Origin of the sequence: Kribbella monticola (assembly GCF_003261635.1) — a bacterium.
Taxonomy (GTDB): Bacteria; Actinomycetota; Actinomycetes; order Propionibacteriales; family Kribbellaceae; genus Kribbella; species Kribbella monticola.
Map to the genome: position 1 here is coordinate 342,185 of NZ_QFXK01000029.1, position 54,377 is coordinate 396,561.

61 protein-coding genes and 1 tRNA gene (2 of these 62 running past the window's edge) are annotated in these 54,377 nt (G+C 68.4%); 27 read left to right on the top strand and 35 right to left on the bottom strand.

Annotation, left to right across the window (positions count from 1 at the left end; all coding sequences use genetic code 11):
- The 3 genes from DIZ26_RS15380 to DIZ26_RS15390 form a co-directional block, all read right to left on the bottom strand.
- Positions 1–490, bottom strand: partial view of a SigE family RNA polymerase sigma factor gene (locus DIZ26_RS15380; protein ID WP_112241739.1) — the 5' portion only. Its footprint begins 44 nt before the window's first position; the window shows 490 of its 534 coding nt (coding positions 1–490); its start codon is at positions 488–490; its stop codon lies off the left edge, out of view.
- 82 nt (positions 491–572) lie between these two features.
- Positions 573–1,895, bottom strand: a complete 1,323-nt coding sequence (locus DIZ26_RS15385; RefSeq protein ID WP_112241741.1) for a GGDEF domain-containing protein — start codon at positions 1,893–1,895, stop codon at positions 573–575.
- 129 nt (positions 1,896–2,024) lie between these two features.
- Positions 2,025–2,453 carry a MarR family winged helix-turn-helix transcriptional regulator gene (locus tag DIZ26_RS15390; RefSeq protein WP_157979730.1) on the bottom strand — a complete coding sequence of 143 codons (429 nt, stop codon included), beginning with the start codon at positions 2,451–2,453 and terminating at the stop codon, positions 2,025–2,027.
- Positions 2,454–2,504: 51 nt separating this feature from the next.
- On the opposite strand from DIZ26_RS15390, the gene DIZ26_RS15395 reads away from it, so the two are divergent.
- Positions 2,505–3,515 carry a quinone oxidoreductase family protein gene (locus tag DIZ26_RS15395; protein WP_198676107.1) on the top strand — a complete coding sequence of 337 codons (1,011 nt, stop codon included), beginning with the start codon at positions 2,505–2,507 and terminating at the stop codon, positions 3,513–3,515.
- 4 nt (positions 3,516–3,519) lie between these two features.
- On the opposite strand, the gene DIZ26_RS15400 is transcribed toward DIZ26_RS15395, so the two are convergent.
- The 4 genes from DIZ26_RS15400 to DIZ26_RS15415 all read right to left on the bottom strand — a co-directional run bounded on the left by DIZ26_RS15400 (position 3,520) and on the right by DIZ26_RS15415 (position 7,633).
- The gene (locus DIZ26_RS15400; RefSeq protein ID WP_112241745.1) at positions 3,520–4,293 is read right to left on the bottom strand and encodes an alpha/beta fold hydrolase; all 774 of its coding nucleotides are present in this window, start codon (positions 4,291–4,293) and stop codon (positions 3,520–3,522) included.
- A gap of 84 nt (positions 4,294–4,377) precedes the next feature.
- Positions 4,378–5,187, bottom strand: a complete 810-nt coding sequence (locus tag DIZ26_RS15405; RefSeq protein ID WP_112241747.1) for a maleylpyruvate isomerase family mycothiol-dependent enzyme — start codon at positions 5,185–5,187, stop codon at positions 4,378–4,380.
- A gap of 98 nt (positions 5,188–5,285) precedes the next feature.
- On the bottom strand, positions 5,286–6,824 hold the full coding sequence (locus DIZ26_RS15410; protein ID WP_112241749.1) for a helicase HerA-like domain-containing protein: 1,539 nt from the start codon (positions 6,822–6,824) through the stop codon (positions 5,286–5,288).
- 104 nt (positions 6,825–6,928) lie between these two features.
- Complete coding sequence (locus DIZ26_RS15415; protein WP_112241751.1) at positions 6,929–7,633, bottom strand: L,D-transpeptidase family protein; 705 nt, start codon at positions 7,631–7,633, stop codon at positions 6,929–6,931.
- Between the two features lie 133 nt (positions 7,634–7,766).
- Between DIZ26_RS15415 and DIZ26_RS15420 the strand changes: the two genes are divergently transcribed.
- Positions 7,767–8,060: a type II toxin-antitoxin system VapB family antitoxin gene (locus DIZ26_RS15420; protein WP_020388608.1), complete on the top strand. Its 294-nt coding sequence runs from the start codon at positions 7,767–7,769 to the stop codon at positions 8,058–8,060.
- Positions 8,061–8,083: 23 nt separating this feature from the next.
- A complete protein-coding gene (locus DIZ26_RS15425; protein WP_112241752.1) occupies positions 8,084–8,647 on the top strand; it encodes a LytR C-terminal domain-containing protein in 564 nt (187 codons plus the stop codon).
- A gap of 17 nt (positions 8,648–8,664) precedes the next feature.
- Here DIZ26_RS15425 and DIZ26_RS15430 read toward each other — a convergent pair whose 3' ends face one another.
- From DIZ26_RS15430 to DIZ26_RS15460, 7 genes are all read right to left on the bottom strand, one after another.
- Complete coding sequence (locus tag DIZ26_RS15430; RefSeq protein ID WP_112241754.1) at positions 8,665–10,173, bottom strand: potassium/proton antiporter; 1,509 nt, start codon at positions 10,171–10,173, stop codon at positions 8,665–8,667.
- 94 nt (positions 10,174–10,267) lie between these two features.
- Positions 10,268–11,104 carry a phosphotransferase gene (locus DIZ26_RS15435; protein WP_112241756.1) on the bottom strand — a complete coding sequence of 279 codons (837 nt, stop codon included), beginning with the start codon at positions 11,102–11,104 and terminating at the stop codon, positions 10,268–10,270.
- Positions 11,105–11,199: 95 nt separating this feature from the next.
- A tRNA-Ser gene (locus DIZ26_RS15440) sits at positions 11,200–11,290 on the bottom strand.
- A 13-nt stretch (positions 11,291–11,303) separates the two neighbouring features.
- Complete coding sequence (locus DIZ26_RS15445) at positions 11,304–11,732, bottom strand: nucleoside deaminase (RefSeq protein ID WP_112242159.1); 429 nt, start codon at positions 11,730–11,732, stop codon at positions 11,304–11,306.
- A gap of 31 nt (positions 11,733–11,763) precedes the next feature.
- Complete coding sequence (locus tag DIZ26_RS15450) at positions 11,764–12,264, bottom strand: tRNA adenosine deaminase-associated protein (RefSeq protein WP_232828365.1); 501 nt, start codon at positions 12,262–12,264, stop codon at positions 11,764–11,766.
- 70 nt (positions 12,265–12,334) lie between these two features.
- Positions 12,335–13,330, bottom strand: a complete 996-nt coding sequence (locus DIZ26_RS15455; RefSeq protein ID WP_112241760.1) for a hypothetical protein — start codon at positions 13,328–13,330, stop codon at positions 12,335–12,337.
- 86 nt (positions 13,331–13,416) lie between these two features.
- Positions 13,417–13,587, bottom strand: coding sequence for a hypothetical protein (locus tag DIZ26_RS15460; RefSeq protein WP_198676108.1), 171 nt, complete (start codon positions 13,585–13,587; stop codon positions 13,417–13,419).
- Positions 13,588–13,722: 135 nt separating this feature from the next.
- Between DIZ26_RS15460 and upp the strand changes: the two genes are divergently transcribed.
- Positions 13,723–14,364, top strand: coding sequence for a uracil phosphoribosyltransferase (gene upp / locus DIZ26_RS15465; RefSeq protein WP_112241764.1), 642 nt, complete (start codon positions 13,723–13,725; stop codon positions 14,362–14,364).
- A gap of 24 nt (positions 14,365–14,388) precedes the next feature.
- Here upp and DIZ26_RS15470 read toward each other — a convergent pair whose 3' ends face one another.
- Complete coding sequence (locus DIZ26_RS15470; protein WP_198676109.1) at positions 14,389–15,303, bottom strand: 1,4-dihydroxy-2-naphthoyl-CoA synthase; 915 nt, start codon at positions 15,301–15,303, stop codon at positions 14,389–14,391.
- Positions 15,304–15,318: 15 nt separating this feature from the next.
- Positions 15,319–16,332: a LacI family DNA-binding transcriptional regulator gene (locus tag DIZ26_RS15475; RefSeq protein WP_112241766.1), complete on the bottom strand. Its 1,014-nt coding sequence runs from the start codon at positions 16,330–16,332 to the stop codon at positions 15,319–15,321.
- 148 nt (positions 16,333–16,480) lie between these two features.
- On the opposite strand from DIZ26_RS15475, the gene DIZ26_RS15480 reads away from it, so the two are divergent.
- Positions 16,481–18,424 carry a Xaa-Pro dipeptidyl-peptidase gene (locus DIZ26_RS15480; protein ID WP_112241768.1) on the top strand — a complete coding sequence of 648 codons (1,944 nt, stop codon included), beginning with the start codon at positions 16,481–16,483 and terminating at the stop codon, positions 18,422–18,424.
- Between the two features lie 27 nt (positions 18,425–18,451).
- Here the strand turns inward: DIZ26_RS15480 and DIZ26_RS15485 are convergent, their stop codons facing one another.
- Positions 18,452–19,372, bottom strand: coding sequence for a helix-turn-helix domain-containing protein (locus tag DIZ26_RS15485; RefSeq protein ID WP_112241770.1), 921 nt, complete (start codon positions 19,370–19,372; stop codon positions 18,452–18,454).
- A 199-nt stretch (positions 19,373–19,571) separates the two neighbouring features.
- Between DIZ26_RS15485 and DIZ26_RS15490 the strand changes: the two genes are divergently transcribed.
- Positions 19,572–19,898, top strand: coding sequence for a PadR family transcriptional regulator (locus tag DIZ26_RS15490; protein WP_112242163.1), 327 nt, complete (start codon positions 19,572–19,574; stop codon positions 19,896–19,898).
- Positions 19,895–21,130: an HAAS signaling domain-containing protein gene (locus DIZ26_RS15495; RefSeq protein WP_112241772.1), complete on the top strand. Its 1,236-nt coding sequence runs from the start codon at positions 19,895–19,897 to the stop codon at positions 21,128–21,130. Before DIZ26_RS15490 ends, DIZ26_RS15495 begins: the two co-directional genes overlap by 4 nt.
- A 12-nt stretch (positions 21,131–21,142) precedes the next feature.
- Here the strand turns inward: DIZ26_RS15495 and DIZ26_RS15500 are convergent, their stop codons facing one another.
- Entirely contained in the window at positions 21,143–21,859 is a 717-nt protein-coding gene (locus DIZ26_RS15500) for a GNAT family N-acetyltransferase (protein WP_232828366.1), read from the bottom strand.
- A gap of 9 nt (positions 21,860–21,868) precedes the next feature.
- Positions 21,869–22,891, bottom strand: coding sequence for a bifunctional NAD(P)H-dependent oxidoreductase/GNAT family N-acetyltransferase (locus tag DIZ26_RS15505; RefSeq protein WP_112241775.1), 1,023 nt, complete (start codon positions 22,889–22,891; stop codon positions 21,869–21,871).
- A gap of 53 nt (positions 22,892–22,944) precedes the next feature.
- Here DIZ26_RS15505 and DIZ26_RS15510 point away from each other — a divergent pair, with 53 nt between their 5' ends.
- A complete protein-coding gene (locus tag DIZ26_RS15510; RefSeq protein ID WP_112241777.1) occupies positions 22,945–23,388 on the top strand; it encodes a MarR family winged helix-turn-helix transcriptional regulator in 444 nt (147 codons plus the stop codon).
- Here DIZ26_RS15510 and DIZ26_RS15515 read toward each other — a convergent pair.
- Positions 23,377–23,775, bottom strand: coding sequence for a nuclear transport factor 2 family protein (locus DIZ26_RS15515; protein WP_198676110.1), 399 nt, complete (start codon positions 23,773–23,775; stop codon positions 23,377–23,379). The genes DIZ26_RS15510 and DIZ26_RS15515 overlap by 12 nt on opposite strands.
- Positions 23,776–23,863: 88 nt before the next feature.
- Between DIZ26_RS15515 and DIZ26_RS15520 the strand changes: the two genes are divergently transcribed.
- Positions 23,864–24,625 (top strand): helix-turn-helix domain-containing protein, encoded by a 762-nt coding sequence (locus tag DIZ26_RS15520; RefSeq protein ID WP_112242167.1) that lies wholly within the window; start codon positions 23,864–23,866, stop codon positions 24,623–24,625.
- On the opposite strand, the gene DIZ26_RS15525 is transcribed toward DIZ26_RS15520, so the two are convergent.
- From DIZ26_RS15525 to DIZ26_RS15535, 3 genes are all read right to left on the bottom strand, one after another.
- Positions 24,622–25,590, bottom strand: coding sequence for an adenylate/guanylate cyclase domain-containing protein (locus DIZ26_RS15525; protein WP_232828367.1), 969 nt, complete (start codon positions 25,588–25,590; stop codon positions 24,622–24,624). The genes DIZ26_RS15520 and DIZ26_RS15525 overlap by 4 nt on opposite strands.
- The gene (locus DIZ26_RS15530) at positions 25,571–25,978 is read right to left on the bottom strand and encodes a cyclic nucleotide-binding domain-containing protein (protein ID WP_112241780.1); all 408 of its coding nucleotides are present in this window, start codon (positions 25,976–25,978) and stop codon (positions 25,571–25,573) included. The genes DIZ26_RS15525 and DIZ26_RS15530 overlap by 20 nt, the downstream gene beginning before the upstream one ends.
- Before the next feature lie 144 nt (positions 25,979–26,122).
- Positions 26,123–26,935, bottom strand: a complete 813-nt coding sequence (locus DIZ26_RS15535; protein WP_112241782.1) for an LLM class flavin-dependent oxidoreductase — start codon at positions 26,933–26,935, stop codon at positions 26,123–26,125.
- A 150-nt stretch (positions 26,936–27,085) separates the two neighbouring features.
- Between DIZ26_RS15535 and DIZ26_RS15540 the strand changes: the two genes are divergently transcribed.
- Complete coding sequence (locus DIZ26_RS15540) at positions 27,086–28,348, top strand: glycosyltransferase (RefSeq protein ID WP_198676112.1); 1,263 nt, start codon at positions 27,086–27,088, stop codon at positions 28,346–28,348.
- Here the strand turns inward: DIZ26_RS15540 and DIZ26_RS15545 are convergent.
- From DIZ26_RS15545 to DIZ26_RS15560, 4 genes are all read right to left on the bottom strand, one after another.
- Entirely contained in the window at positions 28,270–29,706 is a 1,437-nt protein-coding gene (locus DIZ26_RS15545) for an FAD-dependent monooxygenase (RefSeq protein WP_112241786.1), read from the bottom strand. The genes DIZ26_RS15540 and DIZ26_RS15545 overlap by 79 nt on opposite strands.
- Positions 29,703–30,344 carry a VC0807 family protein gene (locus tag DIZ26_RS15550; protein WP_112241788.1) on the bottom strand — a complete coding sequence of 214 codons (642 nt, stop codon included), beginning with the start codon at positions 30,342–30,344 and terminating at the stop codon, positions 29,703–29,705. Before DIZ26_RS15550 ends, DIZ26_RS15545 begins: the two co-directional genes overlap by 4 nt.
- Positions 30,341–30,937, bottom strand: coding sequence for a TetR/AcrR family transcriptional regulator (locus DIZ26_RS15555; RefSeq protein ID WP_112241790.1), 597 nt, complete (start codon positions 30,935–30,937; stop codon positions 30,341–30,343). The genes DIZ26_RS15550 and DIZ26_RS15555 overlap by 4 nt, the downstream gene beginning before the upstream one ends.
- A 108-nt stretch (positions 30,938–31,045) precedes the next feature.
- Positions 31,046–32,470 carry a threonine/serine exporter family protein gene (locus DIZ26_RS15560; RefSeq protein ID WP_232828368.1) on the bottom strand — a complete coding sequence of 475 codons (1,425 nt, stop codon included), beginning with the start codon at positions 32,468–32,470 and terminating at the stop codon, positions 31,046–31,048.
- A gap of 324 nt (positions 32,471–32,794) precedes the next feature.
- Between DIZ26_RS15560 and DIZ26_RS15565 the strand changes: the two genes are divergently transcribed.
- From DIZ26_RS15565 to DIZ26_RS15600, 8 genes are all read left to right on the top strand, one after another.
- A complete protein-coding gene (locus tag DIZ26_RS15565) occupies positions 32,795–33,526 on the top strand; it encodes a cupin domain-containing protein (protein ID WP_112241792.1) in 732 nt (243 codons plus the stop codon).
- Between the two features lie 58 nt (positions 33,527–33,584).
- Positions 33,585–34,748 (top strand): Gfo/Idh/MocA family protein, encoded by a 1,164-nt coding sequence (locus tag DIZ26_RS15570; protein ID WP_112241794.1) that lies wholly within the window; start codon positions 33,585–33,587, stop codon positions 34,746–34,748.
- Positions 34,745–36,049: a dihydrodipicolinate synthase family protein gene (locus tag DIZ26_RS15575; RefSeq protein ID WP_112241796.1), complete on the top strand. Its 1,305-nt coding sequence runs from the start codon at positions 34,745–34,747 to the stop codon at positions 36,047–36,049. Before DIZ26_RS15570 ends, DIZ26_RS15575 begins: the two co-directional genes overlap by 4 nt.
- Positions 36,046–36,861 carry a sugar phosphate isomerase/epimerase family protein gene (locus DIZ26_RS15580; RefSeq protein ID WP_112241798.1) on the top strand — a complete coding sequence of 272 codons (816 nt, stop codon included), beginning with the start codon at positions 36,046–36,048 and terminating at the stop codon, positions 36,859–36,861. The genes DIZ26_RS15575 and DIZ26_RS15580 overlap by 4 nt, the downstream gene beginning before the upstream one ends.
- Before the next feature lie 69 nt (positions 36,862–36,930).
- Positions 36,931–37,689, top strand: coding sequence for a sugar phosphate isomerase/epimerase family protein (locus DIZ26_RS15585; RefSeq protein ID WP_112241800.1), 759 nt, complete (start codon positions 36,931–36,933; stop codon positions 37,687–37,689).
- Between the two features lie 217 nt (positions 37,690–37,906).
- Positions 37,907–39,325, top strand: a complete 1,419-nt coding sequence (locus DIZ26_RS15590) for a diguanylate cyclase domain-containing protein (RefSeq protein WP_112241802.1) — start codon at positions 37,907–37,909, stop codon at positions 39,323–39,325.
- 331 nt (positions 39,326–39,656) lie between these two features.
- On the top strand, positions 39,657–40,190 hold the full coding sequence (locus DIZ26_RS15595) for a DUF4365 domain-containing protein (protein ID WP_112241804.1): 534 nt from the start codon (positions 39,657–39,659) through the stop codon (positions 40,188–40,190).
- Complete coding sequence (locus DIZ26_RS15600; protein ID WP_198676113.1) at positions 40,190–41,347, top strand: hypothetical protein; 1,158 nt, start codon at positions 40,190–40,192, stop codon at positions 41,345–41,347. The genes DIZ26_RS15595 and DIZ26_RS15600 overlap by 1 nt, the downstream gene beginning before the upstream one ends.
- A gap of 96 nt (positions 41,348–41,443) precedes the next feature.
- Here the strand turns inward: DIZ26_RS15600 and DIZ26_RS15605 are convergent, their stop codons facing one another.
- A complete protein-coding gene (locus DIZ26_RS15605; RefSeq protein WP_112241807.1) occupies positions 41,444–41,932 on the bottom strand; it encodes a GNAT family N-acetyltransferase in 489 nt (162 codons plus the stop codon).
- A gap of 120 nt (positions 41,933–42,052) precedes the next feature.
- Here DIZ26_RS15605 and DIZ26_RS15610 point away from each other — a divergent pair, with 120 nt between their 5' ends.
- The gene (locus DIZ26_RS15610; RefSeq protein ID WP_112241809.1) at positions 42,053–43,633 is read left to right on the top strand and encodes an alkaline phosphatase D family protein; all 1,581 of its coding nucleotides are present in this window, start codon (positions 42,053–42,055) and stop codon (positions 43,631–43,633) included.
- Positions 43,634–43,724: 91 nt separating this feature from the next.
- On the top strand, positions 43,725–44,117 hold the full coding sequence (locus DIZ26_RS15615; RefSeq protein WP_112241811.1) for a VOC family protein: 393 nt from the start codon (positions 43,725–43,727) through the stop codon (positions 44,115–44,117).
- On the opposite strand, the gene DIZ26_RS15620 is transcribed toward DIZ26_RS15615, so the two are convergent.
- Complete coding sequence (locus tag DIZ26_RS15620; RefSeq protein WP_112241813.1) at positions 44,095–44,793, bottom strand: helix-turn-helix transcriptional regulator; 699 nt, start codon at positions 44,791–44,793, stop codon at positions 44,095–44,097. The two genes, DIZ26_RS15615 and DIZ26_RS15620, sit on opposite strands and share 23 nt — an antisense overlap.
- 112 nt (positions 44,794–44,905) lie before the next feature.
- Here DIZ26_RS15620 and DIZ26_RS15625 point away from each other — a divergent pair, with 112 nt between their 5' ends.
- The 4 genes from DIZ26_RS15625 (at position 44,906) to DIZ26_RS15640 (ending at position 48,049) form a co-directional block, all read left to right on the top strand.
- Positions 44,906–45,781 carry an aldo/keto reductase gene (locus DIZ26_RS15625; RefSeq protein ID WP_112241815.1) on the top strand — a complete coding sequence of 292 codons (876 nt, stop codon included), beginning with the start codon at positions 44,906–44,908 and terminating at the stop codon, positions 45,779–45,781.
- Positions 45,782–45,832: 51 nt separating this feature from the next.
- Positions 45,833–46,189 (top strand): tetratricopeptide repeat protein, encoded by a 357-nt coding sequence (locus DIZ26_RS15630; protein WP_112241817.1) that lies wholly within the window; start codon positions 45,833–45,835, stop codon positions 46,187–46,189.
- A gap of 127 nt (positions 46,190–46,316) precedes the next feature.
- Positions 46,317–47,447 (top strand): LLM class flavin-dependent oxidoreductase, encoded by a 1,131-nt coding sequence (locus DIZ26_RS15635; protein ID WP_112241819.1) that lies wholly within the window; start codon positions 46,317–46,319, stop codon positions 47,445–47,447.
- Entirely contained in the window at positions 47,444–48,049 is a 606-nt protein-coding gene (locus tag DIZ26_RS15640) for an FMN reductase (RefSeq protein ID WP_112241821.1), read from the top strand. Before DIZ26_RS15635 ends, DIZ26_RS15640 begins: the two co-directional genes overlap by 4 nt.
- A 16-nt stretch (positions 48,050–48,065) precedes the next feature.
- Here the strand turns inward: DIZ26_RS15640 and DIZ26_RS15645 are convergent, their stop codons facing one another.
- Positions 48,066–48,833, bottom strand: coding sequence for an SDR family NAD(P)-dependent oxidoreductase (locus DIZ26_RS15645; protein WP_112241827.1), 768 nt, complete (start codon positions 48,831–48,833; stop codon positions 48,066–48,068).
- Between the two features lie 80 nt (positions 48,834–48,913).
- Between DIZ26_RS15645 and DIZ26_RS15650 the strand changes: the two genes are divergently transcribed.
- Positions 48,914–49,453 carry a GNAT family N-acetyltransferase gene (locus DIZ26_RS15650; protein ID WP_112241829.1) on the top strand — a complete coding sequence of 180 codons (540 nt, stop codon included), beginning with the start codon at positions 48,914–48,916 and terminating at the stop codon, positions 49,451–49,453.
- Positions 49,454–49,474: 21 nt separating this feature from the next.
- On the opposite strand, the gene DIZ26_RS15655 is transcribed toward DIZ26_RS15650, so the two are convergent.
- Positions 49,475–50,059, bottom strand: coding sequence for an acetyltransferase (locus tag DIZ26_RS15655; RefSeq protein WP_112241831.1), 585 nt, complete (start codon positions 50,057–50,059; stop codon positions 49,475–49,477).
- Positions 50,060–50,110: 51 nt separating this feature from the next.
- Positions 50,111–50,668, bottom strand: a complete 558-nt coding sequence (locus DIZ26_RS15660; protein WP_112241833.1) for a molybdenum cofactor biosysynthesis protein — start codon at positions 50,666–50,668, stop codon at positions 50,111–50,113.
- Between the two features lie 79 nt (positions 50,669–50,747).
- Here DIZ26_RS15660 and DIZ26_RS15665 point away from each other — a divergent pair, with 79 nt between their 5' ends.
- Positions 50,748–51,260, top strand: coding sequence for a methylated-DNA--[protein]-cysteine S-methyltransferase (locus DIZ26_RS15665; RefSeq protein ID WP_112242169.1), 513 nt, complete (start codon positions 50,748–50,750; stop codon positions 51,258–51,260).
- Here the strand turns inward: DIZ26_RS15665 and DIZ26_RS15670 are convergent.
- Together DIZ26_RS15670 and fgd are read right to left on the bottom strand one after the other, a co-directional pair.
- On the bottom strand, positions 51,238–51,993 hold the full coding sequence (locus DIZ26_RS15670; RefSeq protein WP_112241835.1) for a GNAT family N-acetyltransferase: 756 nt from the start codon (positions 51,991–51,993) through the stop codon (positions 51,238–51,240). The two genes, DIZ26_RS15665 and DIZ26_RS15670, sit on opposite strands and share 23 nt — an antisense overlap.
- Before the next feature lie 48 nt (positions 51,994–52,041).
- Positions 52,042–53,046 carry a glucose-6-phosphate dehydrogenase (coenzyme-F420) gene (gene fgd, locus DIZ26_RS15675; RefSeq protein ID WP_112241837.1) on the bottom strand — a complete coding sequence of 335 codons (1,005 nt, stop codon included), beginning with the start codon at positions 53,044–53,046 and terminating at the stop codon, positions 52,042–52,044.
- 140 nt (positions 53,047–53,186) lie between these two features.
- On the opposite strand from fgd, the gene DIZ26_RS15680 reads away from it, so the two are divergent.
- Positions 53,187–53,858 (top strand): DUF1707 SHOCT-like domain-containing protein, encoded by a 672-nt coding sequence (locus tag DIZ26_RS15680; RefSeq protein WP_112241839.1) that lies wholly within the window; start codon positions 53,187–53,189, stop codon positions 53,856–53,858.
- A gap of 6 nt (positions 53,859–53,864) precedes the next feature.
- On the opposite strand, the gene DIZ26_RS15685 is transcribed toward DIZ26_RS15680, so the two are convergent.
- Positions 53,865–54,377 carry the final stretch of a hypothetical protein gene (locus DIZ26_RS15685; RefSeq protein ID WP_112241841.1) on the bottom strand. 693 nt of this gene lie beyond the right edge of the window, so only the last 513 of its 1,206 coding nucleotides appear in the window; its start codon lies off the right edge, out of view; the stop codon is at positions 53,865–53,867.

A 54,377-nucleotide genomic window follows, 5' to 3' on the forward strand; every position in this document is an offset into this window, starting at 1 on the left:
CCCGCAGTTTCTGCAGGGCCCGCGAATGCGCGCTCTTGATCGTGCCGACCGCGACCCCGAGAACGGCGGCGGTTTGGGCTTCGGTGAGATCCTCGACGTACCGCAGGACGATCACGGCGCGTTCCCGGCGGGTCAGGGTCTCGAGCGCGGCATCGAGGACCAGCCGGCGTTCGACGCCGTCGGCCGGATCGCCGGCCGATCGATGGAAGTCCGCGTCGAGCTCGGCCGGAGTACCGCTGGGGCGTTCGCGCCAGAGCCGCCGCCGGAGCCAGGACAGATGCTGGTTGACGACGGCCTGGCGGACGTAGCCGAACGGGTCGCCCATCTCGATCCGGTCCCAGCGCAGGTATGCCTTCTCCAGCGCGGTCTGGACGAGGTCCTCGGCGAGGCCGGCGTCACCACACAGCATCCGGGCAAGGTGAACCAGTCGCCCGGACCGGGCGACGACGAACGCGGTGAAGTCCTCGTCCCGCCCCGCCGACTGCCGCATCCATCCTCCCGTCCCCTACTCGTCCCTGCTTACGAAGACGCGGCAGAGGGTGCGAAGGTTCTGTCCGCCCGAGAAGATCTGGTCAGCGCGACTGCAGGTGGCCGGCCTGCAGGTCCACCGAGAACGTCCGTGGCAGGTTCGCCTGGACCAGCTCGGCGGCCAGCCGGACCCGGTCGCGACCGGCGGCCTTGGCGGCGTACATGGCCTTGTCGGCGCGTTGCAGCAGGTCGTCGACCGTCATCCCGTCGGACGGGTAGACCGCGACGCCGATCGACACGGTCAGATGCAGCGTCTCCGGATCCAGGTCGGGGTCGTCCAGGACACCCGCGCACATCGCGGCCAGCGGGCTCGCCGCGACGGCGTTGCGCAGCCGGTCGGCGGTGACGGTCGCGTCCGCCACGTCGGTGTCGGGCAGCGCGATCACGAACTCCTCGCCACCGAACCGGCCGATCACGTCCTTGGTCCGGATCGCACTCCGCAGGATGGTCGCGACCGCCCGGAGCGCTTCGTCGCCGACCAGGTGCCCGAGCTGGTCGTTGACCTGCTTGAAGTGGTCGATGTCGATCAGCAGCACGGCCATCGGCTCGCGCTGGGTCCGCGAGTTCCGCAACATCTCCTCGGTCCGGCGCCGCCACCAGTCCACCCGGCCGAGGCTGGTCTTCGGATCGGTCTGCGCCTCGGTCTCGAGCTGGCTGAGCAGCAGGGCCCGCTGCGCGGTCAGGGTGATCGGGATCGCGATGAAGGCGAACCACGGGCTGACCAGGCTGGCCGCGGCGAGCAGGCAGCCGAGCGTCGCGGCGGTCGCGTCGACACACCAGTCGTCCTTGTCGCCGACCGTGTCGCGCCGGCCGCTGCCGGGCAGGATCAACGAGATCGCCAATCCGCAGAGCAACATGTCGGCCACGACGTACGTCGCGGCGCCGGCGAGCATCGCGACGACGAGCCCGAGCGAGTTGCCGCCGGTCAGCTCGCGCGCGTTGACGAAGACGGCGTGGGCGGCGCCGACCGCGAGCACATGCACGGCGGTGGAGAAGGCCCAGCGATACGGGATGCATTTGCCGGCCCGGATCCGCCACCAGATCCGCAGCAACACCGCGACCAGGATCGCCAGGGCCGGATGCAGCACGATCGCGGCCGCGATCATCCAGGCCGAGCCCAGATCCTTGTGCAGGGCGCCTCCGCGGCGCCGGCGGCTCTCCACCCGGCGGGCGCCCTCGACGGAGATCAGCGCCGAAACGGTCAGCGCGAACACCACGTCGATGCCGCGCCACGACGGCAGGCCGGCGAAGGCCTTCACGCCGTACGCCAGGGCCGCGAGGTCGACCAGCGCGACGACGCAGAACGCCGGGACCGTCAGGGTCCACAGCGCCCATTTCCGCACCGCACGCCTACTCTGCGCAACCATTGGTTCCAACGGTACGACGAGTAAGGGGTCCGTCCCAATCCGCGACGGCGCGCTGTGGATGACGAGTTGGAAACGAAGTCAGCTGGTTGAGAATTCAGTCGTTTGATCAAACATCATCGATCGAACGACCTACTCCTGGTCCAGCCGCCCGAGCAGCGCCAGCAGCGTCTTGCGCTCCGCCGCGGACAACGGCGCGAGCAGTTCGACCTCGGCGGCATAGATCAGCTTGTCCATCTCCGCCAGCGCCGCTTCGCCCTTCGGCGTGATCGCGACGATGTTGCGCCGCCGATCAGCCGGATCCGTACGGCGGACGACGTACTCCAACTCGCCCAGCTCGTCCAGCAGGGTGACCAGATCACTGCGGTCGAAGACGATCCGGTCGGCGAGTGCGCTCTGGGTCGCGTCACCGTCGTCGGCGAGGCTGGCGAGAACGTGGTAGTGCTGCGTCTTGGCACCCGCGTCGGCCAGATGCCGGCGGATCAATCGGCGCGACTGGTAGCTCGCGCGGCCCAGATGCCAAATGACGCGATCGCCGTGGCGGTGCTGGGGCGTCTTCACCCGATCACTGTAGGTCCCGGAACCCGCTTGACTAATTCATAGGAGATTCCCATGATTGGACTCTCCTACGATGATGGTGAGGTCCAGCAGATGCGAGCAGTGCGCTACCACCAGCACGGCGGTCCGGAGGTTCTCCAGCTCGAGGAGGTGCCTGCTCCCGTTCTCACCGGCGGACAGGTCCTGGTCGAGGTCGAGGCAATCGGCGCGAACGTGATCGACACCGTCTTCCGTCGTGGCGACGGACCGTGGACGCGGCCATTGCCGGGCAAGCTGACCGGTGACGTCGTCGGCCGGATCACCGCCCTCGGCCCCGACACACCTGCCGAACTCCGGACAGGGCAACGGGTGGCCGCCCTGTCCGAGGACGCCTTCGCCGAGCAGGTCGCTGCGGACGCCGCGTGGCTCGCTCCTGTCGCTGAGGACGCGGACGCCGGCCAGGCCACCATGCTCTCGATGACCGCGCCCCTCGCCCTGCGACTTCTCAAAACCGCCAAGGCCGGCGCGGATGACGCCGTACTGATCCAGTCCGCCGCCGGGACGGTCGGGCATCTCGCGGTCCAGCTAGCCCGTGCGCTCGGCGTGAAGACAGTGATCGGTACGGCGTCGTCGCCGGCCAAACTCGACTTCATCCGGGCCTGCGGAGCCGACCTCGCCGTGGACCTCAGCGACGCCGACTGGCCGGACCGGATCCGCGAACTCACCCCGCAAGGCGTCGATGTCGTCCTCGACGCGGTCGGCGGCAAGGTGTTCGACCAAGGCCTCGACCTGCTCGCCCCGCTCGGCCGGATGGTCAGCTACGGCGCGATCAGCGGCGAACTACCGGTCGCACCGATTCAAAGCCTGTTCCAGCTGAAATCGGTCACCGGCCTGTCGATGCTCGCCTGGCGCGCGGCCCGCCCCGCCGAGGCGTACGCCGACATCGCCGAGGTGACCCGGCTCTTCGCAGCAGGCGACCTGAGACCGAGGGTTCACGGGACCTACCCACTCGCCGACATCGCCGAACTCCACACCGTCCTCGACAGCCGCGCAAACCTTGGCCGGTTGATCGCGACCACCCAGTAACGGCTTACCGATTGAAGAAGTCGGTCAACGCCGGGGCGAGGACTTGAGGTGGGACCTGGTGGAACTCGCCGGGCAGGCCGAGGAGCTTGGCGCGCGGGAGAGCTGCGGCGGTTTCTCGTACCGACCTCTGGAGCCAGTCGGGGCTCGAAGTGCTGTGCAGGGCTAGCGTCTCGACCTGGATGGATGCCAGCAGATCCACCGGTACCGCGCTGTCGCCCATCTGCAGCGCGTCGTAGATCAGCGTAGGCGCCATCGCCTCCAGGGACTTCCACATCGGGGTGTTCTTGAAACCGTCCACGAGTTCCTGTGGTTGACCGACCGCCTCGACCATGAAGAGTTCGGCGGCGCCTCCAGGGCTGCCTGCGGCAACGAATTCCTGCAGGCGCTCCAGGTAGCGGTCCGGCGCGGGCGGCGCACCCTCCACCCGGAACGGCGGCTCCATCACGCTCAGCTTTTCGAACCCCACCCCGGCCGCCATAGCGCGCAGCAGCACCATCACGCCGGACGAATCGGCCGAGGCGAAGACGGCGCCGGTGGCCTCCTGCAAAGCGGCGAGATCCTCGACTTCCCGCTCCACGGAGTACGGCGTGGTGTCGGTGCTGTCGCCTCGACCGCGACGGTCGTAGGTGATGACGGTGAACGACGACGCCAGCTCCGTCGCGAGCGGGACGTAGTACGAGCGATCGGTGAAGGCGCCGGAGATCAGGATCAACCCCGGGCCATTGCCGTAGCGGTCGTAGGCGATTGACGTTCCGTCGGGAGAAATGACCTTGTCCATACTCAACCGTCGAGTGACTTCGCTGAGCCGGGACAGTTGCCTCCTGTGACCTCGGTCACAGGCGGCCCCGCGGTCAAGGTGCGGTCAGTTGCTGACGTGGGCCGTGCTGTCGAGCCAGTGCTGGGCGAGGTCGAGGTCGCCTTCGATGGTGATGCCGGTGGCCTCGCGATCGGTGAGCGGGAGCCTGCGGGTCATGGTGAGCAGCAGTGATCCCGCGGGGCCGGTGATGGTCACCTCGGCCTGGTGGGTTCCGGGCTGCCAGGTTGCCCCGTCGGGTCGCCGTTCGACGAACCACGCGCCCTCGTCGCCGTCGAGGTCGGTGGCCAGCCATTGCAGGGTCTGGCCGGTGCCGCGGATTGCCTGAGCGGACTCGGGTCGCTGCAGTTCCCAGGTCGGCGAGGTGAGCATCGCGAGGTGGTTGCTGATGAGCGCTGCCGCGATGTCGGCCTCGACGGACGGCCGGCCCTCCGCGTTCGCAGCGGTGGCTGCGTCGAAGCCGTGGACGACCGACTCGTTGAGCATGCTGGTCAGCCAGAACTCCGCGCCGGTCCGCTCGTCGCCCGCGGCGTTGAACACCGGTGCGGCGAGTGCCTCGTCGGAGCAGGCGTCCGCGACCCGCTGCGCGGATTCCGACAGCCAGGCCTGCCATTCACTGGGATCGGCAGGGAGTGCGGCCAGCTCGGTGGGCAGTTGGGTCGGGTCCGTGATGCGCCGTTCGATGATCTCCGCGACCCAGTGCTGGGTCCGCCCGACGTGCTCGACCAGGTCGGTGACGGTCCACTCCGGGGCAGTCGGTACGGCGGCGTCAGGTCCGGCCTGCACCGCTGATTCCGCCAGCCGCCGGGTGTGGTCGACGACCGCCTGCCGGGTCCGTTCCGCGCTCAGCTTCCGCATCGCTGTTCCTCTCAGGGTTGGTCTGTACCTCAGACTCTGCTGGAGGACGTTTACGGTTTCTTTCCGGTTCTCTACCGAGCCCGGTCCGGACGCGTGGATCAGCGGCGACGGCGGGCGGCGCCGAACAGACCGCGGACGATCTCGCGGCCGGCGGTCCGGGCGAACTGCTTGAAGGCCGACGAGCCGACGACCTGCTCGACCACCGACTTCTCGTGCTTCTGCGGACGTTGCGCCTTCGGCTCGGGTGCGGGCTGGTCCTGCTTCTCGGCCTCGGCCTGCGCGGCACCGGCCTGCACCGCCGCGGCCAGCTTCTCGTACGCCGATTCTCGGTCGATCACCTGCGAGTACTTCGCGTTGAACTGCGAGCCCTGTACTGCGGCGGTCAGCTGCTCCGCCGTCGCCGGTGCCATCAGCGACTGCGGTGCCCGCAGGCGGGTCCAGGCGACCGGGGTCGGCGCGCCCTTCTCGTTCATCACCGTCACGATCGCCTCGCCGATGCCCAGCTGGGTGAGCACCTCGGCGAGGTCGTAGGTCGAGGTCGGGAAGGTGGACACGGTCGCCTTGAGCGCCTTCGCGTCGTTCGGGGTGTGCGCGCGGAGCTGGTGCTGGACCCGCGAACCGAGCTGGGCCAGCACGTCGTCCGGCACGTCCTTCGGGGTCTGGGTGACGAAGAAGACGCCGACGCCCTTCGACCGGATCAGCCGGACGGTCTGCGCGATCGCACTCAGGAACGCCTTCGACGCGTCGGCGAACAGCAGGTGTGCCTCGTCGAAGAAGAACACCAGCTTCGGCTTGTCCATGTCGCCGACCTCGGGCAGGTCGTGGAACAGGTCGGCCAGCAGCCACATCAAGAAGGTGGAGAACAGGGCCGGCCGGTCCTGCAGGTTCGGCAGTTCCAGCAGCGAGATGACGCCCTTGCCGTCACGCGCCTGCATCAGGTCCGCGGTGTCGAACTCGGGTTCGCCGAAGAACGCCTCGGCGCCCTGGTCCGCGAACCCGATCAGCGACCGCAGGATCACCCCGGCCGTCGCGGCGGACAACCCGCCGAGCTCCTTGAGATCGTCCTTGCCCTCGTCACTGGTCAGGTGCGTGATGACCGCGCGCAGGTCCTTCAGGTCCAGCAGCGTCAGGCCCTGCTTGTCGGCGTAGTGGAAGATCAGGCCGAGCGAGGACTCCTGGACATCGTTCAGCCCGAGCACCTTCGACAACAGCACCGGACCGAACGAGGTGATGGTGGCCCGGACCGGGATGCCGGTGCCCTGCCCACCCAGGGCGTAGAACTCGGTCGGGAAGCCGGTGGCCGTCCACTCCTGACCGATCGTCTTGGTCCGGGCGAGCAGCTTGTCGCTCTCCTGGCCGGGCTGGGAGACCCCGGACAGATCGCCCTTGATGTCCGCCGCGAACACCGCGACGCCGGCGGCCGAGAGCTGCTCGGCCATCAACTGCAGAGTCTTCGTCTTACCGGTGCCGGTGGCGCCGGCGACCAGGCCGTGCCGGTTCACCATCGACAACGGGATCCGCACCGCGGCCTCGGGCTTCGGCTCTCCGTCGACGAGCAACGCACCCAACTCGATGGCCGGCCCCTCGAACGCGTACCCCTGCTTGACGGTCTCCACGACGTCCGGTGTCTCGGCCATGTCAGCGATGCCTTTCGAAAAGACGAAGTTTCCCCTGCGCTCGGCATGCTAGTGCCCCGGGTCCGAAGTTGGGTGAACGTCGGCCCGGGGCACTCGGAGTCCGGTCAGCGGACGACGACGACCTTGGTCGCACTGGTGGTGAAGGACCAGATCGTGTCCGACATCGGCTTGGACACCCGGATACAGCCGTGCGAGGCACGCGAGTTGGTGCCGAGCAACCAGTCCGCGTGGATCTGCGCGCCGTTCGACTTGTACGTCGGGATCTGGTGGAACCCGATGCCGCAGGAGGCGAACCGGACGAAGTTGTTCAGGTACAGCCGGCCTCCGTCGGTGTTCCGCTTGATCCGTCCGGCCCGGCCGCACTTCGAGCCGGACGTGTAGGTGCCCGGCTTCAGGTACGTCGGGTTGTCGACCATGCCGCCCTGGCGCACGACCCTGCCGGCGGAATCGATCAGCCAGAGCCAGTTCTGGGATTGACTGAGCACGATCCGGCGTCCCCCACCACTGCCGGCCGGGACCGCCCGGACGTCGCAGCGCTTCGCCGAAGCGGCCATCAGCCGCGAGTACGTCGTACCGGCGAGTGAGCCGTTCTGCGCCAGCTTGTTGGCCGACTGGAACCGGGTGGTGGCGGCCTGGGTCATCGCGCCGATCTTGCCGTCGACCGGGCCCGAGGTGCAGCCCAGCTTGTTCAGACGGGTCTGGGCCGCCTTGTTCTGTGCGACGGTGAGCGCGTCCGCCGGGATCGTCGTACCGGCGATCGCGACGACGAGCGCCGCCGCCCCCATGCCGAGTCTGGTCAGTGTTCTCATCACTACTACCCCCTGTCGAAGCACTATCCCCATTGGACGCCTGACCGGGGTAAAAGGTTGAGTGGTTCCGGCGAGTTCGGCGGTGACATTCCCGACCACTCGCGAGACCCCTTCTGTGGCTAGACTTCGGTGGGTGATCTTCAAGCGCGTCGGGGAGGAGCGGCCGTACCCCGACCATGGGTACAAGCCGAAGGACTGGTCCGTGCTGCCACCGAGGCAGGTGCGGCTGGACCAGCTCGTCACGACCAAAGGCACCCTTGACCTGAACGCGCTGCTCGACGAGGACTCGACCTTCTACGGCGACCTGTTCGCGCACGTGGTCGAGTTCAAGGGCGAGATGTATCTGGAGGACGGCCTGCACCGCGCGCTGCGTGCGGCGCTGCAGCAACGGCTGGTCCTGCACGCCCGGGTCCTGGTCGTGGACTAGCCAATGAGTCGGGGGACTGGACAATGAGCGCTCTGCAGCCGCAGCCGAGACCGCACTCGCGGATCCACTGGCGGACGCCGATCACGATGGTCGTGTTGCTGGGCGTGCTGTTCGGCGGTACCTGGTGGGGCTGGAACTCGCTCACCAACTCGAGCGCCGAGCAGAACTGCGTCGAGCAGAAACTGCCGAACAACCGGCTCGTGCCCAAGCAGGTCGTGGTCAACGTCTTCAACGGCGGCGCCAAGGCCGGCACCGCACAGCGCACCGCCGACGAGCTGCGCAAGCGCGGCTTCAACGTGAAGAAGGTCGCCAACGAGCCGAAGGGCAACAAGACCGACGTCGTCGCCGTCCGCGGCAACGCGGCGGACTCGCCCGAGGTGCGGCTGGTGGCCGGCCAGACGAGTCAGGCGGCGGAAAAGACCGCCGACAAGCGCGCCGACCACACCGTCGACCTCGTCGTCGGCGTCAAGTTCACCCGGCTGAACGTCAAAGGCATCCCGTCGATCGCGGTACCGGCCGACAGCACCGTCTGCCTCCCGTCGATCCACCCGAGCCAGCCCATCCCGTCCGGTCAGAACCCGAACTAAACCGGCCAGAACCCGAACTAAAGCTGTTCGCGGCCGCGTTCGCCGAACCAGCCGGCTAGTCGGCCTGCCCGGCTGACGGCGCGCAGCCGGCGAACTGTTTGCTCGCGAAGTGGGCTGGGCGCCACGACGAGGACGGCGTCACCTGCTCGCAGTACGGTCCGTCGCTCGGGGACGAACGCCTGCTGGCCGCGGATCACCAGCGAGACCGAGACCCCTGCGGGCAGCCGGAGTTCGCCGATCTCGACACCCGCCAACCGCGACTCGCTCGGGATCTGCACCTGGAGCATGTCCGCACCGAGCGACTCCAGCGGGGCGACGTCGATGTCGACCTCATGTGCGGCGTTGTCGTCGAGCACCTTCAACCGCTTCGCCAGCCATGGCAGCGACGGCCCCTGCAGCAGCGTGAACAGCAGCACCAGGACGAACACCACGTCGAAGATCCGGTCCGCCTGGGGCACCTTCTCGGACAGCGGAATGGTCGCCAGCACGATCGGCACAGCCCCTCGCAGGCCCGCCCAGGCGATGAACGTCTGCTCCTTCCACGGGATGCCGAACGGCGTAGCCGACACCGCCACCGCCGCGAATCGGCCGACGACCGTCACCGCGATCCCGATCACGAGCGCGAGCAGTACGTCGGTCAGCCGGATCCGGCTCGGCGAGGCGAGCAGTCCGAGCATCACGAACAGCCCGATCTGGGCGAGCCAGGCGAAGCCGTCCACGAACGACCGGGTCGCGATCCGGTGGGGCAGTTCGGCGCGGCCGATCACCAGGCTGGTCACGTAGACGGCGGCGAACCCCGAGACGTGCAGGAGCACCGTGCCCCCGGCGTACGAGATGAACGCCAGCGAGACGATCGCCAGCGGGTACAGGCCGGCCGAGCTGAGGGCCACCCGGCGGAGCAGCATCACGGCGAGCACGCCGACCAGCAGTCCGACGATCGCGCCGACGACCAGCTCGTAGACGACCAGGCCGGTGAAGTGCCACAGCCCTTTGTCGCCGATCCCGCCGGTGCTCACCAGCGTGACCAGGAGGACGGTCGGGGCGTCGTTGAGTCCCGACTCGGCTTCCAGCGCGCCGCGAAGCCGCGGGCGGATCGGGACGCGGCGTAGTACGGAGAAGACTGCTGCGGCGTCGGTGGGCGACGTGACGGCGCCGAGCAGGACGGCGAGCTGCCAGTCCATGCCGAGGATGAAATGCGCCACGCAGGCGACAACCCCGACGCTGATCGCCACGCCCACCGTCGCCAGGACGACGCCCAGCGGCATCACCGGGCGGACTTCGTTCCACCTTGTGGTCAGGCCGCCCTCGGTCAGGATGATCACCAGCGCGGCGAACCCGAGCGCGTGCGCCAGCTGAGCATCCTCGAACTGGATCCCGAAGCCGGACTCGCCCAGCGCGACGCCCATGCCGAGGTAGATCAGCAGCGACGGAAGCCCCAACCGGCCGGACAGCCGCACGGCGACGATCGCCACGAGCAGTACGGCGGCACCGGCCAACAGGATCCGGTCGAGTTCCGTGACGTCCACAGCGGCCCTCTCGGGTCGGGGATTGCAGCTTAGTAGAGCCGTGCCCCCGGCAACGAATCATTCCAAGCCGAAACATCCCCCACGCAGCTGCGGGTCAGTTGTTGGCGTCGAGGGCTGTTCTGAGTCGGGTCAGCCATTCGGTGGCCAGGTGGCGGCCGTTGGGGAAGTCGTCGGCTTTGTCCCAGCGCCAGGTGGTGATCATGGCGAGCATGAGGAGGCGGCAGTCGCGGAGGAGGGTGTGGTCGACGTTCGGGTAGTGCTCGCTGACCTCGTCGGGGGCGTGGGCGAGGTCGAACTCGATCGGGCCCCGGCAGCAGGTCTCGAGATCGATGAAGAGCAGGCCGTCCTTGGTGTTGAGGAGGTTGCCTGGATGCGGCTCGCCGTGCAGGAGTTGCTCGGCGGGGCGGCGCTCCAGGACAGCCTGCTCTAGACGTCGCAGCGTGGTGATCAGGAGCTCCCGGTCGTCGTCCGCGAGCTCTGGGGTGCGTTCGGGGCTGGCGAGGAGCTGATGGGCGTCCTCGACCCGATCGGTGAAGTGCGGCGTGGGGAAGTCGAGCTTGCGCATACCGGCGTGCAGTCGCTCGAGCGCATCGGCGTACTCGGCCGGTGGGACGACCTCGGGCCCGACGGGTTCGTAGTACGTCCACAGCGTCACCGCAAAGTCGTCGCGCTCGTAGACGCGCGGTTCCACCCGGGGTTCGAGGGCCGCGACCGGGCTGCCGACGGCAGCGAGCTGTTGCGCGAGCTCGATCTCGAACAGCGCGACCTGCTCGGTCACCGGCGCCACCCGGGCCATGACTTCGCACGGCACGAGCCGCAAGCTCAGCTTGTTCGATTCGTGCAGGACGATCACGTCGTCGACCGGGAGCCTGAGCGACGAGGCGATCGACCTGGCCGCCAGCACCGCACGTGGGCCTGCTGTCCCCTGCACGACTCGCCCCCTCTGGTTCGCCTACGGGAAAGACGAGGACCCTGACGCATCACACGGCATCAGGGTCCTCGGCGTTACTACCACCCGGAGGTGGTTGGCGGTGGCGGAGGGATTTGAACCCTCGGAAGGGGGGTACCCTTCACGCGCTTTCGAGGCGCGCTCCTTCGGCCGCTCGGACACGCCACCGCCGGAGAGGCTATCAAGACCTATGGCCGTTGAAGAAATCGCGTAGCCTCGCACCCGCTTCGTCGGCCATCACACCGCTCACGACTTCGGGTCTGTGGTTGAGTCTGCGGTCCCGTACGACGTCCCACAGTGACCCCACCGCGCCCGCCTTCTCGTCGTACGCCGCGAACACCACGCGGTCGAGCCGGGCGAGCACGATCGCGCCCGCACACATCGTGCACGGCTCCAGCGTGACGACCAGGGTGCAGCCGGTGAGCCGCCATTCACCGACGTGTTCGGCGGCCGAACGGATCGCCAGGATCTCGGCGTGGGCGGTCGGGTCGCCGGTCTCCTCGCGCTCGTTGTGACCGCGACCGATCACCTGGCCGTCGGCGTCCACCACGACCGCGCCGATCGGTACGTCGTCGCCGGCCTGCTCGCCTTCTGCCAGCGCGAGGGCCATCAACGACGCCCAGCGCCGGTTCACCAGCGGGCTAACCAATGGCTTCGATCGCCTCGTGGAACTGGTTGCCGAAGCCGAGCGTGTCGGCGATCTCCTCGAGCATCTCCTCGGGGTACAGGTCGACGTCGTCGATCAGCGCGCCGAGATCCATCGCGCTCATCCCGAGGTCGGCGACGATGCCGAGGTCGCCGGCCGGCACCTGCTCGTCGTCGTCATCGGCGAGCGGGATGCCGAGTTCGTCCAGGACCTGCTTGGCCAGCGGCCACTCGGTCGCCGCCGTCACGTCCGACAGCAGCAGCCGGGCGCGGCCGCCGACCACCCGGAGCAGTACGAAGAAGTCCTCGTCGACCGAGATCATCCCGATCACCCCCGACTCGCCGGGGTAGCGCAGCAGCGCCGACACCAGCGCGGACAGGTCCGGCTCGCCGCGGAGGACCAGCGGAGTGACCGTCCAGACCTCGTCCTCTGCGTATGCCGCGACCGCGAAGTCGAGTTCGGTGGTGGTCATCGGCCCAGCCGTGGGATCAGACACCCGCTCATCGTCGCAGACTCGCGCAACCGGTGGGAGGTGTTCGCGGTTTCGACGAGGTATCAGTGCGCGGTCAGCTGACCGTGACGACCGCCTCGCGGTTCCAGGGGCTGTTGTCGAGGCCCGGGCCGGAGACGACCACGCGGAGCCGAAAGGACCCGGTCCGGCCGGGCTTCCAGTAGCGGGCGTACGACCCGTCGGCCGCGGTCGGCCCGGCGGAGCCTGCGGCCACCCACGCAGTGCCGGTGTAGATCTGCAGAGCGGTGTCGAGCCGGCCGGGGAACGCCGTACCGGAGACCTTCCAGAGCGCTCCGACCTTGGCGGTGGCCGAGTAGTTCAGGTAGCTCATCGCGATCAGCTTGTGGACCCAGAGGGACGGCGACTCCGGGTAGTAGCCCGGGTTGGTCTCGTAGAGCTCCGCCCAGATCTCGGTGTTCTGGTTGAACGACAGTGACAAGCGGTAGCGCCCGGTCGAGTCGGTCTTCGCAGTACCGATCACCGCTCCGCCGTCGCGGATGATCCGAGCGGTGGCGCCCACCATCGGCACCAGCACGCCCTGAGCGTTGTACCGGCGCAGGAGACCGGTCAGCGACGTCTTGGCCGTACCGCTCGTCCTCGCAGGCTGCTCGAGCGTCACCAGAGCCTTGCGGTACACGTGGAACAGCGGCTGGTTCAGAGTCCGCGTCTGCGTTCCCTGCGAGAGACTGACGATCTTCCAGTCGCCGGCGCCGTTGGCCAGTGGCACCGTCAACAGCCCGTACCGCGAATCCTGCGGCGGCTCGGTGCCTCCAGTCTCGCCGTTCTTGTCCAGCGCGACCGTGGTCTTCAGGGTCCCGTCGGTCTTCTCGACCAGAGCCGTCAGCCCCGTGCAGTCCGTCGTGTAGTCGAGCCTGCGGACTGCCACCGGTAGTTGCAGGGCCTTGTCCGCCAGTTCAGGGAAGACCGTGTACGGCTCGCCGGGGGCCAGCGGCCACTCGACACACGAGCCGGTTGCCGCCTGAGCGGGTCCGGTGAACCCTGTCGTGATCACCGCGGCCGTGGCGGCCAAGGCGAGGAAACGCAAACGCATCTGATGCTCCCCAGTCGTCGAACGAGACGATGGCCCGTCTCTGAAAACAACGATGCGTCCGGCGCCGGAAAAGTTATCCGCCGAAGTCAGTGGTGGTACGTCGCGCGGCGCATCGCTTCGCGGAGCTGGCGGACGCGGGTGCGGCGTGGGGTGATCCGGGCCCGCAGCGCGCGGGCCTCCTCCAGCTCGCGCAGGAAGGCGGCGCGGCGGCGGAGCCGGTCGAGTTGCTCGGGTGTTTTGCCGCTGTTCTCGGGCACGGCGCCACCGTCCTCGTCGGTTGTCGGAAAGGGCGCCCTGGGGCGGGGGCCGCAACTGACCTCAATCGACTACGTCCCCATCGTAAAACGGCGGTGACTTCCCGGTGCCGAATCGCCGACGGTAGCGTTCGGCGCATGCAGATCCTCGTCGTGGACCATCCGCTCGTCGCCCACAAGCTCACCACTCTGCGGGACGAGCGGACGGATTCGCCGACCTTCCGGCGGCTCACCGAGGAACTCGTCACGCTGCTCGCCTACGAGGCCACCCGGGACGTGCGGACCGGCCCGATCACCGTGCGTACCCCGGTCGCCACTGCCGAGGGCATCAAGCTGACCGCGCCGAAGCCGCTCGTCGTACCGATCCTGCGAGCGGGCCTCGGCATGCTCGACGGGATGTCCCGGCTGCTGCCGACGGCCGAGGTCGGTTTCCTCGGAATGATTCGCAACGAGGAGACCCTGGCCGCCTCGACGTACGCCGAGCGGCTGCCCGAGGATCTGTCCGGCCGGCAGTGCTACGTGCTCGACCCGATGCTCGCCACCGGTGGCACGCTGGCCGCCGCGATCCGGTTCCTGGTCGACCGCGGCGCCGACCACATCACCGCGATCTGCCTGCTCGCGGCCCCCGAGGGCGTCGAGCGGATCGAGGCCGAACTGGCCGACCTGCACGTCCCGGTCAACCTCGTGATCGCGGGCATGGACTCGCACCTGAACGAGAAGGGCTACATCGTCCCCGGCCTCGGCGACGCCGGCGACCGCCTGTACGGCGTCGCCCAGTAGCCCGTACTGCTCGATGAACCGGCGTCAGAAGGCGTACGGGTACGGCGACCAGTCGGCCGGGCGCTTCTCCAGGAACGAGTCGCGGCCCTCGGCGGCCTCGTCGGTGCCGTAGGCGAGCCGGGTCGCTTCGCCCGCGAAGATCTGCTGGCCGACCAGGCCGTCGTCGATCAGGTTGAACGAGTACTTCAGCATCCGCTGGGCCGTCGGCGACTTCGCGCAGATCTTCCGGCCCCAGTCGAGCGCGACCGCCTCCAGCTCCGCGTGTGGCACGACCCGGTTCACCATGCCCATCCGGTAGGCGTCCTCGGCCGAGTACTCCTCACCCAGGAAGAAGATCTCCCGCGCGAACTTCTGCCCGACCTGCCGCGCCAGGTACGCCGACCCGAAACCGCCGTCGAACGAGGCAACGTCCGCGTCGGTCTGCTTGAACCGCGCATGCTCGGCCGAGGCCAGCGTCAGATCCGCCACCACATGCAGACTGTGCCCACCACCCGCGGCCCACCCCGGCACGACACAGATGACCACCTTCGACATGAAGCGGATCAGCCGCTGCACCTCGAGAATGTGCAGCCGCCCCGCCTTCGCCGGATCGATCGTGTCCGCCGTGGTGCCCTCGGCGTACTTGTACCCGTCCTTGCCCCGGATCCGCTGATCGCCGCCGGAACAGAACGCCCAGCCCCCGTCACGCGGCGACGGCCCGTTGCCCGTCAGCAGCACGCAGCCGACGTCGGTGGACATTCGGGCGTGGTCAAGCACGCGGTACAGCTCGTCGACCGTCTGCGGCCGGAACGCGTTGCGCACCTCGGGCCGGTTGAAGGCGATCCGCACCACGCCCGCGTCGACCGCACGGTGGTAGGTGATGTCGGTCAGCTCGAAGCCGTCCACCTGCTTCCAGGCCGACGGGTCGAAGATTTCGGAAACCTGCACGGGCTCGCTCACAGGAGCGAGCCTATTTCAGCCCCGGGCGGTGCTCTCGCGCAGGACGACCTCGGCCCGGAACGTCTCCGTCTTCGGCTCGCCGCCTTCGACGGCCAGCTCCAGCGCGCGGCGTCCCATCTGCTCCAGCGGCAACCGCACAGTGGTCAGCCCGGGCCAGACATCCCGCAGCGTGGCGATGTCGTCGAATCCGGCCACGGCCAGCTCGCCCGGCACGTCCACCCCGCGCGCCCGCAACGCCGACATCGCGCCGACCGCCATCACGTCGTTCACCGCGAACAGACAGTCCAGGTCGAGCTTCTGATCCAGCAGTTCCTCGGCAGCCGCATGTCCACCGTCGCGAGTGAAATCGCCAGCCTGTACTGCGACCGGCTGCAGCCCGGATTCGGCCAGCCCGGCGACGAAGCCGTCCCGCCGGTCGACCGCCGTCGCCAGCGTCTCGGGCCCAGCCAGTACGCCGAACTTGCGCAACCCGAGGCCGACCAGCGAGCGGGCCAGCTCGGCCGCACCCGCGCGGTTGTCGGGCTCGATCGTGTGCGCCGGCATCCCGGCCTGGCTGACCAGTGCCAGCCCCGCACCGGAGCCGAGGAAGTTCTCGATCTCGTGCTCGGTCCGGGCCAGTGCCTCGGCATCGGTGCGGCGGCTGCCGATCATCACCGCAGCCCTGGCCCGCTGCGCCCGCAGCGACGACAGGTAAGCAATCTCACGGTCGGCGTCACGGAACGTGCTGGCCATCATCACCAGCAGGCCGCGTTCGTCGGCGGCCCGCATCACGCCGTTCGCGATCGCCGCGAAGTACGGGTCCTCGATGTCGTGGACCAGGATGCCGACCACGTTCGTCGACGACTTGGCCAGCGCCTGCGCCTGCGCGTTCGGCGTGTAACCGAGCGCGGCCGCGGCGTCCCGGACGCGTTCCTGCAGCTCCGGGCGCGGTACGCGGTCCCCGCCGTTGAGCACGCGGGAAGCAGTCGCGACCGACACTCCCGCACGCTGGGCCACATCCAGCAATGTCACCGGTGCTCGCAGATTCACTGGTTACCCACCTTCCGTACCAGTCACCCCCTGGGTGGCGGTCACACTATCGGACACTGGGCCATGATCACCCTTCGTAGCTGTGAACTGGCTGCGAAAATCGCCGGGACCTGGCTTTGCGCCGCCGGAATGACTAGCCTTCCCAGCCATGACGACCGTCCAAGCCAGGGTCGCGATCCTGGTCTCGTCCGCTGTGCTCTGCCTGGGAGCGTTCGCCGGTCCGGCCCACGCCGCCAGGATGCCCGACGCGCCCGGCGAACCGGTCCCCGCGAGCGCACCGGCCGTGGCCGGTGTCCCCGCGCACGTCGACGCCCGCACGCACAGTACCCAGCCGGTCTACGACTACGCCGGCGCGATCCGCGAGTCCGTGTACGTCGACACCGACCTGGACACCGACTCCGACGGGCAGACCGACAAGATCGCCGTCGACATCGTGCGGCCGCGCGAGACGCAGGCCGCCGGCGTACGGATCCCCGTCATCATGGACGCCTCGCCGTACTACTCCTGCTGTGGACGCGGCAACGAGGGCGAGAAGAAGACCTACGACGAGAACGGCGTCATCCAGAAGATGCCGTTGTACTACGACAACTACTTCGTTCCGCGCGGCTACGCGATGGTCGGCGTGGACGTGGTCGGCACCAGCCGTTCGAGCGGCTGCGGCGATGTCGGCGGCAAGGACGAGATCGCCTCGGTCGTCGCGGTCATCGACTGGCTGAACGGACGCAACACCGCACACACCCTCGACGGCAGCCCGGTCACAGCCGACTGGACCAACGGCAACGTCGGCATGATCGGCAAGTCGTACGACGGAACGCTCGCGAACGGCGTCGCCGCGACCGGCGTGCGGGGCCTGAAGACCATCGTGCCGATCTCGGCCATCTCCTCGTGGTACGACTACTCCCGCTCCGGCGGCGTGCCGTACTCGATCGACTACATGCCCTGGCTCGGTGGCTACGTCGGCCACGACACCCCGGCCTGCGACGCGGTCCGCGCGGATCTCGGCGAGCAGGACGACGACGAGACCGGCAACTACACCGCCTTCTGGGCCGAGCGGGACTACGTCAAGGACGCCCGCAAGGTAAAGGCGTCCGTGTTCATGACGCACGGCCTGAGCGACTACAACGTGCAGACCAACCACTTCGCCCAGTGGTGGACGGCGCTCGGACAGAACAAGGTGCCGCGCAAGATCTGGCTCGGCCTGGAAGACCACGTCGACCCGTTCGAGTTCCGCCGTACCGAGTGGGTCGACGAGTTGCACAAGTGGTTCGACTACTGGCTGCAAGGCCTGCAGAACAACGTGATGCGCGAGCCGATGGCGACCGTCGAGGCGGCCCCGAACGTCTGGCGGCAGTACCCGACCTGGCCGGCCGTGACGAAGCCCGTTCCGGTGCCGATGGCCGACGGGAAACTAGGGGCCGTAGGCAAGGGAACTGTCACGGTCACCGACGACCCGACGCTGACCGAGGACACCATCGTGGCCACCCCATCGGACGTGATCGCCGGCCGGCAGATGTTCCTGTCCGCGCCGCTGCCGGTCGCGATCCGGGTCTCCGGGACGCCGACGGTCACCCTGCGGATCAGGTCGGACTCCGCCACCACCCCCGTCACCGCCCGGCTGATCGAGTACGGCCAGGCCCAGCGGTACGCCGGCATCCGGCGGACGAACACCGAGACCTGCGAGGGCGAGAGCACCCCCTTCGACGACGCCTGCTACTTCACGGTCGAGAAGCAGACCGAGGAGAGCGACTTCGGCATCGTCAGCCGGGGCTGGATCGACGCCGCGCACAGCAGTTCGCTGAGCAATCCGAAGCCGCTCACCCCCGGCCGCTGGACCACCGTCACGGTGCCGCTGCGCGCGCAGGACGAGGTGATCCCGAAGGGCCGGGTCCTCGGCCTCGCGGTGACCTTGAGCGACACCGAATGGACCACCCCGAACGACACCGGCGCCAGCATCGACATCGACCTGGCCGGCAGCAGACTCAACCTCCCGGTGACGGCCGGCCACGTAGCCGCTCCGACCGCGGTCGCACCGATCAAGGTCAAGATCACCAACCCGACCCAGCGCCCCGACCTGCACGACCACCTCGGCTGACCGCGAACCCAGCCGGCTGATCGCGACCTAGCCGGCGACGAAGTGCATGGGGTCGCCGAAGCCGAGGTCGGTGATGCCCGCCGAGCAGAACGCGCCGACGAGCAATGAGCGGCGGTGGGCGGCGAACGTGAGCACGTGCGCGACCATGCCGCCGTACGTGAAGACCCGCGGCGGTTCGCAGGTCGTGTCGACGAAGGTCTCGTCGAAACGGCCTTCCTCGTTCAACCGGTTGACCAGGGCAACGAATCGCGATCCGGCGTCGGCATGCCTGGTACGCAGTTCGGCGATCGGGGTGATCACCTCCCGGCCGCACTCCGGTACCTGGAACGGCCGGTCCTCGACCGAGGCCAGCCACATCTCCTCCTGCCAGACCAGGCGGTCCAGCAGGTAGCGGATCGACACGTCGTCGTCGATCCCCTCCACCGATAGCTCGATCGGCTGGTCCAGTTGACCAGCCGATAATCGGTCGCCGCGTTCGATCATCTCGCCGGTGAGCCACACGTGGTGCTCGACCATCCGGACCAGTACATCCATCCCTCTCGCCTCTTTCGTCGCGGGCAGGCGCAAACCTGCCGGTGGCTGGAAATGAACCCCACTCGGTGCCGCCAGGAAGAACCGCCGCGACGGCTCCCGCCGCCATTCCCGCGGCGGCATCCCGTACGCCCGACTGAAGGCTCGCGTGAAGGCCTCGTGCGACCCGTAACCCGCGTCGATCGCGAGATCGAGTACGCCGGAGTCCTCCGCGAGCAACCGGTACGCCGCCCGCTCGAGCAGCACCCGGCGCCGGAAGGCCGACGGCGACTCACCCGCCACCGCCGCGACCACCCGATCGAAGTGCGAGCGCGACAGATACACCTGGCGAGCCAGGTCGCGGCCTGTCGTCTCGGGCTGGTCGAGGCTGTCGGCGACCGCGGTCACGAAGCCGGCGAACACGTCCGTGGAGTTCATGGCTCTACTGTGCCCGCCGATCCGGCGGCCCGACTTGATCGATTTCGCTCTTTCCGCCGGCGCCGGCGCAGGCCGGATTCAAACAGGATGGCGTAGTACTCCATGATGTGTAGTAGTGTGCTCGGCAGAGCACCGCGAGGCCCGGTCTGAGGGGTCCGGACCTTGCGGTGCACCACCGACTTCCGAGGGGGTGATGGCGATGGACACCAGCCAGTTGCTCAAAGGCGTCCTGGACCTCGCCGTACTGGCCGTCCTGCGCGACACCGACGGCTACGGCTACGACGTACTGCGCCGTCTGCGCGCGGCCGGGCTCGAGGACGTCGCGGACGCCTCGGTCTATGGCACGCTGCGCCGGCTGTTCGCGGCCGGCGCCCTGACGTCGTACGTGCAACCCAGCGAGGAAGGCCCGCACCGCAAGTACTACGGGCTGAACAAGACCGGGCTCGATCTGCTCGCCCAGTCGACCAAGACCTGGAACCACTTCGCCGACACCATGTCGGTGCTGCTCCAAGAGGAGGCGGCGTGAACAGCACCCTGACCGGAGCGGTCGCGACCTATCTGGCCCAGGTCCGGGCCGAGCTGAGCGATCTGCCGCCGGGCGAGCTCGAGGAAGTCCTCGACGACGTCGCCGGACACCTCACGGAGGTCGCCGCCGAGTTGGGGCAGGCGCCCACCGCGACCGGCCTGCAGGAGCGCCTCGGCACTCCAAGCCAGTACGCCGACGAGCTGCGCAGGGCGGCCGGCTACCCGCCGCCGAGGCGTGTCCCGGCCGACAACAAGGCGGCCGGCTTGGCGCTGCGCTGGGGACTGATAGCCAGCACGGTGGGCCCGTTCTTCCTGGTGATCGCATTGCTCGGCCGCGGTCGCGACGTCAGCGCGTTCTTCGGCCTGGTCGGGCTCACCGCCCTGGTCGTCAGCGCTCACCTCGGCGTCAAAGCGCTGCGCGGCCAGTCGCCGCGGATCGTCCTGGACACACCGCGAGGCGCCAGTACGGCCGCGGCCATCCGCGAGTCCATCGACCAGATCCCGCCGAACGTCCGCCGCGAACTGGTCACCATCGGCCAGCCGGTCTGGTGGGTGGCCCGCGGCGCGGTCGGTGGTGCCTCGTTCTTCGCCGTCTTCGGCGCGAACGCCGTGACCGTCGTCGGCGCCCTGGCCGGCGCGGCCGTGTCGATCTGGATCGGCCGCCGTACCCAGCAGGACGCCCGCTGGCTCTGGTACGTCGTACCGCTGAACCTCGTCGCCGCCATCATCGTGCCGGCCTGGCTCGCCGCCAGCTTCGTCGGTGGACCGAGCGGCATCTTCAACAACTACACCGCCTCCCGCGGCAGCAGTTCCAGCAGCTACAACCCACCCAGCGGGCTCCTCCTGGACGGCGTATCGGTCTCGAACATCTACCCGTTCGACGAGCAGGGCCGGCCGGTGCACGTCCGGCTCTACAACCAGGACGGCCAGCCGATCAACCTGGAACGGCAGGACTGCGCGATGCAGAGCGGCAACCCGCCGCAGAACGAGCTGAGCAACTACTTCCCGCTCGTCACCGTGCAGGACGATCCCAACCCGACCGTCGACGCCGACGGCGTCGCGATCTGCAAGGACACCGACAAGGCGCCGTTCGTCCCGCCGCCGGCTCCGGCCACGCCGACAACGCCTTCGCCGACGCCGGCCAACTCGGTGACGCCGACTCCCCATCCTTCCGCGAAGCCGTCGGCGACCCCCAAGCCCGGCGCAACATTGACGGTCCCGCCGACCAGGTAGGACGCAGCTGGGCTACAGATGCGCCGCAGCAACTCCGCGGTACTTGTAGCCCAGCTTCTCGTAGAGCGAGATCGCCGCTGCGTTGTAGCCGTGGACCATCAGGCCGGCCTGTCCGTGCCGTTTGACCAGCTCAGCCGTGGCGAACGCGCACACCTGCCGGGACAATCCCCGTCCTCGCGCCGACGGCTTGGTCCCAACCCCGGCCAGGAATCCGATCTCCGGCGCACTCCACGCGTCGGCCGCGATACTCAGCAACTCCCCGGTCTCGGAGGTCACCCCGGCCCACCTCTGTACGCCGGGTCGCCCAGGCCAGGCATACGAGTCAGGCGAGGCTTCCGCCAGCAACTCCTCGACCCCGGCATCGGTGTCCAGCCAGGTCGCCGTCGTCACCTCCGCAGGAGCGACGGTGGTGTGCATCCAGCCGAAGGCCGCCGCGAAGTTGAGCCCTGGCACCCGATCGGCCAACTGCCGGATCAGCGCCTCGTCCCCGAACACCCGCAGACCGGCGTCGTCGCTCAGCACTTGGGCGACCAGGCCGGCCAGATCTTCCACCGGCCCGTACACAGCCAGCCGGTCGTGCATCGACAACTGCGGCGACGCCACGGCGACCGCGTCCCCGGCGGACCAGGCGCGAACGCGGCCTCCGAGCCGGCCTTGTGCACACCAAACGATCATCGGGTCCTCGTCGGCAATCCGCGCCAGCTCCGCGGTTGTTGAAACTTCACGCACCGCGCCAGCTTAGACGGGCTTGCGCAGACCGACCGCGCCCGCCGGCGCCTCGCCGTCCGACGTGAGCGTGTAACCGTTCTTCTGGTAGAAGGCGATGTTCCTCTCGCTGCGAGCTCCGGTGAACAAGGCGATGGCAGTGACGCCTGCGGGCGCCTGGCTCTCGGCGTACGCGAGCAGGCGGCGGCCGAGTCCGCTGTGCCGCTGGTCGGGGGCAACCATCAGCCGCCCGATGTGCCAACTGTCGCCGTCGAGCTTCGCCCGCACCGAGCCGACGAGCCGCCCGCCGACCCGGACACACCAGGTCGTCCACTCCCGCAACCCGGCCCGTACTTCGTGTTCGGACTCCAGCAGGGCACCAAGCTCGAGGGTGTCGTTGGCCAGCGCCTCATCGACCCAGCAGCATCGCTGCAGCACCAGCAACTCGGCCGCATCGGCCGACACCGCCGGAACGATCTCCTGATCAGCCCGATACAGCGGACGCAGTACGTCGGCCACGTGGTCCAACTCGGTCAGCGCCTCCTGGGCGCGCGCTGCCAGCCGCTCGGTCTCGATCATCTTGCCGTCGCTGAAGGTCTCGGCGATCCGCAGAAAGATGTCTCCGCCGATCGACAGCATCCGCAGCGAGGTCGCGACACCACGAGCCATCTGTACGCCGCGCGTGCCGGCCGAGGTGTTGCCGTACCCGATGAACAGGCAGGGCTTCCAGGCCCACTCCTCACTCAGGTAGTCGAAGGCGTTCTTCAGCGTCGCGGGCATCGCGAAGTTGTACTCGCTGGTGACGAACACCAGCGCGTCTGCGCCGCCGACCAGGCGGCTCCAGGCTTTCGTGTGCTCGTGCAGGTAGATCCCGGTCGACGGATGCTCCGGCTCGTCCAGGAACGGCAGCCCGACCTCGGCCAGGTCGGCCACCTCGACCTCGACGCCGAGCTCCGCCGCCGTACCGGCTGTGGCGCCGACGAACCAGTCGGCCACCGCGGGTCCGAGCCGGCCAGGTCGGGTGCTGGCGACCACCACGAGAATTTTCTTTGACATGTCAAAGAGCGTAGCGCTGTTCTTTGACATGTCAAAGAAGTAGGATCGCCGGCATGACGCGATGGCTGGCGGCCGATGAAGAGCGGGCCTGGCGGGCGATCCGGCGGCTGATCACCGTGCTGCCCTCGCGGCTGGCCCGGGACCTGAACCAGCTCGGCCTGTCGACTGCCGACTACGAAGTCCTCAGCACGCTGTCGGAGAAGCCGGGCCGGCGCTGGGGACTGAAGGACTTCGCGGAAAAGATGCAGTGGTCACGCAGCAGGCTGTCCCACCACGCGGCCCGGATGGAGTCCCGCGGGCTGATCGAGCGCGAGCCCGACCCGGCCGACGCCCGCGGCTCGATCTACCACCTGACCGACGCCGGCTTCGAGGTCCTCGCGCAGGCGGCTCCCGGACATCTGGATTCGGTCCGCGAACGGTTCATCGACCACCTCAGCCCTGAGGAACTGGCCGTCCTGGAGCGAGTGGCCACGCGGATCGCGGACCTACCCGACTAGCTGCCACCAGGCCAGATGGGCTGCCGCTTCGGCCACCGGCTCGATGGTCTCCCAGGCCTCGACCACCAGGCCGTCGGCGAAGCGCAGGATGTCGACGACGACGACCTCCGGGCCGCCATCGGGCAGCCGCCGCCGGGTGTGCATCACGACATGGTCGCCCTCGGCCAGCAGATGCAGGACGTCGACCTGCTGATCGGCCAGCGGGACCAGCGCCGCCCGGATCGAGGCGAGCCACTCGGATCTGGTCGACGTACGGTCCGGCCGGTGGTGGACGAAATCCTTGCCCAGTAAGGCTTCCAGCCCTTCGGTGCTGCCGGAGCTGAGCAGCTCGGCGAGCGCCTGCTGGATGATGGTCTTGGTGTCTGCGGTCAGGTTCTCGGTCGTCATGCCAGCAGTGTTTCCGGCCCGGGACGAGGTTGTCGATGAACTCCGATTTCATCGCGGCCGGCCCGGCCGGGTGCGTACGCTCGGGCTCGTGCAGACCATCGGGGAACTCCTGCGGCACTGGCGGCACCGCCGGCAACTCAGCCAGCTCGACCTCTCGATCGCCGCCGACGTCTCGGCCCGGCACGTCAGCCTGATCGAGACCGGGAAGTCCAGGCCGAGCGCCGAGATGATCCTCCGGCTCGCGGATCAGCTCGACGTACCACTGCGAGATCGCAACCGGCTCCTGGTCGCCGCCGGCTTCGCTCCCCGGTACGCCGAGCGGGCACTCGACGGAGACGCGATGGCCGCCGCCCGCGAGGCGATCCAGCGGGTGATCGAAGCCCACGAGCCCTATCCCGCGGTGGTTTTCGACCGGCGGTGGAACCTCGTGATGACCAATCGCGCGGTCGACCCGTTCCTCGCCGCCGTCGACCCCGAACTGCTGCGGCCGCCGATGAACCTGGTCCGGCTGGCCTTGCACCCGCGCGGCTTCGCACCACTGATCGCCAACCTGGCCGACGTACGGTCGATGTTCCGGACCCGGATCAGGCGCCAGCTCGGCGCGGCCCCCGATCCGGAACTCACCACGCTCTACGAGGACCTGCTGGCCGCCGGTCCGGACGAGGCGAGCCATCCGCTCGAGTCGGAGATCATGATCCCGATGATCATCGGTCTCGACGGCCGGGAACTGCGGTTGTTCTCGACCATCACCACGTTCGGCACACCGCTGGACATCACCCTGGACGAGGTCGCGATCGAGTCCTACTACCCGGCCGACCCCGAGACCGCCGCCTACTTCCGCAGCGCCTAGTTCTCTGCGCGCTGGATGGCGTAGGGACTGAGGTGGTGGTAGCCGCGGACCGACACCCGCCGCAGCTTACGAACCCGGTACGCCGGGTGGCCGTCCAGCGCGGCCGCCAGCTCCCGATCCCCGAGCACCCGGCCCGGCTTGGCCTCCGAGGTCAGCCGGGACGCGAGGTTGACCACTTCGCCGTACACGTCGCCGAGGCGGATCAGGATGCTCCCGTAGGCCAGGCCGATCCGCAGCTCCGGCAGGTCCCCGGCCGCCGCGACCTGCTCCTGCAACGCCAGCGCGACCGCCGCTCCCTGCGCCGGCGTATCGGTCACGAACAGCACCTCGTCACCGATCGACTTGATCACCCGGCCGCCATTGAGCGCGACCACGTCGGCCGCCATTCCCTCGAACCGCTCGATCAACTGCCCGAGCTCCACCTCGGACAGCCGCCGGGTCAGCCGCGTATAGCTGACGATGTCGGCGAACCCGACCACCCGGACGCCGCGCGCCAGCTCGTCGGAGCCGGCCACCGCCCGGCCCGCCGCGGCCGCCAGATGCCGCCGCCAGACGTACGTCTGCAGCCGTTCCATTGCCGGGAGCAACAAAGAGGCGACTTCGATCGCCTCGTCCGCACCCAGCTCCGAGCCGGCCAGCAGCTCCAGGAACATCGCGGACTGCCAGGACGCCAATCGGGACTGGGTCTGGCCGAGCTTCCGCGCCAGCGACGACTCCACGGCCGGGTCGATGAAGCCGTCGTCCTCCAGCGCCGCAACCAGCCGGAGCGCCTCGACATCTCCGTGGGTGAAGGCGATCTCGTCGTCCGGCACGGTCGCGAACCCGAGCGCGTGCCACATCTTCTCGGCCCGCTCACTGGAGATCCCGGCCCGCGCCGACACCTCGATCCGGGTGAACTTGCGCTCACCACCGAGCAAGGCCTGCTCGAAGCGCAGCGCGGGGAAGTCAGGAGCTGGGTTTGTCACCGCGCCGCTCGGCGATCGTCGCATCGATGGCGTCGCGGAAGTTCGGCAGCCGGTTGGTCAGGTCGTCGAACTTCTCCCGGGTGAAGTGAAGCAACTGCAACCGGCTCTTCGCCGTCACCGTTGCCGTCCGCAACCGGTTCTGCCGGACCGCGACCTCGCCGGCGATGTCGCCCGGCCCGAGCTCGGCGATCTCCTGGCCCTTGACCCGCACCGCCGCCGTACCGCTGATGATCAGGTACGCCGCGTCGGGCGGGGTCTGCTCCAGGATCAGCGACCAGCCGGCCGGTACCGAGACCTCCTCACCGGCGCGGAAGATGTCCTTGATCTCCCGTCCGGACAGATCCGCGAACAGCGGCAGGTCCCGCGGGGACGTCCTACCCAGTGCCACGTCGATCCTCCGAGCCCGCCGGCCGTACCCGGCGATCAGCCGATGTTTCCAGTCAGTAACTCTAACGCCCCATCCCTCCCAAGGTCACCGAACCCGCCAGATTCCGCCGCCCTGACCGAGCGAAGGCCGCAACCGATCAGCCGGTCAGCGCGGCGGGCCTGCCTCGATGCGGTCCCGGACCTGCTGCATTCGCTCGGGTGAGTGGTGTGGCATCTCCCAGCGGGTTTCCAGCCACCAGGTCGCGCCCGCATCGGCCCATGGAGCGACCTGCTGTGCTGCGGCCTCCCGGTCGTCGGCCGGTGTTTCTCCCTCTGCGATGACGTCGAACTCGGGAGCCATGCCGTGCTCGCTCAGCCACGTACGCAGTACGCGCATCTCCTCCGGAGTGTCGGCGCCCGGCTGGAACTGGGGCAGCACCCCGTCGCAGCGCAGCACCCGGCGCATCGACTTCGGCCGCGGCCAGGCGCCGACGACCCAGATCGGGATCCGCTCCTGCACCGGCCGTCCGACCTCGCCCAGATCGTCATGCGGACAGGAGTAGTCGTAGTACTCGCCGTGGTACTGCGAACGTCCCGCCCACAACTCGCGGATCAGATCGATGCCCTCGTCGAGCATCGCGGCCCGGATCCGCCGATCGAGCTCCTCACCGGTTCGCGGGAGATCGGTCTCGGTCGCGCCGAGCCCGACCGCCAACGTCGCCCGCCCACCGGAGAGCTGATCGAGCGTGGCGACCTGACTGGCCACCTTCCACGGCCTTCGCCACGGCAACGGCGTCAACATCGTGCCGAGCCGGATCCGCGACGTCCGCACCCCGATCGCGGTCAGCAACCCCCACGCATCAACGCCGTACGCCGCCTCCCATACGAACACCCCGTCCCACCCGGCCTGCTCAGCCAGCAGCGCCTGCTCGAGCTGCTCCCGCGCCGATCCACCCGGCAAAATCACTCCGAATCGCATACTTCCGTTTCTAGCCCACGCCTTGGACAATTTCCCGCGCTCCGTGGGCGGCTGAGCAAGGCGCGCCGGGTTCGGCGGTCAGGGTGGGCGGTGGGTTCTAGCATCGAAAGCTCCGCACGGATTCGGTGGAACCTAGGCTCAGGGGTGGGCATGCGGGTAGCGATGGTGGGGATGGGGACGCGAGGGGACGCGCAGCCGATGGTGCTGCTGGCTGCCGAGTTGAAGCGCCGTGGGTACGACGTCGAGCTGGCGTTGAACACGGATCTGCGGTGGCTCGGCGAGCGGCTCGGCGTACCGACGAGCGATCTGGAGCTGAACGCGCGCGAGTTCATGGAGTCCGAGCAGGGACGCAACTGGCTCGCGTCCGGCGACATGGCGTCGTACGTGCGCTGGTTGCTCGACTACAAGCGCCGCATCGCGGAGCTGCTGCACACCAAGCTGATCGAGCACACCGCCGGCGCCGACGTGGTGATCTCCGGATCGGTGACCGAGCTGGAGGCCGCGGTGATCGCCGAGGCCGCGCAGGCGCAGTACGTCGCGGTGCACTACGCGCCGATGCGCAGCAACAGCGCCTATCCGCACATGGTGGTGTCGCGCGAGGTCTTCTCACCCGAGCGCAATCTGGAGACGTACGAGCAGGTGGAGAAGGGCAACTGGCCGGTCTTCGCGCCCTTCGTCAACGAGCTGCGCGGCAAGGTCGGCTTGCCACCGACAACGCTGGGAACAGCCGCCCGACTGGAGCAGACGGGCTCACTCGAACTGCAGATCTACAGCCGGCACCTCGTCCCGGAGCTGACCGAATGGGGTCTGCGCCGCCCGATCACCGGCTTCCTCTGTCCCTCGGACGAGCAACAGGCCGAGCTCAACGGCGCCGTGGATCCCGAGCTGGACCGCTGGCTCGACGGCGGCGATCCACCGGTGTACTTCGGCTTCGGCAGCATGCCCGTCCTGGATCCGCGGGCAGCGCTGGCCCTCATCGACCAGGTCAGCAGCAAGCTCGGCGTCCGCGCGCTCGTCGGTGCCGGCTGGGCCGATCTCGCTCTCAGTACGACGACCGGCGGGCGCGTTCGCGTGGTCGGTGAATTCGACCACGAGGCAGTGCTACCGCGGTGTCGCGCGGCCGTTCATCACGGCGGCGCGGGCACTACAGGCAGCTCGATCAGGGCCGGACTCCCCACCGTGATCTGTGCCGTCTTCGCAGACCAGCCGTTCTGGGGTGCCCGGCTCAAGGCCCTCGGGGTCGGCAACACGCTCGCCTTCACCGACCTCTCGGCGGACACCCTGCTGGCCGCCCTGGAACCCTTGCTCGCCGACGAACCAGCCGACCGCGCCCATCACCTCGCTGCGAAGCTCCGTTCCGAGTCCGGTGTCACCGCCGCGGCCGACGCCGTCGAACGAACCGTCAACGCCTGAGCGCCACCGGCGAACTCCGGCCATTCCGCGGTCGGCTCGTCAGCAGCCCACAGGACATAGCCGTCCGGCCGTACGACGACGCGCGCCGCCTCCGCCCAGCCCGACAGCTCGAGCCGCAGGTGCCGCCCGGGTCGGAGCAGCTCCGCGACGCTCGTCGTACCGAGCTCAAGGTCGGGCATCCGCTGCCCGGTCAACGGATGCTCGCCCGGCTGCTCGTAGCGGACACCGAGCCCGGAGACCAGACCGGCGAGCCATTTGTTTGCTGAGGGCAACTTCATCAACTCGACGAAGATCCCGCGCAGGCAGGCGACGTCGTCGTCCGGGACCATCAGGACGCCTTGTGCGCGAGTGTTCGCCAGCACGGCCGCACCGACCGGATGCCGCTCCGCGTGGTAGCTGTCCAGCAGATCGACGCCGTCCTTGAGGTACGCCGCGAGCTTCCAGCCCAGGTTGAACGCGTCCTGCAGCCCAAGGTTCATTCCCTGCCCACCGGTCGGCGAGTGGATGTGCGCAGCATCGCCCGCGAGGAACACCCGGCCCTTCCGGTACTGCGCAGCCTGCCGAACCGCGTCGGTGAAGCGCGAACCCCAGCGGAGTTCCCGCAGCACCACCTCGTCGCCGTACCAGCCGGTCAGCGCCCGTGCCACCTCGTCGAAGGTGACCTCCCCGGTCAAGCCCTGCTGGTCGGGCCCGGTGAAGAGCGCGCGGTAAACGCCGTCGCCCAGCGGCAGGATCGACATCACCGCCCCCTCGCGCGGCACGAGCGACGGCAGCTCCCAGCCGCGCGAACCGGGCCTGTTGTCCGCCACGACGACATCGGCAACCACCGCCGAGAAACGCCCGTCCCGGCCAGGAAAGGCGATCTCGCTGAGCTTCCGGACCGCACTCCGGCCCCCGTCGCACCCGACCACCCAGCCCGCGCGGACCGTCGTACCGCCGTCGAACTCGGCCAGTACGCCGTCGTCGTCCTGGGTCAGCCCGGTCAACGTCAGCCCGCGGGCAACCTGTACGCCGTACGTCATGAGGTGCTGCTCCAGGTGCTCCTCGATCCGGGCCTGCGGAATCCCCAGCTGGCAAGGGAATCGCGTCTCCCAGCTCGCATACTCCAGGGGCACCTCGAGACCGGCGAAGTGACCGGCGGGAAGCCGCTCGACCACCTCGTCCAGGAGTGGCTCCAGCAATCCGCGCGAGTGCAGGATCTCCGCCGACCGCGGCTGGATCGTCAAGGCCTTCGACTGCCCGGAGCGCTGCAGTGCCTTGTCCACAACGATGATCGACACTCCGGCGAGGCTGAGCTCGGTGGCGAGCAGCAAGCCGGTCGGACCCGCGCCGACGATCAGGACGTCTGGATTCTTCATGCGAGCAGGTCGTTCTTCCTGGAGTAGACGATCATGAATCCGTAGAGGACGACGAAGAGCGCGATCCACTGCGTCGTCGTCACGCCGGGCACCGCATCGAGCGGAAGCGTGTAGGCGATCACCACGCGCACCACGGCGTCGAGAACCAGCCCGATCCCCCAGACCGCGGTGATCAGCCGGAGCCCGTGCCGGAACCGCGGCTCGGTGTCCCACCGGCTCGCCCAGATCTCGCCGCCACCTTTACCCCGCTTGGCCTCGGCGATGCCACGCCCGATCGAAAGCAGCAGCGGCTTGCCCGCGAGCAAGGTACCGAGCATCCAGAACCCGCACAGCGCGGTGATCACGCCGTCCTTGGCGAGCAGCATCCGCGGGCTGTCCATCGCCAGCGACGCGATCGTCCCGAGGGCGAGTGCGCTGATCATGAAGATCGCCAGCCAGTCGACCTTGGCTCCTCTGACCAGCGAGTACGCCGTACGGACGACCGGGATCACCGATCCCGCCAGGGTTGCTCCGACCACTCCGACGCCGGCCCGGCGCAGGCCGTAGAAGATGAGCAGGGGCACGACCAGATCGATCAGGACCGGGGCTAGCACGGCGCCCCAGCGTGCCTTGGGTTTGTTGTCTGTCACGGCACTCATCGCTTCTCCGCCCGGGTGGCTCGATGGAAGGTCTCGGTCAGTTCGTCGGCGCACACCTGCGGATCGGCACCGGCGACGAGTCGCCCGGCGACCGCGTCGATCGCAGCGCGCAGCGTGGTCGCCATCAGCGCGGAGTCGAACGTCCGGAAGTCGCCCGACCGCTGACCGTCGTCGAAGAGGCTCGCCAGCCGCGCGATCGCGCTGTCGCTCTCCTCCGACGGGACCGGCACCTGCCCGAACACGATCTGCTGCACAGCCCGGACGTGATCCGGCCGGGTGGCGATGAACTCGACGTTGGAACGGATGTACGCCGCCAGCTTGGCCGCCGGACCGTCGGCCGCGTCGAGCGCCGGACGCATGAAGGCGCCCGCATCGGTGGTGACGCGATGCAGCACCTCGGCGAGCAACTCGTCCTTGGAGGTGAAGTGATACGAGATCAGCCGCTTGCTGCTGAGCCCGGCGACCTCGCAGATCGCGTCGTACGACGCGGCCGCGTAACCACGCTCGGCCAGCACGGCGATGGTCGCTTCGACGATCTGATCCCGGCGGGCTGCCGTACTCCCGGCTCGGTCACGGGTTTGTTTTATCCGCATGTGTAAAAGTTATCCGACTGTGTAACTCGGGTCAAGTGTCAGCGCGGACGGACCGGATGGTGGATGGCTTGGGTCGGTGGGTCAGGCCGGCGGGCGGTGGGCCGCGGGTCAGGCCGGTGGGCGGCGGGTGCGGCGGGTGCGGTGGTGGGAGGTGCGGGCGCGGCGGCGTACCGGGCGACGGGGGCCCACCAGGCGGGGACCGGCGAGGCGGTCTTCCAGACGGCGGGCCTCGCGGCGGATCGGCTGGGCGACGTACTCGCCGAGGATGACGCCCGACGCGAGGGCGACACCGATGGCGACGGCGGTGGCGAGGCTGACGATGCCGGTCAGGTTGCCGTTGCTCATCACCTCGAACAACCCCTTGTAGATGGTCAATCCGGGCAACAACGGCACCGTGCCGGAGACGACCACCACCAACGGCGGTACGCCGAACCGCCGGCCCAGGGAGTACCCACCCAGCCCGACCACGAAGGCCGCCGCGGCCGTCGACCAGGCGGGCCCGAACTGCGCCCGCGCCATCATCGTGAACACCAGCGAACCGGCCGCGCCCACGACGGCGACCGGCAGCAGCGACCGCAGCGGCGCGTACGAGGCGAACGCGAAGGCGACCGCCATCAACGCGCCGGAGCCGACCATGATCGGCAGGTTCGCGAGCTTGATCGTCTGCGCCTCGATCGCGACCGGCAGGCCGAACCGGATCCCCAGCGCGAGACCGAGACTGACGCCCGCGATGATCCCGCCGGTGAGCAGCATCGCCTCCAGGCTGCGAGCCGCCGCGGTCACGTAGTACCCGGTGATCGCGTCCTGGACGGCGCCGGTCAGGGCGATCCCGGCGAGCAGCATGATGATGCCTGCGGCAACTACCAGGGACGGCTTCACCGGCGCGTGGACGGCGTACAGGATCAGCGCGACCGCCGTGGCGACGAAGGCGCCCGCGACCTGCTGGTAGAAGGCGGGGAGGCGTTGCCGGTGGAACCAGCGGTTGCTGAGTTCGATCAGGATCGCCGTGACGACGGCGACGAGCGTGATCAGCCAGCCGCCACCGAGCAGCAGAGTCGCGCCGCCGGCCATCACGCCCCACGCCAGCACCGAACTCCAGCGCGGGAACGGCGGGCCGGCCGAGACCATCCGCGCCAGTTCACGGCTGGCGTCGGCGCGAGTCACCTCGCCGCGCGCGAGCCGCTGGACGAGCTGGTCGACGTCGGTCAGCCGGGAGAAGTCCTGGCCGCGGTACCGGACCACCCGCATATGCGTTTCCGGGGCGACGTCGGGGGCCGCCTGGTACGAGATGGCGATCGAGGTGAACGTGATGTCGACCTCGCAGCCGCGCAGTCCGCAGGCAGCGGTCACGGACAGGATCGTCGCCGTCGCATCGGCCGTCCCCGCACCGCTCGACAACACCACCTCCCCGATCCGCAACGCCAGATCGAGCGTCCGGTACAACTCCCGCTGCCCATCCCGATCCCGATCATCCCGCCGCCGCCCGAACCCAACCCCCCGCCGCTCACCACCGTCGCCTTCGCTGTCAGCCACCCGATCAGAGGTGGCAATCTCCATCAGTTCTGGACCGGGCGTGCGGGGGTGGCGCGGCTGGCGGGCTGGGGTGGAGAGCTCGTTCAGTCGGGGGTGGTCGGTCGGCGACTCGGGGGCCTCGGGCACCGGGGTCCTTTCGTTGATGGCAACGACGCTAACGCGAGCCGGTACGCCGTACCGCATCCGCCCACCCACCTCGCCGCCGTGCAACCGCTTTCCATCACCGATTCCCGACAGGTTGACTCGCCGTGACCGCCCACCTAAGGTTGCCCACACAGCCTTGGAAAGCCCTTTCCCAGGCGTCGGCCGGACCAGGAGGCGACCATGTGCGAGTACGGCCCACCCGCCGCGGCCCTTCCCGGCGGCATCGGCATCTCGCTGCTCAAGGTCTACGACATCGAGGCCCCCGACGGCCTGGTCGGCGGTACGCCGCACGTCCACCTCGCCTGCTCCGAGGGGTACTACGTGATCGCGGGCTCCGGCGCGGTCCAGACACTCAACCCGAAGGGCTTCGCCGAGACCCCACTCCAGGCCGGCACCGTGGTCTGGTTCGACCCCGGCACGATCCACCGCCTGGTCAACAACGGCGGCCTCCAGATCCTCACCCTGATGTCCAACTCCGGCCTGCCCGAAGCGGGCGACGCCGTACTGACTCTCCCGCCCGAGCACCTCACCGACCGCGAGACCTATCTCAAAGCAACCACGCTGACCGGCGAGGGCGAGGCCCGAACCCCCTCCGCGATGGCCCGGCGCGACCTGGCGCTCGAAGGCTTCGCCGTACTGCGAACCGCGTACGAGGCCGAGGGACCGTCCGCGCTCGACCCGTTCTACGAGGCCGCGATCGGCATCGTCCGCCCGCAACTCGCGGATTGGCGGCGCCGCTGGGAGCAAGGCGCTCGCCGCCTCGCCGACGAGACCGGCGCCGCCCTCGACGCACTGGAGACCGGCCGAGCGCCGTACCTGCAGACCGCCGAGCTCCACCGCCTCCCAGCACCGACCGAGTTCGGGCGGCACGGCATGTGCGGCCGGCTCGATGTCTACGACCTGAACACCTGATCCCGCGAACCGCCCGATAGAGACCAGCGCAGACGAAGCGCCGAAGAGAGGTTGCACAGTGAACGATCGACGCATCGGCATCGTGATGAACGGCGTCACCGGCCGGATGGGTCTGCGCCAGCACCTGGAGCGCTCCATCGTGGCGATCCGCGAGCAGGGCGGCATCCCGGCCGCCGACGGGACGATGATCATCCCCGAGCCGATCCTGGTCGGCCGCAACGAGCTCAAGCTCAAGAACGTCGCGGACACCTACGGCCTGACCCGGTGGACCACTGACCTGTCCGAGGCGCTGGCCGAGCCCGACGTCGAGATCTACTTCGACTCGCAGCTCACCCAGCTCCGCGAGAAGGGTGTGCGTGCCGCCGTCGAGGCGGGGAAGGCGATCTACTGCGAGAAGCCGATCGCCGAGGGCTTGGAAGCTGCGGTCGATCTCGCCCGGCTGGTCCGGGACTCCGGGCTGAAGAACGGCGTCGTCCAGGACAAGCTCTCGCTGCCCGGCCTGCGCAAACTCAAGCGACTCGTCGACGGTGGCTTCTTCGGTGAGATCCTCTCGGTGCGCGGCGAGTTCGGCTATTGGGTGTTCGAGGGCGACTGGCAGGAAGCGCAGCGGCCGGCTTGGAACTACAAGGCCGAAGAGGGCGGCGGCATCGTCGTCGACATGTTCTGCCACTGGCGGTACGTGCTCGACCAGATCTTCGCCCCGGTCAAGTCGGTCTACTGCCAGGGCGCGACCCACATCCCGACCCGGTACGACGAGCAGGGGCAGCCGTACACCGCGACGGCCGAGGACGCGGCGTACGGCGTCTTCGAGCTCGAGGGCGGCATCATCGCGCAGCTCAACTCGTCGTGGACGACGCGAGTGTTCCGCGACGAACTGGTCGAGTTCCAGGTCGACGGGACCGAGGGCAGCGCGGTCGCGGGGCTGCGGAACTGCCGCGCCCAGCACCGCTCGGCGACGCCGAAGCCGGTCTGGAATCCCGATCTCCCGGCGGCGTACTCGTTCCGCGACCAGTGGTCGGAAGTGCCGGACAACGAGGTGTTCGACAACGGGTTCAAGGTGCAGTGGGAGATGTTCCTGCGGCACGTCGTCGACGATGCGCCGTTCACCTGGGACTTCGTCGAGGGCGCCAAGGGTGTCCAGCTCGCCGAACTCGGTCTGCAGTCGTGGCGCGAAGGCCGCAAGCTGGAGGTCCCGGCGCTCGACATCGAGTCGCGGGCATGAGCCTGTCGCTGCGGCTGCCCCGCGACGGCGGCCTGGAGACCTACAAACTGACCGGTACGCCGGTTGCCCGGGGCACCTATCAGCCGGCGTCCAGCCGACTCGCCTTCGCGGCGGCGCATGTGGTGGCCGACCCGCTCGGCGACAACTCGCCGGGCGCTCCCGCGGCGATCGACTGGGAGCACACGCTCGCTTTCCGCCGGCACCTGTGGTCGCTGGGGTTGTCGGTCGCCGAGGCAATGGACACCGCCCAGCGGGGTATGGGGCTGGATTGGGCCGCTACCCAAGAGCTGATTCGCCGCTCCGCGGCGGAAGCACCCTTCCGCTCCTCCGTCGCGGGACCTGAGGGCAGCTCCTCCGGCGCGGGCGGGGCCGTGGGGGCCCCAGGTGCAGGTGGCGCCTCCGGCGCAGGCGGGGCCGCTGGGGACCCAGGTGCAGGTGGCGCCTCCTGTGCGGGTGGGGGCGGGCAGGAGAGGCGGATTGCGGTAGGGGTGGGGACCGACCAGCTCGGCCCGGGGCCGCAGGCGCTGGATGCGGTGATTGCTGCCTACGAAGAGCAACTGGCGTTGGCTGAGGAGGTCGGTGCTCAGCCGATTCTGATGGCCAGTAGGGCGTTGTGTGCTGCGGCTGCTTCTCCGGACGACTACCGGAAGGTGTACGACCGGTTGCTGTCGCAGTCGTCGCGGCCCGTGATTCTGCATTGGCTCGGGTCGATGTTCGATCCTGCGCTGGAAGGCTATTGGGGCAGCGATTCGCTCGACACCGCGGCGGATGTCGTCGTCGAGCTGATCAACGAGAACGTGGCACACGTCGACGGCATCAAGGTTTCGTTGCTCGACGCAAGCAAAGAGGTTGCCCTACGCAAACGACTGCCGGACGGTGTGCGGCTCTACACCGGCGACGACTTCAACTACCCGGAGCTGATCCAGGGCGACGGCGACCGGCACAGCGATGCGCTGCTCGGGATCTTCGCGGCAATCGCTCCCGCCGCCGCAGCAGCGTTGAAGGCGCTCGACGAGGGCGACGTCACGGCGTACGAGCAGATCTTCGCACCGACCGTCCCGCTGGCCCGGCAGATCTTCTCGGCGCCGACGTACTACTACAAGACCGGCATCGCCTTCCTGGCTTGGCTGAACGGGCACCAGCCCGGCTTCGGCATGGTCGGCGGACTGCAGACCGGCCGCTCACTTCCGCACCTGGCCGAGACGTTCCGGCTGGCCGACGCGGCCGGAGTACTGACGTCGCCTGAGCTGGCAGTGGATCGCTTCCGCAAGCTGCTCATCGTTGGTGGGGTCGACGCGTGAATCGCTTCAGCCTCAACCAGGCAACCACGAAGTACTGGTCGTTGGAGGACGTCGTCGCAGCGAGCGCCAAGGCCGAGCTGTCCTGGATCGGCCTGTGGCGCGAACCGGTGCAGGAGTACGGCGTCGAGCGGTCGGCCAAGCTGGTCGCGGATGCCGGGCTGCGAGTTTCCTCCCTGTGCAGAAGCGGTTTCTTCACCTCGACGGACGCAGCGGAACGTCAGGAGAAGATCGACGACAACCGGCGCGCGATCGACGAAGCCTTTGCCCTCGGCACCGACGTGCTGATCCTCGTCAGCGGTGGATTGCCTTCCGGCTCGCGCGATCTCGACGGTGCCCGGGCGATGGTCCGCGACGGTATCGCCGAACTCGCGCCGTACGCGCAGGAAGCTGGAGTCAGGCTTGCCATCGAGCCGCTGCATCCGATGTTCTGCTCGGACCGCTGCGTCGTGTCGTCCCTCGGTGGCGCGCTCGACCTGGCCGAGCAGTTCCCGGTCGAGCAGGTCGGCGTGGTCGTCGACGCGTATCACCTGTGGTGGGACGCCGACGTCTACCGGCAGATCGAGCGAGCCGGCGCGCGGATATGTTCGTACCAGGTGAGCGACTGGGTCGTCCCGTTGCCGGCCGACACGCTGCTCGGACGGGGCATGATGGGCGACGGCTCGATCGAGCTGCGCCGACTCCGTGAGGCGTGCGACGCGGCCGGGTACGACGGGCCGGTCGAGGTCGAGATCTTCAACCAGGACCTTTGGGACGCGCCAGGACAGGAAGTCTTCGATCTCGCCCTGTCCCGGTACGGCGAACACGTCGCCTGAGCCGGCCGGCTGCTGCGCCTTGAGTTGCCTTTAGCAACAACGTTCTCTCTCGAAGGAGACTGACTCCCCATGAGCGACCGGACCATCCCCGCCGACGGCATCGGCATGCACCTGTACACGATGCGCGAGGCTCTTGCCGGCGACTACGCGGGCACTCTCAAGCGGCTGGCCGAGATCGGCTACCGCACGGTCGGGGTGAGCGGCCGGTTCGGCCACTCGGCCGCGGACATCCGTTCGTTTGCGGACGACGCCGGCCTGCGGATCGTGCTCGAGCATGTCGGGTACAACCGGCTCACCGACGACTTCGAGGGCGCGCTGGCCGACGTACAGACTCTTGGCGGGAAGTGGATCGTGGTCCCGTCGCTGCCGACCGAACTGCACACGCCCGAGGGGTTCCGGGAAGCAGCGGCCGCCTTCGCGGTGGCGGGACGGGCGGCGCGGGAGGCCGGGCTGCAGTTGCTGTTCCACAACCACGGGCACGACTTCGCCGAGGTCGACGGACAGGTGCTGTTCGACATCCTGCTCGACGAGGTGGAGCCTGAGCTGCTCGGCTTTGAGCTGGATCTCTACTGGGTGGTCAATGGCGGTAAGGACCCGGTCAACTACTTCCGGGACCACCCCGGCCGCTTCCCTGCGCTGCACGTCAAGGACATGGCCGCGGACGGCTCCTTCGCAGACGTCGGTGCCGGCCGGCTGGACTTCCCGGCGATGTTCGCGCTTGCCGAGGAAGGTGGAGTCGAACAGTGGCTGGTGGAGCACGACGCTCCTGTCGACCCGTGGGTCTCGGCCGCGTCGAGCTACCGGTCGCTGGCCGAAATGAGGTACTGAGCGTCGCCGGCAGCGAGTTTGGCCTATTGTCGTCACTGACAGCAGGTGCACGGTTGCCGTCCGGCGTCGTACGGCCGGGCACCGGCGTGTCGGGAAGCGTTGTCCGTTCCCGCGGATCTGTCACTCTGTAAGGGGCCCTTCCACGGCGGGGTCCCGTGAGGCCGCCGATGCCGTGACGCCGGAGAGATCACACGTGCAGAACGAGCCCACTGTGCGGATGACGGCTGTACGCCGTCTGTACGAGGTGAGCGCCCGGATGGGCGCCGGGCGAAGCCTGGCCGAAACCCTGCAGGCAGTCGTCGACGGCGTCGTGGACGGTCTCGGCTTCGGGATCGCCGTGCTGAACCTGCGGCATCCGGACGGCAAGTTCGAGGTGATCGCGGTCGCCGGGTCGCCCGAGGCCAAGAAGGCGCTGCTCGGCACGGTCAGCGCGGCCGACATCTTCGACGCCGAGTTCGACATCGCGGACAAGTGGGGCGCGCTCCGGTTCGTCCCGCACGAGCGGCTGCCCGAAGGCGAGGTGATCGGCTGGGTGCCGGAGATCCCGGTGCCGACCGACCCGGATGCCTGGCATCCGCTGGACGCGTTGTTCGCACCGCTGTACTCGCCCGGCGGCGAACTGGTCGGCATGTTGTCCGTGGACCTGCCGGAGGACCAGCGCAGACCCGGGCCGATCCACCGCGAACTGCTCGAGATCTTCGCCACCCAGGCCGGGCTCGCGATCGACAAGGCCCGGCTGACCGACCAGTTGCTGGCCGAGAAGGCCCGGCTGGAAGCCAGCGAGACGACCTTCCGGCTGGTCTTCGAAGGAGCCGGCAACGGGATGGCCACGATCGCCTTCGACGGACCCGAATCAGGCCGCATCCTGCGGGTCAACCACGCGTTCTGCCGGATCACCGGTTACACCCCGAACCAGTTGATCGGAACCGTCCTGGTCGACTACCTCCGTGAAGAGGACGCCGGCCAGACCAGTCGCGAGATCGAACTGCTCAGCGCCGGTCACGGGCCGTACCGGTTCGAGCGGACGTTCCGGCGTACCGACGGCAACGACATCTGGCTCGGCGGGACCGCGGCGATCGTTGACCAGGGCAAGGATCAGCCGCGGATCGTGCTGATCCAGATCGACGACGTGACGGCCCGCAAGGACGCCGAACGGGAATTGCAGCACCACGCGGCCCACGATCCACTCACCGGCCTGCCGAACCGGCGACTCCTGCAGCACCGGTTCAACTCGGCACTGCAGCGATCCCGGCAGACCGGACGGCGCGGAGTACTGCTCTTCTGCGACCTGAACCACTTCAAGCAGGTCAACGACAAGTACGGCCACGAGGCGGGCGACCGGGCGCTGCGGGAGATCGCGGATCGCCTACTCACCGAAGTACGCCACGGAGACACGGTGGCCCGCCTCGGCGGCGACGAGTTCGCCATCCTCGCCGAAGACATCGACGGCGACGACCTCGACGTACTGATGCGCCGCATCGACGAGTCCATCAGCAAACCCCTTGACGGCATCGACGTCCCCGTCACCGCCAGCATCGGCACCGCCGTCGTCAGCCCCTACGCCTCCGACCTCAACGAACTCCTCCGCACCGCCGACAACGCCATGTACCAAGCCAAACGCCACCGCAACCACTAAACAACCACCCGCCCACGCAGCTCCTACGTCGCTGCTCCCCACCCCCCAGCTACGGCGCTCCTACGTCGCACCTCCGCTGCCTCGCTCAGAGCACGACGCAAACGAACCGGCTGCTTCGCCCTCACAGCCGCCAACCCGGTGATCGGCTTCGGCGCTGGCGAACCGGACTTCCTCGCCCTGGACGGCACCACGAGCGCTCCGCCTTCCACATGCGCCCGGATCACCCCGCGGTCATGCCGGACGCAAGTAGCGACACTCCCAGTTCATTGGCTACAAACCGTCACCGCTGGCATGCTTACAGAACGTTTTCCGCCGAGGACACGGAGTATCGATGCCGCCTTCTGACAACGTCACAAGGGGGCATAATTCTCGGCTTCAAGGCAATTACGGCGAGGCTTATGTCCGAGCTATGGCGGCGTCCATCGGGCTCAGAGTGTCAAAGGAAGAGCCGGAGCCGGAAGGCGTGGATCTTCTCGTTTCGAAAGTTGCCACAGATCGACATCGGTCGAGAACGCGCGCTGAGTTCCAGGTCAAGACGACAGCAGCCGCCGGATACCACGACGGCGTCATCAGGTACTCCCTGCGCAGGCCGGACTACTTGGCGCTCACTGGAACGGTCGGTGTCGAGCTGGACATCCGTCGGTACCTCATCTTGGTCGTCGTCCCGACTGACATGGCATCGTGGGCTGTCCCCGGCGAGGACTGTCTCGCGCTGAATCGGCAGGCATACTGGGCCGATCTTATGGGGCCGCCCGTCATTGACGACGATCAGCAGAGTCTCACAGTGTCTGTGCCCTGCACTAATCTGCTGACACCGACAACGCTGCTGGCTTTGGTCAGCCGCAACTACGAGGAGGTTGCGTGATGGAAGTCCACGTGACCGACAACGAAGCGTTGACTGCCAGTCCTCCCGATGACTGGGCGACCTACCTGGCTGCAGCCGGGTGGACCCCAGCAATCAGAGAACCGGGCGGAACCGAGTGGATAACGGACCGCAGTGACGAGACCATCTGGCTTCCGCGTAGTGCCCAGATGAAGGGGTATGCAAGCCGAGTAGCGCAGACTCTCCGTGTCCTCTCGCAACTGCAGGGACGGTCGGAGAGCGAGGTTCTGTTCGACGTCACCCACGCGAGCTATGACGTACAGAGACTCCGCCTGGCCCCTGCGGGCGAACCGGGAACAGTCGCACTCGCGGACGGCAGCGATTCACTCGCCGGCATCAAGAAATGGGTACTAAGCGGAGCGATCGCTACCGCACTGGGTCAACACCAACTGGTTCTGCCCACCCGCTGGGGTGGATCTGTATCCACCTTCATGCAGGAATCCAAGCTGGCAGCTCCTTCCGAGGGAAGCTTCATTTGGAATGTCATCACACCTGTTGGACAGCGGGGCGCCACCTCACTTCCCCTGGAGTACGAAGACTCTGGGGAATTCACGGTTGACTTCGGCCGCAAGGTCACTCTGACGCTCTATCGAGCCACCTCGACTGTCAAAGACGCCGCGCAATCTGTCGTTCAGGGCACATCGATTGCCGAGGCCTTTGGCGACAACCCATCGCCAGGCGTCTCGGCGAACCTCTGCGAGGGTCTGGTAGAAACTGCCTCCGCCTCGCGTCTCCCCTACAGTGTGGACTTCACTTGGGCGGCAACCAACGCTGGCCCGCCCACTAGCCGGATCGCATTCGAACCGGCCGAAATCGACGTCATCCAAGACGCTGCGCGCGACTTCCGCAATCGTGCGCCCCGCGAGAACGTCACCATCCAAGGCACTGTCGTGAGGCTCGTCCGCGAGAGTCGTCTCCGCCCGGGTGAGGTGACCATCGCTGGCGTCATGGAGGAGGACTGGGAAGAACAGTTCGGACACTTCTGGGTTGAGCTGTCAGACGAGGACTATGCGCTTGCGGTACGCGCACATGAAGATCGGGCAATTGTTCGGGCGACCGGCGACGTGTCTCGAGTCGGCAACCGCCGCAGGATCACAAGTCTCCGCAGCTTCGCGGTGCAGTCATCGCCGCCGTCCTGATCTGCGAACCAGCCACCGGCTATGCCGCATCGTCTCCGCCGACCAGTGGACTGAGCCAGGCAAGGTAGTAGGCAAGCACGCGAGTACCCGTGGCGATCACGACCCCATTGCTGTCAGAGCTGTGTCGGTGAGGCGATAGGTGGTCCATTCCTCTTGGGGGAGCGCGCCGAGGGACTTGTAGAAGTCGATGGCGGGGGTGTTCCAGTTGAGGACGGACCATTCGAGGCGTTCGTAGTTGTTGGTGACGCATTCCTGGGCGAGGGCGGTGAGGAGCGCCTTGCCGAGGCCGGAGCCGCGGTGTTGTGGGTTGACGAAAAGGTCTTCCAGGTAGATGCCGTGGACGCCGCGCCACGTGGAGAAGTTGAGGAACCAGATCGCGCAGCCGACCACCTCGCCGCCCGGCTCGGCCGACGCGACGTGGCAGAAGACGGCGGGCGTCGGGCCGAAGAGTGCCGTCGACAACTGTTCGGGGGTCAGGCGGCACTCGTCCGGGGCCCGTTCGTACTCGGCCAGGCCGTGGACGAGGTCGGCGATTGCCGGTGCGTCGGTCGGGCGGGCGCGGCGGATTCGGTCGTCGGTTTGCATGGGCTCATCCTGCCCGGTCACCGATTGCCGGGGATTCATCTGCGGGTGGAACTTGTTTACCGCGGTGTTCACCTGGTGACTCGAGGCTGAGGCTCCGATCCGCTCACCGGAGGGTTCCCCATGCCTGTTTCACGTCGTCGGTTCATTGGTCTTGGAGGCGCCGGTACTGCGGCGGTGCTGCTCGGGACCGGTGTCTGGGACGCCTCGACCACGTACGCCGCCCCGGCTGGTACCGGCAATCCGTTCACGCTGGGCGTCGCGTCCGGCGATCCGCAGTACAGCAGTGTCGTGCTGTGGACGCGGCTGGCTCTCGACCCGTACGCCGTCGACGGTCGCGGCGGCATGCCGGCCAAGCCGGTGCGGGTGGAGTACGAGGTCGCTCGCGATGAGCAGTTCCGGCACATCGTTCGCCGGTCGAGTGTCGTCGCGACCCCTGAACTCGGCCACTCCGTCCACCCCGAGGTCAACGGGCTGCAGCCGGACCACGAGTACTACTACCGCTTCCGCACGGGCGGTGAGGTCTCGACTGTCGGCCGTACCCGGACCACACCGCATCCGTTCAGCTCACCCCGTGAGCTGCGCTTCGCGTTCGCCTCGTGCAACGCCTGGCAGGACGGGTACTTCACGGCGTACCAGCACATGGCCGAAGAGGACCTCGACCTCGTCGTGCATCTCGGCGACTACCTCTACGAGTCCGGCGTGAAGACCAACAAGCGCGGTGTCGTGACGGACCCGCGGTTCCACACCGAGACCTTCGACCTGGCGCGTTACCGGCTGCAGTACTCCCTCTACAAGACCGAGTCGCCACTGCAGGCCGCGCACGCCGCGCACCCGTGGATCCATACCTTCGACGATCACGAGGTGGAGAACAACTGGGCCGGCGACCTGTCGCAGGCCGATACCGAGCCGGACCAGGACCCGGTGGTCTTCCGCGCGCGCCGGGCCCAGGCGTTCCAGGCGATGTACGAGAACCTGCCGCTGCGGCACGCGCAGATGCCCTCGGGGCCGGACATCCGGTACCACCGGCGCCTCCCGTACGGCCGCCTGGCCGACTTCACCATCCTCGACACGCGCCAGTACCGCTCGGACCAGCCCTGCGGCGACGGCGACTCGTCGACCTGCGACGACCGGTTCGACCCGGACAACACGATGCTCGGCGGCAAGCAGCGCGAGTGGCTGCTGGACGGCTTCCGTACGTCGAACGCCCGCTGGCAAGTGATCGGCAACCAGACCCCGATGGGTCAGACCGACTGGACGCCGGGCCCGGAAACCCATGTCTGGCTGGATCCCTGGGACGGATATGTTGCCGAGCGCAACAAGGTGCTCGCGGCGGCGCAGGACAGCGGCGTCCGCAACCTGGTCGTGATCACCGGCGACCGGCACCAGAACTACGCCCTCGAGCTCAAGCGCGATTTCGCCGATCCCGATTCGGCCACGGTCGGTACCGAGTTCGTCGGTACGTCGATCACCAGCGGCGGCGACGGTGCCGACACCACCGACCAGGGTCAGCAGTTCCTGGCCGCCAACCCGCACCTCAAGTTCTTCAACTCCCAGCGCGGCTACGTCCGCGTCACCGCTGACAAGCACCAGTGGCGCTCCGACTTCCGTGTCCTGCCGTACGTCAGCCGGCCGAACGCCCCGATCACCACTCGCGCCACCTACGTGGTCGAAGACCGCGAACCGCACGTCCAGCTGGACTGAAGTTTCGCGGAAACACCGACAGGGGGTTGTCGCGGCGGTCTTCGAGAGTGGAGGGGTCGGGGCAGGCCCGGCGATGAAGGAGAGGGATGAGATGGCTGTGGTGAACAGCATTGCCTGGTTCGAGATCGGTACCGACGACCCGGCGACCGCCGAGAAGTTCTACGGGGACGTGTTCGGGTGGAAGGTGGCGCATGAGGACACGATCAGTACCGATCCGGCGTACCAGTTCTTCGTGACGGGCGACGGCGAGGGGATGCGGGGTGGGCTGTTCGACACCAAGGGGGAGCTGGCCAGTTACAGCGTCTTCACCGTGCTGGTCGAGGACGTGGATGCGGCTTGCCGCAAGACGGAAGCGGCCGGCGGGAAGATCCAGCGGGGGCCGCAGGTCAATCCGGTCGGGGTGAGGTTCGCGCACCTGCTCGATCCGGCCGGCAACCAGTTCTCGGTGTTCACGCCGCCGGTCAGGCCAGCACCAGCCGACTGAGCTTCCCGTCGGGGATGTCGAGGTCCTCTCGACGCAGCGAACGCGGTGCGGGTGTCTCGGCGGTGACCGTCACTGAGGTGATGCGGTCGGTACGGAAGACCCGCACGGCATCGCGTCGTCGGCACCAGGCGATCAAGTACCACTGGGTGGCCTTGCCGACGTAGCCGAGCGGCTCGATCTCGCGGGTCGTCACGACGCCGGCGCGATCGGCGTACGCGATACGCAGGACGCGGCGGGTGGAGAGTGCATCAGCCACCAGCCGCGGTACTGCGGTCGCCGGCTCGTCCTCGGCGAAGATGTGCACGCGCTCAGCCAGCTCGTGCGCCGCCGCGGCGTCGTCGGTCTGCATCGCGGCGACCAGCTTGCGCAGCGCCGAACCCGCCACCGAGCTGAACGGCGTACCGCCGAGTCGACGTAAGCCCAGAGCCAGCGCGACGGCTTCGCCCGGCGTCAGGTTCACCGGCGGAAGCGTGCGCGCCTTGTCGAGGCAGTATCCGCCGGTGCGGCCGGTCTCGGCGTAGATCGGGACGCCCGACTGCTGCAGGGCGCTGATGTCCCGCTCGATCGTGCGCACGCTGACTTCGAATCGCTCGGCCAGCCGTCGCGCGCTCCGGGCCCGGGGCGCGACCGCCCGTAGCTCCTCGACCAGGGCGTAGAGACGGTCGGTGCGATTCACCCCCTCAAGCTAGCCAGCCCCGCCGACAGTTTGCGGATTCAGCAGGTGAGCTGCTGGCTCTCAGTGGTTTTTACTGTTGGAAAGCTGAGTTCCGGTGCGGGAGGTTGGGAGTATGGCTACTGATACCCCCATCACCCGCAGCATCGGCGACGTCCAGGTCAGCGCGATCGGGCTCGGCGGCATGCCGATGTCGATCGAGGGCCGGCCGGACGAGGCCCGGTCGATCGCGACCATCCACGCCGCCCTCGACGCCGGCATCACGCTGATCGACACCGCCGACGCCTACCACCTGGACTCCTCCGACATCGGCCACAACGAGACCCTGATCGCGAAGGCGCTCAGCACGTACGGCGGTGACACGTCGGACGTACTCGTCGCGACCAAGGGCGGCCACCTTCGCCCGGGCGGTGGCGCGTGGACCCAGGACGGCTCGCCGGAGCACCTGAAGCAGGCCGCGGAGGACTCGCTCAAGCGGCTCGGCGTCGAGGCGATCGGGCTGTACCAGTTCCACCGGCCGGACCCGAAGACGCCGTACGAGGACTCGATCGGCGCGATCCGCGACCTGCTCGACGCGGGCAAGATCCGGATGGCCGGCATCTCGAACGCGAACCCGGACCAGATCCGGCAGGCCAACGAGATCCTCGGCGGCCGGCTCGTCTCCGTACAGAACCAGTTCTCGCCGGCCTTCCGGTCGAGCGAGCCGGAACTCGACCTGTGCGACGAGCTCGGCATCGCGTTCCTGCCCTGGTCGCCGCTCGGCGGCATCTCGAAGGCGGGCGAGCTGGGCAGCAAGCACCCGGCGTTCCACCAACTGGCCGAGGAGCTCGGCGTCAGCCCGCAGAAGCTGACGCTCGCCTGGATGCTCGCCAAGTCGCCGGTCGTCATCCCGATCCCCGGCGCCAGCCGCCCGGAGACCATCCGCGACTCTTACTCGGCGATCGAGCTGAGCCTCACCCCCGAGCAGGTCGCCGCCCTCGACGCCTCCTGACCCCGGGCGCCCCGCGGAATACCGGTCGTACCGCGGGGCGTTGGGTCGCCCATGGAAGACATGCGTGCGTTGAGCTATGGAATCGGTCAGCAGTACTTCGACGAGCGGGACTACCGAGGCGCGATCCGGGCCCTGCTCCCCATCGTCGAGGAGACCCCGGAAGACGTCGGCACTCGCCTGCTGCTGGCTCGCGCCTACTTCCACAGCGCCCTGCTCAAGCCGGCCGCTGAACACCTGCAAGAGGTCATCGACCGCGCTCCGACCGAGTCCTACGCCCACCTGATGATGGCGCGCACGCTCGAACGGCTCAGTCGTCCCGACGAGGCCGCGAAGCACCGCCGGATCGCCGCCGCTCTCACCGGCGACGACTCGCTGCTGGCCTCCCACAGCCTCCGCGCCCAGTCGTAGCGCGGGGGCTCGGTGCATTCTTGCGGGCGGGCGCGCGGCGCGGCGTACGGGAATGACACGCCGGGGAATAGCGTTCTGTCGAGCAAGGTAGTTAAATACTGAACTACCAAGACTTCGAGGAGTGCAGATGCAGTTCGGTGTGTTCACCGTCGGCGACGTGACCAAGGACCCGGTCAGCGGCCGGACCCTGAGCGAGGCCGAGCGGATCCAGCAGATCGTCACGGTCGCCCTCAAGGCCGAGGAGATCGGCCTCGACGTGTTCGCGACCGGCGAGCACCACAACCCGCCGTTCGTCCCGTCGTCACCGACGACGCTGCTCGGGTTCATCGCGGCCAAGACCTCGAACATCCTGCTCTCCACCTCGACCACGCTGATCACCACCAACGACCCGGTGAAGATCGCCGAGGACTACGCGATGCTGCAGCACCTGGCCGACGGCCGGGTCGACCTGATGATGGGCCGCGGCAACACCGGCCCGGTCTACCCGTGGTTCGGGCAGGACATCCGCGACGGCATCGCGCTGGCCATCGAGAACTACGCCCTGCTGCGCCGGTTGTGGCGCGAGGACGTGGTCAGCTGGGAAGGTAAGTTCCGTACGCCGCTCGAAGGGTTCACCTCGACGCCGCGGCCGCTCGACGGCGTACCGCCGTTCGTCTGGCACGGTTCGATCCGCAGCCCGGAGATCGCCGAGCAGGCGGCGTACTACGGTGACGGGTTCTTCCACAACAACATCTTCTGGCCGGCGGAGCACACTGCTCGCCTGGTCAACTACTACCGCCAGCGCTTCGAGCACTACGGGCACGGCGCCGCGGACCAGGCGATCGTCGGACTCGGCGGCCAGGTCTTCATGCGGAAGAACTCGCAGGACGCGCGCACGGAGTACAGGCCGTACTTCGACCACTCGCCGATCTACGGTGGCGGCCCGTCGATGGAAGACACGATGGAGCAGACACCGCTGTCGGTCGGTTCGCCGCAGGAGATCATCGAGCGGACGCTGACCTTCCGGGAGAAGTTCGGCGACTACCAGCGGCAGTTGTTCATCGCCGACCACGCCGGACTGCCGTTGAAGACGGTGCTGGAGCAGATGGACATCCTCGGCGAAGAGGTCGTTCCCGTACTGCGTAAGGAATTCGACTCGTTGCGGCCGGCCCATGTTCCGGAGGCGCCGACACATGCTTCCCTAAAGGCGGCCGCCGACCGTGCCCAGGCTCTCGAGACCGTCAGCCCGGTGGTTGCCGGCATTGAGGAGACCAAGTGACGACCGAACGCAAGATCGCCGTGGTGAGCGCCGGCCTGACGACCCCGTCGTCGACCCGCCTGCTCGCCGACCAGCTGACCGCCGCCGTCCGGGACAACCTGGACGGCCGCGGTACGCCGTACCAGGTGCGCGTCTTCGAGCTGCGCGACCTCGCGCACGACCTGACCAACAACCTCCTCACCGGCTTCCCGTCGAAGGAACTCGGCGAGGTGCTGGAGTACGTCGTACAGGCTGACGCGTTGATCGCGGTGACGCCGACGTTCAGCGCGTCGTACAACGGGTTGTTCAAGATGTTCTTCGACGTACTCGACGACAAGGCGCTGGTAGGCAAGCCCGTACTGATCGGCGCCACCGGTGGAACCGAGCGTCACTCGCTCGTCCTGGACTACGCGCTCCGCCCGCTTTTCGCTTACCTACAAGCGGTTGTAGTCCCCACCGGCGTCTACGCCGCCTCCTCCGACTGGGGCCCCCACGCCGTCGCCCTCCGCTCCCGCGTAGAACGCGCAGCCCTCGAACTAGTAGACGCCATGAGCAACGCTCGTCCCGCTCCGGTGGACCCCTACGCCAATCCGGTGCCTTTCGAAGACCTACTGAACGGTTGACCGACTGCCGACGCGCTCACGGCATGAGTTGGCCGCCGTTTACTTCTATTAGTTGGCCGGTTACGTAGCTGCTCATGCGGTCGGAGGCCAGGTAGAGGATGGTGCCTACGCATTCGTGGGGGGTGCCGGTGCGGCCCATCGGGATGGTGGTGAGCATGGCGGCGAGTTGTTCTTGGCCGGTGTGGCGGTCGTGGAACGGGGTGTTGATGACGCCTGGGGAGATCGCGTTGACGCGGATGCCTTCTGGGGCGAGTTCTTTGGCTAGACCGCGGGTGAACGTGCTCACGGCGCCCTTGCTGGTCGCGTAGACGACCGAGCCGCCGCCTCCGCCGTGCCGGCCCGCGATCGAGGTGACGTTGACGATTGCGCCTCCGCCCTGGCTGCGGAACACCGGCACGATCCGCCGCGACATCGCGAACACCGAGGTCAGGTTGACGTCCATGATCCGGCGGAACTCTTCATCCGGTACGTCGACCACCGGCGACCGCTTGACCAGATCGCCGGCGTTGTTCACCAGTACGTCGATCCGCCCGTAGCGCGCCAGCACCTCGTCGACCAGCGCGTCCGCCGACGCCGGCGCGGCGAGGTCAGCCTGATGAACGGAGCCGCGCCCACCCGCAGTACTGACCGCGTTCATCGTGTGCTGAGCACCGTCGGCGTTCTGGTGGTAGTGCAGCGCAACCGCAGCGCCCGCCTCGGCGAACCCCACTGCGGCAGCCGCGCCGATCCCACTACTCGCCCCGGTGACAAGAACAACCTGATCCGTGAAGTCGAGAAAACCCATGGCCCCATCCTCTCCCGGCCCGCCGTACAGCCACGCCGGGGAGGGGTTCGGGTGGCGGGATGCGGCGGTAGATTCGACGGATGGGGTATGACGTGTCGACGCTGGAGCTGCGCCGGTGGCGGGTGGCCGATGCGTTGCGCCTGATGGCGGCACACCAGGATCCGGACATGGTGAACCAGGGCGGCATCCGGGACCGGGCGACCGCGGTCGACTGGATCGGGCGGGTCGCCGACCTCGACAACGGTCACGTGTACGCCGTCGCGGACGCCGACGACCACCCCGTCGGGTGCGTCGCCGTGACGAACATCGACCGGCACCAGGTCGGCTGGACCTGGTACTGGACCATCGCCGACGTCCGCAGCCAGGGCGTCGCGCGGGACGCCCTCAGAGCTCTCGTCGACTGGGCTCACCACGAGGCCGGCCTCTACCGGCTCGAGCTAGGCCACCGCCTCAACAACCCGGCCTCCTGCGGGGTAGCGACCAGCGCAGGCTTCCTCCGCGAGGGCGTCGAGCGCGAACGCCTCAGCTACGACGGCACCCGCTACGACGTGGAACGCCACGCCCGCCTCGTCACCGACCCGCTGGCGAAACCCCAACGCCCGGTCACCATCACCACTTAACGGCCGTGCCCGCTTGCCGTACTACGACGTCGGCGGCGCGTAGCTTCGCCAACGCTCCTCCAGCACGTAGCCGAGCGCTCGGTTCGCGCCGAGACTGGCCTCGTTGATGCCGGCGCCACCGGTGCCGAAGACCTGAACGCCTTCGGAAAGCAAGGCAAGAATCGACACCGCCTTCACCGCCTGACCGATGCCGCGACCGCGGTAGTCGCCGAGCACGGAGGTGAACACAGTTTCCGCACGTTCCGGAAACACGGAAACCACCGTTGCCGCGATCAGCAACGAAGCGTCGAACGCACCGAAAACCCGCCTCCCGTCTACCCAGAGCGCCTCGGTCCGGCTCAGATCACCGACGACCCGATGCGTGGCCGGCGTGTACGGGTAGTCCTTCTCGTTGGCCGTCTCCAGTACGAACAACGCTTCGGCGTACGACGAGTCGAGTTCGCGCACCACCAGCCCCGCGGCCGACGCACGTAGTACGGCGGATTCCAGCAACTCGCGATCCGGATTCCGCAGCCGCGCACCCCAGGACTCGCCCACCAGCCGATAGCCGGCCGCCTCCAGCGAGGGGATCCGCGGGTCGTCGTCACGCACCAGTTCGACATCCATCCCAGCGATCTTGCCGCAGGGAAACCGTCACGGAAACTGCATTTCCGGTGGCTAGCGGTCAGTGAGTATGGCGAGCGTCGCGGGGCCCAGGCGGAGTTCGCCGTCGTCGAGGGGCTCGCACCGCACGCCGCCTCGGCCTCGGAGGCCTTTGAAGGCTCCGGGCGCCACGGCGACATCCATCCACGCGCACGGATTGGCCGGTCGATGCGCCTGGAACCGCACGGGACCGGAACCACTGTCCAGGCTGAAGATCGCGCCGTTCACCCGGCCGCCGTCGGGCCTGCGACGCGACGCCAGCTCATCGACAGCAAACCCGCGCAGCGCGATGTTGCGGCGGGTCGAGTGCGGATCGGGCACCTCCAGCAGCCCGACCGAGGCAGCGAGGTCATCCAGCGCCTGCGCGTCGAAGACGGTGACGGCGGCGCGGCGATGGGCCGGGCGGTTGTAGTACCGATCGCCGACCAGCCCCAGACCAGCGCGGACGGTCACCATCTCCCGCGCGATCGGCTCGGGATCCGGCTGGGGCCCGTCACTCGGCCGCCCCTCGTACGCGTGCACCGGCGAGACGACCAACGCCACGATCTCGACCGGTACCTCCTCGATGCGCACGCTCCGAGCCTACTGAGCCTCACACGATCCGTCGCCGCCGCGTTCAATGCAGGAAGCCACAACGACGGAGGAGATCCAGATGTACAACCGGCACGCGGTCGCGACCACCCAGTTGGGCGACCTCACGCTCGTGGCCAAAGACAGCGCATTGACCGGGATCTACTTCCCCCACCACTGGGTCAAGCCCGACCCGGCCACCCTCGGCACCAAGGTCGAACTGCAAGACGACCTGCTGCTCGCTGAGGCCTGCCGCCAGCTGAACCAGTACCTGGCCGGCGAGCGGGACGGATTCGACCTCCCGATCGCGCTGGCCGGCGACGAGTTCCAGCGGCAGGTCTGGGTGATGCTCGACGAGATCCCACGCGGCGAGACCACGACGTACGGCGAACTGGCCGAGCGACTCGGCGACAAGGCACTCGCGCAGCGCGTCGGCCAGGCGGTCGGACGCAACCCATTGTCGATCGTCGTCCCGTGTCACCGCGTGGTCGGCAAGGACGGCAAACTCACCGGGTACGCCGGCGGCCTCAAGCGCAAGCAGTTCCTCCTCGATCTGGAGGAACCCGCCGCGGTCAGGGCCGAGCGACTGTTCTGAAGCGGTAGTGGTACCTGGAGACGGTCTCGAAACCGAGCCGGGCGTAGAGGGCGCGCGCGGGTTCGTTGCCGGCGACAACCTGGAGCCAGACTCGGCCGAAACCGAGCGAGGTTGCCTCTAGCAACAACTTGCGCATCACGGCCAGCGCCCGGCCCTGCCGCCGGAAAGCCGGATCCACCACCACGCAGTACAAGGCCGCCCAGTCGTCGACCAGCGCCAGCCGCGCGACCGCCGTCACCGTCCCCTGCTCGCGGATCGAGCCGTAGAGCGCACGCCCGCCGGTGAGGATCCCGCGCGCGATCGCCTTCGCGTCGTCGCCGCCATGTCCGTCCTCGCGCCACCACAGGTCGGTCCAGTCGTCATCAGGCGCCGAGGAAATATTCACTCGCCATTCATCGTCCGGGATCAGTTCGAGGACTCGGCCGATCTCGGATGTCTGTACCAACGTCGGCGACCCCACCTCGTACCCGCGGGCGGCCAGCACCTCGTCCAGCCCGTCCGGACGCGATGCCGGCCCGACCTGGAAGCGCGGCACCAGCCCTTGGCTCAGATAGTGGCTTTCCACCAAGGACAAGGCTTTCGGGAGATCCCCCGGCGCACCGATCGGCAGCACCGAGTTCGCCCGCTGGGTGACACCGGCTGCTCGCCGGGCCACCCAGCCGTCGAAGTCCACCACATCCGCGACCGGCCAGGCGCGGTGCATCAATTCATCCATCCGAGCGGCAGTCGTCATTCTCGGATCTTAGAAGCACAGACTGAATTTTTGCAACACCTTGAATACTTATCCAAGTTTGCGCAGCAGCGGTACGACGTCCGCGGTGAACTGGGTGAGGAACCGCTCCTGGTCGTGCCCGGGTCCGTGCACGACGAGGTGGTTGAAGCCGGCGTCGAGGTACGGCTGGAGTTGGGCGAGCACCTCGTCAGGGTTCGAGGCGACGATCCAGCGCTTCGCCACCTGCTCGATCGGGAGTTCGTCGGCGAGGCGTTCCATCTCGGTCGCGCTGTCGACGCTGTGCTTCTGCTCGGGCGTGAGCGACAGCGGCGCCCAGAACCGGGTGTTCTCCAGCGCGAGCTCGGGATCGCGGTCGTAGGAGAGCTTGACCTCGAGCATCCGGTCGACGTCCTCGAACGACCGGCCCGCCTTCTCGGCGCCTTCGCGCACGGCCGGCATCAGCTTCTCGGTGTAGAGGTCCATCCCCTTGCCCGACGTGGCGATGAAGCCGTCGCCCACGCGTCCGGCGTACTTCGCGACCAGCGGGCCGCCTGCCGCGACGTACACCTGGACCGGGGTCTCGGGGCGGTCGTAGATCGAGGCGTCGACGGTCTTGTAGTACGGCCCGTCGGAGCTGACGCCCTCCTTCGTCCACAGGTCGCGGATCAGGTCGACGGCCTCGCGCAGCCGGGCGAACCGCTCCTTGAACTCGGGCCACTCGCGGCCGGAGACGGCGATCTCGTTCAGCGCCTCGCCGCTGCCGACGCCGAGCATGATCCGGCCGGGGTAGAGCAGCCCCATCGTCGCGAAGGCCTGCGCGATCACCGCGGGGTTGTAGCGGAACGTGGGCGTCAGGACCGACGTACCGATCAGCACCCGCTCGGTCCGCTCGCCGACCGCCGCCATCCACGCCAGGGCGAACGGCGCGTGGCCGCCTTCGTGCCGCCAGGGCAGGAAGTGGTCCGACACCGTCACGCTGTCGAGTCCGAGTTCTTCGGCCCGGACCGCGTACTCGACGAGATCCCGCGGCCCGAACTGCTCCGCCGACGCCTTGTACCCGATGCGAATGCTCACCTGTGCTCCCAACTAGTCGTCTGTCTGGCCTCAACCCGGCCGGACCCGTCGATGTTCCGACCAACCCGAACCCGGAAAGGAATCGACCCCTCGAACACTACGACGGTGCCGGGCGACCCCTTCCTGCCTACCCTTGCTCCATGGTCTCCGCCCCCTCCGATCCCGGCTCGCCCGCCGAGCAACCGCGCCCCGAACTGCGCGCCTCCGACGCCGACCGCGAGCGGGTGGCCGACGTACTGCGGGACGCTCTGGTGGAGGGACGGCTCCAGCTCACCGAGTTCGAGGCGCGGCTGGAGGAAGCTCATGCGGCCCGGACCCATGGCGAACTCGAGCAGGTCGTCCACGACCTCCCGGCGCCGTCTCCGGTCGGTGCGACCGTTTCCCAGCCGGGGCGGATCGGTGGCACGCCGACCTCGCGCACCGGGATCGGCATCTTCGGCGCCTTCGACCGCAAGGGAGTCTGGACGATCGCGCGCCGGTTCACCTCGGTCGCGATCATGGGCGGCGGCCGGATCGATCTGCGCGAGGCGCGGTTCGAGGCCGCCGAGACGGTCATCCGGGCGTTCGCGGTGATGGGTGGTGTGAAGGTCGTCGTACCGCCGGACGTGGCCCTGGAGGTCCGCGGCATCGGCGTGATGGGCGGCTTCGACCACAGCAAATCCGGCACGGGTCCGCCGGACGGACCGCGCGTCGTGGTCACCGGCTTCGCCTTCTGGGGTGGCGTCAGCGTGGAGCGCAAAGTGACCAAGGCCGAGCGCAAGCGGCTGAAGGCCGAACGCAAGGAGCGCAAGCAGCTCGACGCGGAGGAGTAGGCAGGCTCAGTTGGTCTGGTGCCAGATGTCGTTGAGGACCATTTGCGCCGACGGCACCTCGTCCGGGATCGCGCTGACCGCGACACCGACCAGCCACCAGCGACCTGCGTTGCTGTACGCCCGCGTCATCACCAGCTTGTACGGCGTGGTGCTGGAGACCGTGTACCACGTGCGCACGTCCTTGGCGGTCCGAGGCGCCGGCGCCTTGAACTCCTTCGTCCAGTCCGCGTCGAACGCCGACCGGACCGACAAACAGCCGGCCAGATCCCGGCACTGCCGGACAGCGATCTGCGCGACCAGCGGCGACGCGGTTCGACCTCCGGAGTCGGGCGGCGGCTCGGTCTGCACTCGGCGATACAGCGTCGTACTCGACTCGCCGAGCAGTTTCACCTCCGGCGGCCGCGGCCAGCCGAACGAGAACGGCAGATCGAGCTGGTTGACGACCTGTACGTCGGCGCCGGGCGGATACGTCTCGCCCAGCAGCCCCGGCTCCGAGCCCGGCGGGATGTAGGGGGCGGA

Excerpts from the sequence above, each read along its gene's own strand:
- DIZ26_RS15625 (WP_112241815.1), top strand. The coding sequence starts at position 44,906 with ATGGCTACTGATACCCCCATCACCCGCAGCATCGGCGACGTCCAGGTC.
- DIZ26_RS15425 (WP_112241752.1), top strand. The coding sequence starts at position 8,084 with ATGAGCGCTCTGCAGCCGCAGCCGAGACCGCACTCGCGGATCCACTGG.
- DIZ26_RS15405 (WP_112241747.1), bottom strand. The coding sequence starts at position 5,187 with ATGCGGAAGCTGAGCGCGGAACGGACCCGGCAGGCGGTCGTCGACCAC.
- DIZ26_RS15515 (WP_198676110.1), bottom strand. The coding sequence starts at position 23,775 with ATGACGACCGAGAACCTGACCGCAGACACCAAGACCATCATCCAGCAG.
- DIZ26_RS15445 (WP_112242159.1), bottom strand. The coding sequence starts at position 11,732 with ATGGCCCTCGCGCTGGCAGAAGGCGAGCAGGCCGGCGACGACGTACCG.
- DIZ26_RS15680 (WP_112241839.1), top strand. The coding sequence starts at position 53,187 with ATGGTCTCCGCCCCCTCCGATCCCGGCTCGCCCGCCGAGCAACCGCGC.
- DIZ26_RS15590 (WP_112241802.1), top strand. The coding sequence starts at position 37,907 with ATGACGGCTGTACGCCGTCTGTACGAGGTGAGCGCCCGGATGGGCGCC.
- DIZ26_RS15585 (WP_112241800.1), top strand. The coding sequence starts at position 36,931 with ATGAGCGACCGGACCATCCCCGCCGACGGCATCGGCATGCACCTGTAC.
- DIZ26_RS15545 (WP_112241786.1), bottom strand. The coding sequence starts at position 29,706 with ATGAAGAATCCAGACGTCCTGATCGTCGGCGCGGGTCCGACCGGCTTG.
- DIZ26_RS15510 (WP_112241777.1), top strand. The coding sequence starts at position 22,945 with ATGACGCGATGGCTGGCGGCCGATGAAGAGCGGGCCTGGCGGGCGATC.
- DIZ26_RS15600 (WP_198676113.1), top strand. The coding sequence starts at position 40,190 with ATGGAAGTCCACGTGACCGACAACGAAGCGTTGACTGCCAGTCCTCCC.
- DIZ26_RS15550 (WP_112241788.1), bottom strand. The coding sequence starts at position 30,344 with ATGAGTGCCGTGACAGACAACAAACCCAAGGCACGCTGGGGCGCCGTG.
- DIZ26_RS15630 (WP_112241817.1), top strand. The coding sequence starts at position 45,833 with ATGGAAGACATGCGTGCGTTGAGCTATGGAATCGGTCAGCAGTACTTC.
- DIZ26_RS15655 (WP_112241831.1), bottom strand. The coding sequence starts at position 50,059 with ATGGATGTCGAACTGGTGCGTGACGACGACCCGCGGATCCCCTCGCTG.
- DIZ26_RS15400 (WP_112241745.1), bottom strand. The coding sequence starts at position 4,293 with ATGGACAAGGTCATTTCTCCCGACGGAACGTCAATCGCCTACGACCGC.
- DIZ26_RS15505 (WP_112241775.1), bottom strand. The coding sequence starts at position 22,891 with ATGTCAAAGAAAATTCTCGTGGTGGTCGCCAGCACCCGACCTGGCCGG.
- DIZ26_RS15610 (WP_112241809.1), top strand. The coding sequence starts at position 42,053 with ATGCCTGTTTCACGTCGTCGGTTCATTGGTCTTGGAGGCGCCGGTACT.
- DIZ26_RS15410 (WP_112241749.1), bottom strand. The coding sequence starts at position 6,824 with ATGGCCGAGACACCGGACGTCGTGGAGACCGTCAAGCAGGGGTACGCG.
- DIZ26_RS15635 (WP_112241819.1), top strand. The coding sequence starts at position 46,317 with ATGCAGTTCGGTGTGTTCACCGTCGGCGACGTGACCAAGGACCCGGTC.
- DIZ26_RS15650 (WP_112241829.1), top strand. The coding sequence starts at position 48,914 with ATGGGGTATGACGTGTCGACGCTGGAGCTGCGCCGGTGGCGGGTGGCC.
- DIZ26_RS15665 (WP_112242169.1), top strand. The coding sequence starts at position 50,748 with ATGTACAACCGGCACGCGGTCGCGACCACCCAGTTGGGCGACCTCACG.
- upp (WP_112241764.1), top strand. The coding sequence starts at position 13,723 with ATGCAGATCCTCGTCGTGGACCATCCGCTCGTCGCCCACAAGCTCACC.
- DIZ26_RS15645 (WP_112241827.1), bottom strand. The coding sequence starts at position 48,833 with ATGGGTTTTCTCGACTTCACGGATCAGGTTGTTCTTGTCACCGGGGCG.
- DIZ26_RS15555 (WP_112241790.1), bottom strand. The coding sequence starts at position 30,937 with ATGCGGATAAAACAAACCCGTGACCGAGCCGGGAGTACGGCAGCCCGC.
- DIZ26_RS15385 (WP_112241741.1), bottom strand. The coding sequence starts at position 1,895 with ATGGTTGCGCAGAGTAGGCGTGCGGTGCGGAAATGGGCGCTGTGGACC.
- DIZ26_RS15490 (WP_112242163.1), top strand. The coding sequence starts at position 19,572 with ATGGACACCAGCCAGTTGCTCAAAGGCGTCCTGGACCTCGCCGTACTG.
- DIZ26_RS15485 (WP_112241770.1), bottom strand. The coding sequence starts at position 19,372 with ATGAACTCCACGGACGTGTTCGCCGGCTTCGTGACCGCGGTCGCCGAC.
- DIZ26_RS15395 (WP_198676107.1), top strand. The coding sequence starts at position 2,505 with ATGATTGGACTCTCCTACGATGATGGTGAGGTCCAGCAGATGCGAGCA.
- DIZ26_RS15670 (WP_112241835.1), bottom strand. The coding sequence starts at position 51,993 with ATGACGACTGCCGCTCGGATGGATGAATTGATGCACCGCGCCTGGCCG.
- DIZ26_RS15615 (WP_112241811.1), top strand. The coding sequence starts at position 43,725 with ATGGCTGTGGTGAACAGCATTGCCTGGTTCGAGATCGGTACCGACGAC.
- DIZ26_RS15415 (WP_112241751.1), bottom strand. The coding sequence starts at position 7,633 with ATGAGAACACTGACCAGACTCGGCATGGGGGCGGCGGCGCTCGTCGTC.
- DIZ26_RS15455 (WP_112241760.1), bottom strand. The coding sequence starts at position 13,330 with ATGCGTTTGCGTTTCCTCGCCTTGGCCGCCACGGCCGCGGTGATCACG.
- DIZ26_RS15540 (WP_198676112.1), top strand. The coding sequence starts at position 27,086 with ATGCGGGTAGCGATGGTGGGGATGGGGACGCGAGGGGACGCGCAGCCG.
- DIZ26_RS15605 (WP_112241807.1), bottom strand. The coding sequence starts at position 41,932 with ATGCAAACCGACGACCGAATCCGCCGCGCCCGCCCGACCGACGCACCG.
- DIZ26_RS15535 (WP_112241782.1), bottom strand. The coding sequence starts at position 26,935 with ATGCGATTCGGAGTGATTTTGCCGGGTGGATCGGCGCGGGAGCAGCTC.
- DIZ26_RS15575 (WP_112241796.1), top strand. The coding sequence starts at position 34,745 with ATGAGCCTGTCGCTGCGGCTGCCCCGCGACGGCGGCCTGGAGACCTAC.
- DIZ26_RS15480 (WP_112241768.1), top strand. The coding sequence starts at position 16,481 with ATGACGACCGTCCAAGCCAGGGTCGCGATCCTGGTCTCGTCCGCTGTG.
- DIZ26_RS15565 (WP_112241792.1), top strand. The coding sequence starts at position 32,795 with ATGTGCGAGTACGGCCCACCCGCCGCGGCCCTTCCCGGCGGCATCGGC.
- DIZ26_RS15595 (WP_112241804.1), top strand. The coding sequence starts at position 39,657 with ATGCCGCCTTCTGACAACGTCACAAGGGGGCATAATTCTCGGCTTCAA.